This window comes from Pseudomonas cuatrocienegasensis (assembly GCF_900110925.1).
Classification (GTDB): domain Bacteria; phylum Pseudomonadota; class Gammaproteobacteria; order Pseudomonadales; family Pseudomonadaceae; genus Aquipseudomonas; species Aquipseudomonas cuatrocienegasensis.
Map to the genome: position 1 here is coordinate 1 of NZ_FOFP01000009.1, position 56302 is coordinate 56302.

52 protein-coding genes and 1 pseudogene (1 of these 53 cut by a window edge) are annotated in these 56302 nt (G+C 61.9%); 16 read left to right on the forward strand and 37 right to left on the reverse strand.

Going from position 1 to position 56302, the window contains the following annotated elements; all coding sequences use genetic code 11:
* Window positions 1-528: 528 nt before the first annotated feature.
* From BMW49_RS13445 to BMW49_RS13460, 4 genes are all read right to left on the reverse strand, one after another.
* Entirely contained in the window at window positions 529-1296 is a 768-nt protein-coding gene (locus BMW49_RS13445) for an SDR family oxidoreductase (RefSeq protein ID WP_069517435.1), read from the reverse strand.
* A gap of 29 nt (window positions 1297-1325) precedes the next feature.
* Entirely contained in the window at window positions 1326-2393 is a 1068-nt protein-coding gene (locus tag BMW49_RS13450; RefSeq protein ID WP_069517434.1) for a phosphotransferase family protein, read from the reverse strand.
* Between the two features lie 253 nt (window positions 2394-2646).
* A complete protein-coding gene (locus tag BMW49_RS13455; protein ID WP_069517432.1) occupies window positions 2647-2958 on the reverse strand; it encodes an SCP2 sterol-binding domain-containing protein in 312 nt (103 codons plus the stop codon).
* A 60-nt stretch (window positions 2959-3018) separates the two neighbouring features.
* Window positions 3019-3729: a histidine phosphatase family protein gene (locus BMW49_RS13460; RefSeq protein WP_069517430.1), complete on the reverse strand. Its 711-nt coding sequence runs from the start codon at window positions 3727-3729 to the stop codon at window positions 3019-3021.
* Between the two features lie 197 nt (window positions 3730-3926).
* On the opposite strand from BMW49_RS13460, the gene sohB reads away from it, so the two are divergent.
* On the forward strand, window positions 3927-4946 hold the full coding sequence (gene sohB / locus BMW49_RS13465) for a protease SohB (RefSeq protein ID WP_069517428.1): 1020 nt from the start codon (window positions 3927-3929) through the stop codon (window positions 4944-4946).
* A gap of 25 nt (window positions 4947-4971) precedes the next feature.
* Complete coding sequence (locus tag BMW49_RS13470; protein WP_069517426.1) at window positions 4972-5961, forward strand: YhdH/YhfP family quinone oxidoreductase; 990 nt, start codon at window positions 4972-4974, stop codon at window positions 5959-5961.
* 56 nt (window positions 5962-6017) lie between these two features.
* On the opposite strand, the gene BMW49_RS13475 is transcribed toward BMW49_RS13470, so the two are convergent.
* On the reverse strand, window positions 6018-6515 hold the full coding sequence (locus BMW49_RS13475; protein WP_069517424.1) for a DUF934 domain-containing protein: 498 nt from the start codon (window positions 6513-6515) through the stop codon (window positions 6018-6020).
* Window positions 6499-8157 (reverse strand): nitrite/sulfite reductase, encoded by a 1659-nt coding sequence (locus tag BMW49_RS13480; RefSeq protein ID WP_069517422.1) that lies wholly within the window; start codon window positions 8155-8157, stop codon window positions 6499-6501. Before BMW49_RS13480 ends, BMW49_RS13475 begins: the two co-directional genes overlap by 17 nt.
* Window positions 8158-8617: 460 nt before the next feature.
* On the opposite strand from BMW49_RS13480, the gene BMW49_RS13485 reads away from it, so the two are divergent.
* Entirely contained in the window at window positions 8618-9709 is a 1092-nt protein-coding gene (locus BMW49_RS13485) for an ABC transporter substrate-binding protein (protein ID WP_083251688.1), read from the forward strand.
* A gap of 2 nt (window positions 9710-9711) precedes the next feature.
* Here BMW49_RS13485 and BMW49_RS13490 read toward each other — a convergent pair whose 3' ends face one another.
* Window positions 9712-9933 carry a DUF2970 domain-containing protein gene (locus BMW49_RS13490; RefSeq protein ID WP_069517418.1) on the reverse strand — a complete coding sequence of 74 codons (222 nt, stop codon included), beginning with the start codon at window positions 9931-9933 and terminating at the stop codon, window positions 9712-9714.
* Between the two features lie 228 nt (window positions 9934-10161).
* Here BMW49_RS13490 and BMW49_RS13495 point away from each other — a divergent pair, with 228 nt between their 5' ends.
* The 3 genes from BMW49_RS13495 (at window position 10162) to BMW49_RS13505 (ending at window position 12290) form a co-directional block, all read left to right on the forward strand.
* Entirely contained in the window at window positions 10162-11088 is a 927-nt protein-coding gene (locus tag BMW49_RS13495; RefSeq protein ID WP_069517415.1) for a ZIP family metal transporter, read from the forward strand.
* An 88-nt stretch (window positions 11089-11176) separates the two neighbouring features.
* Complete coding sequence (locus BMW49_RS13500; protein ID WP_167362807.1) at window positions 11177-11920, forward strand: substrate-binding periplasmic protein; 744 nt, start codon at window positions 11177-11179, stop codon at window positions 11918-11920.
* Window positions 11921-11987: 67 nt separating this feature from the next.
* A complete protein-coding gene (locus tag BMW49_RS13505) occupies window positions 11988-12290 on the forward strand; it encodes a DUF1883 domain-containing protein (protein WP_069517411.1) in 303 nt (100 codons plus the stop codon).
* A 117-nt stretch (window positions 12291-12407) separates the two neighbouring features.
* Here the strand turns inward: BMW49_RS13505 and BMW49_RS13510 are convergent, their stop codons facing one another.
* From BMW49_RS13510 to metH, 3 genes are read right to left on the reverse strand one after another with little or no spacing between them, the layout of a single operon-like run.
* Window positions 12408-12950 (reverse strand): AAA family ATPase, encoded by a 543-nt coding sequence (locus BMW49_RS13510; protein ID WP_069517409.1) that lies wholly within the window; start codon window positions 12948-12950, stop codon window positions 12408-12410.
* Complete coding sequence (pnuC, locus tag BMW49_RS13515; protein ID WP_069517407.1) at window positions 12947-13513, reverse strand: nicotinamide riboside transporter PnuC; 567 nt, start codon at window positions 13511-13513, stop codon at window positions 12947-12949. The genes BMW49_RS13510 and pnuC overlap by 4 nt, the downstream gene beginning before the upstream one ends.
* 59 nt (window positions 13514-13572) lie before the next feature.
* A complete protein-coding gene (metH, locus tag BMW49_RS13520; RefSeq protein WP_167362808.1) occupies window positions 13573-17289 on the reverse strand; it encodes a methionine synthase in 3717 nt (1238 codons plus the stop codon).
* 168 nt (window positions 17290-17457) lie between these two features.
* Between metH and BMW49_RS13525 the strand changes: the two genes are divergently transcribed.
* The 3 genes from BMW49_RS13525 (at window position 17458) to nfuA (ending at window position 21537) form a co-directional block, all read left to right on the forward strand.
* Entirely contained in the window at window positions 17458-19746 is a 2289-nt protein-coding gene (locus BMW49_RS13525; RefSeq protein WP_083251687.1) for a fatty acid cis/trans isomerase, read from the forward strand.
* 116 nt (window positions 19747-19862) lie between these two features.
* Window positions 19863-20882 carry an acyltransferase family protein gene (locus tag BMW49_RS13530; RefSeq protein ID WP_069517405.1) on the forward strand — a complete coding sequence of 340 codons (1020 nt, stop codon included), beginning with the start codon at window positions 19863-19865 and terminating at the stop codon, window positions 20880-20882.
* 70 nt (window positions 20883-20952) lie between these two features.
* Window positions 20953-21537 (forward strand): Fe-S biogenesis protein NfuA, encoded by a 585-nt coding sequence (nfuA, locus tag BMW49_RS13535; protein ID WP_069517403.1) that lies wholly within the window; start codon window positions 20953-20955, stop codon window positions 21535-21537.
* Between the two features lie 141 nt (window positions 21538-21678).
* Here the strand turns inward: nfuA and BMW49_RS13540 are convergent, their stop codons facing one another.
* From BMW49_RS13540 to BMW49_RS13570, 7 genes and pseudogenes are all read right to left on the reverse strand, one after another.
* A complete protein-coding gene (locus BMW49_RS13540; RefSeq protein ID WP_244168347.1) occupies window positions 21679-22851 on the reverse strand; it encodes an MFS transporter in 1173 nt (390 codons plus the stop codon).
* A 23-nt stretch (window positions 22852-22874) separates the two neighbouring features.
* The gene (locus BMW49_RS13545; RefSeq protein WP_069517399.1) at window positions 22875-23123 is read right to left on the reverse strand and encodes a DUF1272 domain-containing protein; all 249 of its coding nucleotides are present in this window, start codon (window positions 23121-23123) and stop codon (window positions 22875-22877) included.
* Window positions 23116-24123 carry a GlxA family transcriptional regulator gene (locus BMW49_RS13550; protein WP_069517449.1) on the reverse strand — a complete coding sequence of 336 codons (1008 nt, stop codon included), beginning with the start codon at window positions 24121-24123 and terminating at the stop codon, window positions 23116-23118. Before BMW49_RS13550 ends, BMW49_RS13545 begins: the two co-directional genes overlap by 8 nt.
* A 103-nt stretch (window positions 24124-24226) precedes the next feature.
* A pseudogene (locus tag BMW49_RS13555) lies at window positions 24227-24690 on the reverse strand (DNA topoisomerase IB); the annotation flags it as partial.
* 106 nt (window positions 24691-24796) lie between these two features.
* Window positions 24797-25489 (reverse strand): YetF domain-containing protein, encoded by a 693-nt coding sequence (locus tag BMW49_RS13560; protein ID WP_069517395.1) that lies wholly within the window; start codon window positions 25487-25489, stop codon window positions 24797-24799.
* 199 nt (window positions 25490-25688) lie between these two features.
* Window positions 25689-25958, reverse strand: a complete 270-nt coding sequence (locus tag BMW49_RS13565) for a hypothetical protein (RefSeq protein WP_069517393.1) — start codon at window positions 25956-25958, stop codon at window positions 25689-25691.
* Window positions 25959-26266: 308 nt separating this feature from the next.
* Entirely contained in the window at window positions 26267-27346 is a 1080-nt protein-coding gene (locus tag BMW49_RS13570; RefSeq protein WP_069517392.1) for a patatin-like phospholipase family protein, read from the reverse strand.
* 165 nt (window positions 27347-27511) lie between these two features.
* Here BMW49_RS13570 and BMW49_RS13575 point away from each other — a divergent pair, with 165 nt between their 5' ends.
* The 4 genes from BMW49_RS13575 to BMW49_RS13590 are packed head-to-tail and all read left to right on the forward strand — an operon-like array spanning window position 27512 to window position 30127.
* Window positions 27512-27817, forward strand: a complete 306-nt coding sequence (locus BMW49_RS13575) for a PepSY domain-containing protein (RefSeq protein ID WP_069517390.1) — start codon at window positions 27512-27514, stop codon at window positions 27815-27817.
* Between the two features lie 11 nt (window positions 27818-27828).
* Window positions 27829-28143: a PepSY domain-containing protein gene (locus tag BMW49_RS13580; protein ID WP_069517387.1), complete on the forward strand. Its 315-nt coding sequence runs from the start codon at window positions 27829-27831 to the stop codon at window positions 28141-28143.
* Window positions 28143-28811 (forward strand): response regulator transcription factor, encoded by a 669-nt coding sequence (locus BMW49_RS13585; RefSeq protein WP_069517384.1) that lies wholly within the window; start codon window positions 28143-28145, stop codon window positions 28809-28811. The genes BMW49_RS13580 and BMW49_RS13585 overlap by 1 nt, the downstream gene beginning before the upstream one ends.
* Window positions 28808-30127, forward strand: coding sequence for an ATP-binding protein (locus BMW49_RS13590; RefSeq protein WP_069517382.1), 1320 nt, complete (start codon window positions 28808-28810; stop codon window positions 30125-30127). Before BMW49_RS13585 ends, BMW49_RS13590 begins: the two co-directional genes overlap by 4 nt.
* A gap of 54 nt (window positions 30128-30181) precedes the next feature.
* Here the strand turns inward: BMW49_RS13590 and BMW49_RS13595 are convergent, their stop codons facing one another.
* Complete coding sequence (locus BMW49_RS13595) at window positions 30182-30778, reverse strand: NADPH-dependent FMN reductase (RefSeq protein ID WP_069517380.1); 597 nt, start codon at window positions 30776-30778, stop codon at window positions 30182-30184.
* Between the two features lie 205 nt (window positions 30779-30983).
* Between BMW49_RS13595 and BMW49_RS13600 the strand changes: the two genes are divergently transcribed.
* The 3 genes from BMW49_RS13600 to BMW49_RS13610 all read left to right on the forward strand — a co-directional run bounded on the left by BMW49_RS13600 (window position 30984) and on the right by BMW49_RS13610 (window position 35264).
* On the forward strand, window positions 30984-32303 hold the full coding sequence (locus BMW49_RS13600; protein ID WP_069517378.1) for a Na+/H+ antiporter family protein: 1320 nt from the start codon (window positions 30984-30986) through the stop codon (window positions 32301-32303).
* Window positions 32304-32408: 105 nt separating this feature from the next.
* Window positions 32409-34091: a methyl-accepting chemotaxis protein gene (locus BMW49_RS13605; protein ID WP_069517377.1), complete on the forward strand. Its 1683-nt coding sequence runs from the start codon at window positions 32409-32411 to the stop codon at window positions 34089-34091.
* A gap of 108 nt (window positions 34092-34199) precedes the next feature.
* Window positions 34200-35264, forward strand: a complete 1065-nt coding sequence (locus BMW49_RS13610; protein WP_069517375.1) for an AI-2E family transporter — start codon at window positions 34200-34202, stop codon at window positions 35262-35264.
* Window positions 35265-35319: 55 nt separating this feature from the next.
* Here the strand turns inward: BMW49_RS13610 and nuoN are convergent, their stop codons facing one another.
* The 19 genes from nuoN to purB form a co-directional block, all read right to left on the reverse strand.
* Window positions 35320-36807, reverse strand: a complete 1488-nt coding sequence (gene nuoN, locus BMW49_RS13615; RefSeq protein ID WP_069517373.1) for an NADH-quinone oxidoreductase subunit NuoN — start codon at window positions 36805-36807, stop codon at window positions 35320-35322.
* A gap of 14 nt (window positions 36808-36821) precedes the next feature.
* Window positions 36822-38357 (reverse strand): NADH-quinone oxidoreductase subunit M, encoded by a 1536-nt coding sequence (gene nuoM / locus BMW49_RS13620; protein WP_069517371.1) that lies wholly within the window; start codon window positions 38355-38357, stop codon window positions 36822-36824.
* A 39-nt stretch (window positions 38358-38396) separates the two neighbouring features.
* Window positions 38397-40244: an NADH-quinone oxidoreductase subunit L gene (gene nuoL, locus BMW49_RS13625; RefSeq protein ID WP_069517369.1), complete on the reverse strand. Its 1848-nt coding sequence runs from the start codon at window positions 40242-40244 to the stop codon at window positions 38397-38399.
* Window positions 40241-40549 carry an NADH-quinone oxidoreductase subunit NuoK gene (gene nuoK / locus BMW49_RS13630; RefSeq protein WP_069517367.1) on the reverse strand — a complete coding sequence of 103 codons (309 nt, stop codon included), beginning with the start codon at window positions 40547-40549 and terminating at the stop codon, window positions 40241-40243. The genes nuoL and nuoK overlap by 4 nt, the downstream gene beginning before the upstream one ends.
* Window positions 40546-41055 (reverse strand): NADH-quinone oxidoreductase subunit J, encoded by a 510-nt coding sequence (nuoJ, locus tag BMW49_RS13635; RefSeq protein ID WP_069517365.1) that lies wholly within the window; start codon window positions 41053-41055, stop codon window positions 40546-40548. The genes nuoK and nuoJ overlap by 4 nt, the downstream gene beginning before the upstream one ends.
* A gap of 10 nt (window positions 41056-41065) precedes the next feature.
* Window positions 41066-41614, reverse strand: coding sequence for an NADH-quinone oxidoreductase subunit NuoI (gene nuoI / locus BMW49_RS13640; protein WP_069517362.1), 549 nt, complete (start codon window positions 41612-41614; stop codon window positions 41066-41068).
* A gap of 11 nt (window positions 41615-41625) precedes the next feature.
* On the reverse strand, window positions 41626-42615 hold the full coding sequence (gene nuoH, locus BMW49_RS13645) for an NADH-quinone oxidoreductase subunit NuoH (RefSeq protein WP_069517361.1): 990 nt from the start codon (window positions 42613-42615) through the stop codon (window positions 41626-41628).
* Window positions 42612-45326: an NADH-quinone oxidoreductase subunit NuoG gene (nuoG, locus tag BMW49_RS13650; RefSeq protein ID WP_069517359.1), complete on the reverse strand. Its 2715-nt coding sequence runs from the start codon at window positions 45324-45326 to the stop codon at window positions 42612-42614. Before nuoG ends, nuoH begins: the two co-directional genes overlap by 4 nt.
* Window positions 45327-45418: 92 nt before the next feature.
* Window positions 45419-46780 carry an NADH-quinone oxidoreductase subunit NuoF gene (gene nuoF / locus BMW49_RS13655; RefSeq protein ID WP_069517357.1) on the reverse strand — a complete coding sequence of 454 codons (1362 nt, stop codon included), beginning with the start codon at window positions 46778-46780 and terminating at the stop codon, window positions 45419-45421.
* Window positions 46777-47274 carry an NADH-quinone oxidoreductase subunit NuoE gene (nuoE, locus tag BMW49_RS13660; protein ID WP_069517355.1) on the reverse strand — a complete coding sequence of 166 codons (498 nt, stop codon included), beginning with the start codon at window positions 47272-47274 and terminating at the stop codon, window positions 46777-46779. The genes nuoF and nuoE overlap by 4 nt, the downstream gene beginning before the upstream one ends.
* Before the next feature lies 1 nt (window position 47275).
* Window positions 47276-49057: an NADH-quinone oxidoreductase subunit C/D gene (gene nuoC / locus BMW49_RS13665; protein ID WP_069517353.1), complete on the reverse strand. Its 1782-nt coding sequence runs from the start codon at window positions 49055-49057 to the stop codon at window positions 47276-47278.
* A gap of 61 nt (window positions 49058-49118) precedes the next feature.
* Entirely contained in the window at window positions 49119-49796 is a 678-nt protein-coding gene (locus tag BMW49_RS13670; protein ID WP_069517351.1) for a NuoB/complex I 20 kDa subunit family protein, read from the reverse strand.
* A gap of 10 nt (window positions 49797-49806) precedes the next feature.
* On the reverse strand, window positions 49807-50220 hold the full coding sequence (locus BMW49_RS13675) for an NADH-quinone oxidoreductase subunit A (protein WP_069517349.1): 414 nt from the start codon (window positions 50218-50220) through the stop codon (window positions 49807-49809).
* A 372-nt stretch (window positions 50221-50592) separates the two neighbouring features.
* Window positions 50593-52188: an isocitrate lyase gene (locus tag BMW49_RS13680; protein ID WP_069517347.1), complete on the reverse strand. Its 1596-nt coding sequence runs from the start codon at window positions 52186-52188 to the stop codon at window positions 50593-50595.
* Window positions 52189-52677: 489 nt separating this feature from the next.
* Window positions 52678-53487 (reverse strand): secretin N-terminal domain-containing protein, encoded by an 810-nt coding sequence (locus BMW49_RS13685; RefSeq protein ID WP_069517345.1) that lies wholly within the window; start codon window positions 53485-53487, stop codon window positions 52678-52680.
* On the reverse strand, window positions 53484-54113 hold the full coding sequence (locus BMW49_RS13690; protein WP_069517343.1) for a DUF7931 domain-containing protein: 630 nt from the start codon (window positions 54111-54113) through the stop codon (window positions 53484-53486). The genes BMW49_RS13685 and BMW49_RS13690 overlap by 4 nt, the downstream gene beginning before the upstream one ends.
* 11 nt (window positions 54114-54124) lie before the next feature.
* The gene (locus BMW49_RS13695; RefSeq protein WP_069517341.1) at window positions 54125-54550 is read right to left on the reverse strand and encodes a GNAT family N-acetyltransferase; all 426 of its coding nucleotides are present in this window, start codon (window positions 54548-54550) and stop codon (window positions 54125-54127) included.
* Complete coding sequence (locus BMW49_RS13700; protein WP_069517339.1) at window positions 54543-55709, reverse strand: ribosomal protein uL16 3-hydroxylase; 1167 nt, start codon at window positions 55707-55709, stop codon at window positions 54543-54545. The genes BMW49_RS13695 and BMW49_RS13700 overlap by 8 nt, the downstream gene beginning before the upstream one ends.
* A 77-nt stretch (window positions 55710-55786) precedes the next feature.
* On the reverse strand, window positions 55787-56302 hold the end of the coding sequence (gene purB / locus BMW49_RS13705; protein ID WP_069517337.1) for an adenylosuccinate lyase. Its footprint extends 855 nt past the window's final position; only the last 516 of its 1371 coding nucleotides appear in the window; its start codon lies off the right edge, out of view; the stop codon is at window positions 55787-55789.

The following is a 56302-nucleotide window of genomic DNA, read 5'->3' on the forward strand; positions in this document are numbered from 1 at the left end:
CAAGATCAAGCAGCAAGTGGTAACCGCCGTCGCACGGGAACTGGCAGGGTTCATCTGGGCCATCGCCTGCGAGGTTGCGGGCAAGGCACACGGCAGTAAGGCAGTGGCATGACCACGTCTCAGTGGCTTCGGTTCAGGGGGTGGAGGGCCGGTGAGGAGAACCCCTGGCGCTCCTATGTGGCGTCCTCTTCCGGGAGGACAGACCCACGACCGTAGAGAAGGGCAGCTCCGCGACGAAGTGAAGTCAGGTCGGTAACCAACCCACGCATATCAGAGTGATCCACCGTCGCCAAATCGCCCTCCACCCCCTGAACCGAAGCCATTGATGGAAAAGAGCAAAGTGAAAGAATAGACCCATAGTTGACAGGTCAATCCATATCAGGAGCCCCGCCTCGGGGCGAATCGATTGCAGCCATTCAGTTATTTCGGCGTTGCCCATGGCATTCGCCGCGGGGCGCGGCTCCTACAAAAGCATCGTCGCCGTGCAACAGGGTACTGGGATAGAGCCTTTTATTTAGCGCCGCAGGATCAGGAGAGGAAGCCGCCGTCAACGTTCAGTGCCACGCCGGTGGTGTAGCTCGATGCATCGCTGGCCAGGTAGAGCACCGTGCCGGCCATTTCGCTGGGGTCGGCCACGCGCTTGAGTGGGATGCGCTGCAGGGCAACCTTGAGGATCGCGTCGTTCTGGGTCAGGGCCGAAGCGAACTTGGTGTCGGTCAGGCCCGGTAGCAGGGCGTTGCAACGGATGCCAAATTGCGCGCACTCCTTGGCGAAGACCTTGGTCATGCTGATCACCGCGGCCTTGGTCACCGAGTAGATACCCTGGAATTCGCCTGGGCTGACGCCATTGATCGAGGCCACGTTGATGATGCTGCCGCCACCGTTCTGCTTCATCAGCTTGCCACCCTCGATGGACATGAAGTAGTAACCGCGGATATTCACGTCGACGGTCTTCTGGAACGCCGACAGGTCGGTGTCCAGGACGTTGCAGAACTGCGGGTTGGTCGCGGCGTTGTTGACCAGAATGTCCAGGCGCCCGAACTGTTCCTTGATCTGGGCGAAGACGTTGCTGATCTGCTCCATTTCACCAATGTGGCAAGCGATAGCGGTAGCTTTACCGCCTGCGGCCACAATGGCGTCCGCCACGGCCTGGCAGCCGTCGATCTTGCGGCTGGAGACGATAACGTGGGCGCCTTGCTGGGCCAGCAGTTTGGCGATGGCTTCACCGATGCCGCGGCTGGCGCCGGAGACGAAGGCAATCTTGCCGTCGAGGTCGAACAGTTGGGTCTTGGACATAAGAGGTTCCTTGTTGTTGTAGGCGCCCGTTACAGCGTCGATTTGTGGATGACCTGCAGGCTCATGTGCTCCAGCAGCTTGTTCATATGGATGAACTGGGCGAAGCGCTTGTCCTGGGTCTGGCCGTGGTAGAAGCGGTAATAGATCTGCTGCACGATGCCGGCCAGACGGAACAGGCCGTAGGTGTAGTAGAAGTCGATACTCTTGATCTCGATACCGGCGCGCTGCGCGTAATAGTCGGCGAACTGCTGGCGTGTGAGCATGCCGGGCGCGTTACTTGGCTGGCGGCGCATCAACTGCACGGGGGCCGGGTCCGCCGCCTCGATCCAATAGGCCAGGGTGTTACCCAGGTCCATCAGCGGATCGCCGAGGGTGGTCAGTTCCCAGTCGAGCACACCGATGATGTGCATGGGGTTTTGCGGGTCGAGGATCACATTGTCGAAGCGGTAGTCGTTATGCACGATGGCCGGTTTGGGGTGGTCGGCTGGCATCTTGTCGCGTAGCCAGGCTTTGACCGGCTCCCACAGTGGTGCGTCCGGGGTTAGGGCCTTCTCGTAGCGATCACTCCAGCCGGCGATCTGCCGCTGCACGTAGCCCTCGGGTTTGCCCAGATCGCCCAGGCCGCAGGCCTGGTAATCGACGCGGTGCAACTCGACCAGTTTGTCGATAAAACTTTCGCAGAGGCTGCGTGTCTTGGCTGCATCGAGCTGAAGCTCGGCGGGCATCTCGGAGCGCAGGATGATGCCTTTAACCCGCTCCATGACGTAGAACTCGCCGCCGATCACTGACTCGTCGGTGCAATGCACATAGGCTTTCGGGCAGTAGGGAAAGCCCGCATTGAGCTGATTGAGGATGCGGTACTCGCGGCCCATGTCGTGGGCCGATTTGGCCTTGTGACCGAATGGCGGACGGCGCAGGACGAATTCCTGGTCGGGGTACTCGAGCAGGTAGGTGAGGTTCGATGCGCCGCCGGGAAACTGGCTGATGCGCGGCTCGCCGGTCAGGCCAGGGATGTGGGCCTTGAGGTAGGGGTCGATGCGCGCGGCATCGAGTTCTTCACCCTCACGAATCTGGGTGGACTGGTCGGTAAGCGCCATACTTATCCCTTCTACTTATGATTGGGGCTCGAGACTATTCGCTAATCTAATGCGCGCCTTATGTGCTCACAAGGCTGCACTGTCGTTATAGGCCAGCGTGTTGCTGTTCAATCAGGCAGCCTGATTGGCTTTGGGGCTGATCTCGTGTCGTCGAAAGCGCAGCCGTGCACGAAACGGCAACAGCCTCTGAATTCAGGCGAAAAAAAACCGGAGCACAAGACTCCGGTTCTTTCTAGCCATTACGCCTGTCGGCTCAGACCGGGAACAGTTCACCCAGCTTCATGGCCAGCATCATGTCGCCTTCGGCGCGCAGCTTGCCGGCCATAAAGGCCTGCATGCCGTCGGTTTCACCGCTGGTGATGCCTTTGAGGGTTTCGGTGTCCATGATCAGGGTGACGTTGGCGTCTGGGCTGTCGCCTTGTTTCACGTCACAGGTGCCGTCTTTGACGATCAGGTAGTGGTTCTCGCCATCTTCGATGTTGAACTGGAATACCAGATCCAGGCCAGCAGCGGCGCTTGCGTTGAACTTGGAGTGCATGGTTTGGACGATGTCTGCAACGCTCATGGTGTCTTCCTTTCTTGGGAGTTGTCTCGCGCCCTGATGGACGCAATCAATGGGCCGGACTCAGCGGTAGGTGATGAGCTCCGGCGCCTTCAGCAGCTGCAAGTGCACATGGCTGTTGAAGGAAGCCAGGGTGACCTCGCTGCCGCGAAACTTAAGGCAGCTCAGTGATGTATTGACGATCTGCCAGTTCAGCTCGAAGGCCTGGGCCACGGGGATGCCGGTTACCAGGTGAAGCAGGGCGGTTATGGTACCGCCAGAGGTGAATACGGCGATGTTCTGCTTGGTGTCCGCGCGTTGTAGCAGGCGCTGCAGGCCGTCGTGCACCTGCGCGCTGAATGCTTGCCAGCTCTGCAGCTCAGCGGTGTCGTGGTGGCCGGAAATCCAGCGCCCAATCAGGATGGCGAACAGCCGCTGAAACTCCGCGCGGTGCTGTGCGGCGTTACGCAGGATATGCAGGGCTTCCGGCTCCTCGGGCAGCAAGGCGGGCAGCAGGGCACGAATGACCGCGTCGGCATCGAATTCATTGAAGGCCGGATCGACTTCCAGCTCGGCGGGCTGCAGGCTGGCCGCATGCAGCTGGGCCAGCGCAGTATTGGCAGTATGCTGCTGGCGTCGCAGGCTGCCGCTGATGCAGCGGTCGAGGCGAATACCGAGTTGCGCCAGGTGGGCGCCCACTACTTCAGCCTGGCGCACGCCTACCGGCGACAGTACATCGTAATCGTCGGCACCGAAGGAGGCCTGGCCATGTCGAATCAGGTAGATGCTGCCCACGTCCGTTGTCGTCCCGGTACGTTGAAAGTTCCGCGAGGGTAGGGGGGAAGCCGGGCGGCTGTCAACGAAAAAACATACGCTTGTTTGAATTCGCGCTGCTAGCCTGTCGGCTGGTCGCGATGCCGGGGCGCCGGTATGCTGGAGCGACTTTGAGCGGTCTGCGTTCAGGCAGGCGTCGTGACACTGAGGAGCAATGCGTGGAGTTCTTTTTGGAATATGCCGGTTTTCTGGCCAAGACAGTCACTGTCGTGGTGGCTATTGTCGTCGTGCTGGCGGCTATTGCTGCTGCCCGCAGCAGGGGGCGGCGCGGTTCTGGGCAGTTGCAGGTGAACAAACTCAATGATTTTTACAAGCACCTGCGTCAGCGCCTGGAGTCGGCGGTGCTGGACAAGGCTCAGCTCAAGGCCAGCCAAAAGGCTGAGGCCAAACAGGCCAAGGCGGCAAAAAAAGCCGGTGAGCAACGCCCTCGGGTATTTGTGTTGGACTTCGAGGGTGATATCCGCGCTTCGGCCACCGAAAGCCTACGCCATGAAATCAGCGCTCTGTTGAGTATGGCTACCCCTAAGGATGAGGTAGTGCTACGCCTGGAAAGCGGTGGTGGTATGGTCCATAGCTATGGGCTGGCGTCATCGCAACTGGTGCGTATCCGTCAGGCGGGCGTGCCGCTAACCGTGTGCATCGACAAGGTAGCGGCCAGCGGCGGTTACATGATGGCCTGCATTGGCGCGCGCATCGTCTCGGCGCCGTTCGCCATTCTCGGCTCGATTGGCGTGGTCGCCCAGCTGCCCAATGTTCATCGCCTGCTGCGCAAGCATGACATCGACGTGGAAGTGCTCACCGCCGGGGAATACAAGCGTACCCTCACGGTATTTGGCGAAAACACCGAAAAGGGTCGGGAGAAATTCCAGGAAGACCTGGAGACCACCCACGAGCTGTTCAAGAACTTCGTGGCCCGCTATCGTCCACAACTGGATATCGATGAAATTGCCACGGGCGAAGTCTGGCTCGGCACGGCAGCACTGGAAAAACAACTGGTCGATGAGCTCAAGACCAGCGACGAGTACCTGGCCGAACGAGCCGTCGAGGCGGATCTGTTCCACTTGCACTTCGCCGAGAAAAAGACCCTGCAGGAGCGTGTCGGCATCGCGGCCAGCGTCGCTGTCGAGCGTTTCCTGGTCAATGGCCTGAGCCGGCTCAATCTCCAGCGCTTCTGGTAACCACACGCATACCGAGGGGAATACGATGACCACTTTTACCGCGCTGCAGGCGCGCGAACAAACGACCCAGGGTTTCGAGCAGGTGATCGTCGAGCGCGATACGGCTGAGTTGCCCGCAGGCGAGTTGTTGATCCGCGTGCGTTATTCCTCGCTCAATTACAAGGATGCCCTGTCGGCCACGGGGAATCGCGGGGTAACCCGCGAGTTTCCGCACACCCCGGGCATCGACGCCGCCGGCGTAGTTGAAGCGTCGAGTGTGGCGGAGTTCGCGGTTGGTGATGAAGTGATCGTCACCGGTTACGACCTGGGCATGAATACGGCGGGTGGCTTTGCCCAGTACATTCGCATTCCGGCGAGCTGGGCGCTCAAACGCCCGCAAGGCCTGAACCTGCGCGAGGCCATGGTGCTGGGTACGGCGGGCCTGACCGCGGCGCTGTGCGTCGATAAGTTGGAGCAGGCCGGTGTTACGCCGGGGGATGGGCCGGTACTGGTCACTGGTGCCACCGGTGGTGTCGGTAGCGTGGCGGTGGCTCTGTTGGCCACTCTCGGTTACGAGGTGGTGGCGGCGACCGGTAAAGCCCAGCAGAGCGATCTGCTGACGCGTTTGGGGGCAACGCGGGTGATTGCGCGCAGCGAGTTGCAGGCCGGTAGCGAGCGGCCGCTGCTCAAGGAACAATGGGCCGCGGCGGTCGATACCGTGGGGGGGGAGATTCTCTTCAACGTGGTCAAGGCCCTGCGCTATGGCGGCAGTGTGGCCTGTTGTGGCTTGACCGCTGGGACCGCATTCAGCGGTAGCGTGCTGCCGTTCATCCTGCGTGGGGTCAACCTGCTGGGCGTCGACTCGGTGGAGTTACCGCTGGTGGTCAAGGCCTCGATGTGGGACCGCCTGTCGCTGCAATGGAAGCTTGACCTGGAGGCGCTGGTCACTGAAATCGGTCTGGCCGAGGTGCCGCAGGCTATCAGCCAGATTCTCGCCGGGCAGATCGCTGGACGAGTGCTGGTGCGTGTCGACTGACAGATCAAGCGCGCAGAAAAAAGCCCGCCAGATTCTGGCGGGCTTTTTCGTTAGGCTCAGGCGCGGCGGCGGAACAGTGGCAGCGGCTGATCACCGGAGGCCTGGTAGACCTCGCTGAACTCCGTGAAGGCGTTCAGCGCATCCACCGGGTCCTTGTCGGCCCGCAACGCAAAGGCGTCAAAGCCGACCCGCTGGTAGGAAAACAGCTGGTCGCGCAGCACATCGCCAATCGCGCGCACTTCCCCGGTATAGCCGTAGCGCGTGCGCAGCAGGTAGGCCGTGGAGCAGTGGCGACCATCGGTGAAGGCCGGGAAGTTCAGGGCGATAACCTGGAAATTGTCCAACTGGTCGGCGATTTCTTCGATCTCTTCGCCGGCATCCAGCCAGACGCCAAGGCCGCCGTCGCGGGCCTTCAGGGCGTGGCCGTGCTCGACCCACAGCGCCAGCGGCACGATCAGGTCGTCGCAGTTGGGGATGCCGTCGAGGGTGGCGTCCTTGGGCAGCAGGTGCCAGGTTTCGTCGAGGATCTGGCCGTTCTTAATGATTCGCTGCATACACACGCTCCTTGAACGGGTCGACGCCGATGCGGCGGAAGGTGTCGAGGAAGGATTCTTCTTCGGTACGGCGTTCGACGTAAACCTTGACGATCTTGTCGATCACGTCGGCCATGTCCGCTTCGGCGAAGGAGGGGCCGAGGATCTGCGCCAGGCTGGCGTCACGACCTGAGCTGCCACCCAGGGAGACCTGGTAGAACTCCTGGCCCTTCTTGTCCACACCGAGGATGCCGATATGGCCGACGTGGTGGTGGCCGCAGGCGTTCATGCAGCCGGAGATATTCAGGTCGATATTGCCGATGTCGAACAGGTAGTCCAGGTCGTCGAAGCGGCGCTGGATCGCCTCGGCAATCGGGATCGACTTGGCGTTGGCCAGGGAGCAGAAATCGCCGCCTGGGCAGCAGATGATATCGGTCAGCAGGCCGACGTTCGGCGTGGCGAAACCGTTTTCACGCAGCTCGCCCCACAGGGTGAACAGCTGGCGCTGCTCGACATCAGCCAGAATGATGTTCTGGTTATGGCTGTTGCGCACTTCACCAAAGCTGTAGCGATCAGCCAGGTCGGCGATTACGTCGAGCTGCTTGTCGGTTACATCGCCTGGCGCCACGCCGGTTGGCTTGAGCGACAGGGTCACGGCGACATAGCCCGGCTTCTTGTGGGCGAAAGTGTTGCGCTGACGCCAGCGGGCAAAGCCTGGGTGCTCGGCATCCAGGGCCACCAGGGAGGCGTCCTGGTCGTCGAGGGCCTTGTAGCTTGGGTCGATAAAGTGCGCGGCAACGCGGGCGACTTCGGCTTCGGTCAGGGTGGTCGGGCCATCCTTGAGGTGCGCCCACTCGGCATTTACGCGCTCGGCGAATACCGCCGGAGTCAGAGCCTTGACCAGAATCTTGATGCGCGCCTTGTACTTGTTGTCGCGACGGCCATAGCGGTTGTACACCCGCAGGATGGCGTCGAGGTAGCTGAGCAGGTGCTGCCAGGGCAGGAACTCGTTGATAAAGCTGCCGACGATCGGGGTACGCCCCAGGCCGCCGCCAACGGAGACGCGGAAGCCCAGCTCACCGGCGTCGTTGCGTTCCGCTTCCAGGCCGATGTCGTGCACCTCGATGGCGGCACGGTCGCTAACTGCGCCGTTGACGGCAATTTTGAACTTGCGCGGCAGGTGGGTGAACTCGGGATGGAAAGTCGACCACTGGCGAATGATTTCGCACCAGGGGCGCGGGTCGACGATTTCATCCTTGGCCACGCCCGCGAACTGGTCGGTGGTGGTGTTGCGGATGCAGTTACCGCTGGTCTGGATGGCGTGCATCTGCACGGTGGCCAGCTCGGCGAGAATTTCGGGGACGTCTTCCAGGTCCGGCCAGTTGAACTGTACGTTCTGCCGGGTGCTGATATGGGCGTAGCCCTTGTCGTAGTCGCGGGCGATCTTGGCCATCATGCGTACCTGCTGGGAAGACAGCAGGCCGTAGGGCACGGCAACACGCAACATCGGGGCGTAGCGCTGAATGTACAGACCATTCTGCAGGCGCAGGGGGCGGAACTCTTCGCCACTCAGCTCACCTGCCAGATAGCGGCGGGTCTGATCACGGAACTGCTTGACGCGGTCCTCAATGATTTGTTGATCGTACTGGTCATATACGTACATGAAGTGTCCTGTTATCAGGCTGCTTACAGCAAATCTGCGCGCACGGCCGCGCACTCCAGTCGGAGCCGGAGGAAGATACCAGCTCAGGGATATACGCAAAAGTGAAGTTTGAGTATATGGAAAGAACGTTGGGTTCTAAGTGAGGCCAAGAGCATAACTGCGGTGCTTGAGCAACCGCTCTGTGTGGTCTTAACTGAGGGTGCAGTGCACCTACAATCACAACAAAAAGGGGCGTTCATGACCAAGCATTCCGAGTCCGATCACAGCGACAGTGCCGCTGATGCCAAGGCCATCTTCATGCTGATTCTTATCGCAGTCGCCACTGCCGTGTTCTGGGTGAGCGGCCAATAAGATACCTGGCCTGCTGCCCGCTTTGCGGCGGGCAGCATCTTTGCTTCCCAGCGCATATCCGCTGCTGTCTACCAAACCCTTATACTGCGGCCAGGCTTTGGGGGTGTGCATGTTCAGGTGGGTGGTGAGGTACCTGTTGTTAGCAACTTTGCTGATGCTGGGTGTGGGGGTACAGGCGGCTGTGCCGAAACCTGCATCTGTGGTCTTTCTCAATCCTGGCCATGCCAATGAGCCGTTCTGGGTCAGCTACAGTGAGTTCATGCAGGAGGCGGCACGCGATCTGGGCATGCAATTGCACATTGTCTATGGTGCCCGTGATACCGCTAAGCTGCTCGCCGCTGCGCGCAAGGTACTTGAGTCGAGCGAGCCTCCCGATTACTTGATGTTTGTCAACGAGCAGTACGTCGGCCCTGAAATACTGCGGTTGTTTGCCCAAAGCCCAATCAAGGTCTTTGCCGTGCACAGTACCTTGACGGCTGAGCAGCAGGCTCTGGTCGGTGCCAGCCGTGAGCAATACCGCAACTGGATCGGCAGCCTTGTGCCCAACGACGAAGAGGCCGGCTACCTGATGGCCTCTGCACTTATCGAATCGTTGGGCCAGCGCTCGGGTGAACTGCTCGCGCTCTCCGGGGTGCGCCACACGCCCTCTGCAAGTCTGCGTCAGCAGGGCCTGGCGCGTGCGTTGGCCGAGCACCCGCACGTGCGGCTGCAGCAATTGGTCTATGGCGAATGGAGCCGTAAGCGTGCTTATGAGCAGGCCCGAGCGCTGTTGCAGCGCCGGCCTGGGACCGATTTGATCTGGTCGGCAAATGACGAAATGGCCTTCGGCGCGTTGCAGGCGGTCACCGAACGCGGACTGGTGCCTGGTAAGGATGTGCACATCTCCGGGTTGAATAGCTCCGAGCAGGTGCTGCAGGCACGTATCGATGGGCGCATCAGTGTGCTGGTGGCGGGCCACAACAGCCTGGGCGCCTGGGCACTGGTGATGCTCTACGACTACCACGCCGGCTATGACTTCAGTCAGCATGGCGGCAAGGATCAGGTCGCACCGGTGTTGCAACTGATTGACGCTGCTCAGGCCCGGCAGTTGCTAAAACGCTTGGCAATCCCGGGTTACGGAATCGATTTCCGCCGTTACAGCGTGGCCTATCAGCCGGATATGAAACACTATGACTTCAACCTGCATGCGCTGCTGGAGTGACCTCACAAGCCAGCGGCGTAGAGCACCAGTTTGACGATCACGAGAATCACCAAGACAAATACTGCGGTGAACAAAAGGCCCAGGATAATAAAGTGACTGGGCTTGCCGCGGCTGAAGTCACGACTACGGTTTTTGCCGCTTTGCACGCCGATTGCCGCCGCCAGCACGCTGTGCAGCATCTGCCGGAAGGTAAGGGGCGTGTTGGAATCATCCTGTTCGCTCATGGGCAGGCCTCCTGGGATCGTATTCTAAGCGTAGACCTTCATACGCTAGATGAGGGGCAGCAAGAGCCAGACATCGGTAAGAAGGAACCAAACGCACAGCTCTTCTTCAGAGAATTATCTGATACGAAAAAGCTATCGAGGCCATGGGGCTGCTATGGCACCTGGCTTGTTCAAGGGCAACAGTCGCTGCGGTAGTCTTGTTCCCTGCTTATCAATGAAGCGAGCCTTATGGACACCCTGCATAACCAATACATGACCTTCCGCTCCGCCTGGGTGGCTCAGGCGCGTAGCAACCCCTGGATTACCGCAGGCTTTGCCATTGCCCTGCTGGCTGTGATCGCGCTGCTGATCGGCAGTGCGGCAAATGCCATGGGCCAGCCAGCCGACAACCTGCGCTATGCGCTCTATGGCGGTTTCGCCGGTTTTGCCGCGACAGCATTTGGCGCGCTGCTGGCTATCGGGCTTGGCGGGATATCGGCGCGGCTGCAGGACAGCATGCTGGGTTTCGCCGCCGGGATGATGCTTGCGGCCAGTTCGTTTTCCCTGATTCTGCCAGGGCTGGAGGCAGCCACTTCCCTGACCGATAGCAATATGCTCGGCGCCGCGACTGTGGTGCTGGGTCTGGGGCTGGGCGTGCTACTGATGCTCGGCCTCGATTACTTCACCCCCCACGAACATGAAAGCACCGGACCCTGTGGGCCCGATTGCGAGCGGATCAACCGGGTCTGGCTGTTCGTCTTCGCCGTGACCCTGCATAACCTGCCCGAAGGTATGGCGATTGGCGTGGGCTTTGCGGCTGGCGATCTGAGCGTGGGCATTCCCCTGGCCAGCGCCATTTCCATCCAGGATATTCCAGAGGGCCTGGCAGTCGCGCTGGCGCTGCGTACCACAGGTCTGTCCGCCGTCACGGCCTCACTGGTGGCAATGGCCACAGGCATCATGGAACCGATCGGGGCGCTTGTCGGCATTGGCCTGTCCAGCGGCTATGCGCTGGCCTACCCCGTGAGTATGGGACTGGCAGCAGGGGCAATGATTTTTGTGGTGTCCCATGAAATTATCCCGGAGACGCACCGTAATGGTCATCAGACCTCAGCCACCTTGGGCTTGATGGGAGGCTTCGCGGTGATGATGTTTCTCGATACGGCCCTGGGGTGATTGTCTGCTTCGGCGTTTCCAGAGTGAGGGGGCGGCAGGGAGGCAGCGGTTGAACAAACAGGCAAACAGTGTGATGCGACGGGCCATCTTGCTACTTCTCTTGCTGGGCAGCGCGCCTCTGGCGCAGTCTCAGGTGCTCAACGTCTATATAGGGCAGGGGCAGATGCCGTTCGCCGATGGCACCCCTGCACGCCCGGGCATCTTTGCCGAGCTGATGCAGGTGCTGTGCGTACGTGCCGGTTTCGATTGTCGGATGCGCAAGGTGCCATGGCGGCGTGTACTGAGCGAGGCGCAGGACGATCCTCAGGCGGTGGTGCTCAATATGGGGCGTATTGCCGAGCGCGAGCATGCCTTTCTCTGGCTGCTCAATGTGCTACCCACTGCCTATGTCCTGGCCAGTACACAGCAGGCCTATGACACGCTGGAACAAGCACTGCATGCCGGGCCTGTCGCCGTCATGAGTGGTACGCCCAGGGCGCACGAATTGCGCAGCATGCGCCAGCCTGGTCGGGAGGTCGTGGAAGTCACTGATCCTGAGCAGGCCGCACATCTGATGCGAGTAGGTCGCCTGGCTGCCTGGTATGAGATCGATTTGCGTATCAGCTACCTGTGGCGACGCCTGGGTAATGCTGGACAGCCGTTGTTGACGGGGCAGGCCATCGCCACCACCCACAGCTACATAGCGGCCAATCTGGCGTTGGAGAACGCCGCGGATGTGCAGGAACGTCTAAATACCGAGTTTCGCGCAATGCATGCCGATGGCAGTTGGCGGGTGATTCTGGAGCACTACCTGCCTCCTGAAGGAGTCGAGCACCTGCTGCGTGCCAGGTAGCAGTTGCCGCATTGCCACGTCATACTAGCGCGCTGATTTGCATGATTTAAGCGGCGTGGAGCGGGCAATGAAATACATACACCAGCGTGAGCACCTCAACGAAGATGACGTCGTCGTCATCGAGTGCTCGCAGACCTGCAACATTCGCCTGATGAACGACGCGAACTTTCGCAGTTTCAAAAACGGAGGCCGGCACACCTACCACGGTGGTGCCTTCGATACATTCCCTGCGCGTATCACCGTACCCAGCAGCGGCTTCTGGAACATCACGATCGATACGGTAACGCGCAAAGCCATCAGCGTGACCCGCAAGCCGACCCTCAAGCATTCGATCAAGATCGTGCGCCGCTCGACTTCGCGACTAAGTTGAGTGCCAGGTCCTGCCGCGTTTGCCTGCACCGGTAAACAGGGTGGATGAAAAGGCGCGATTCATGCCGATTGAACAGCATCCCGGTGGGAGGCCGTGAGGCCTATTCCACCGCGGGCTTTACCTGTTGCTCTCGGTATTTCCTGCCAACCATTGCTGCACTACCTGCAAGGCTTGGGTCTGGCGTTGCTGCCAGTCGCCTTCAATGCTTCGTAGTGGTTGCCGATGCAAACGCAGCCAGTGTTCACAGCGCCGATAAAACGCTTGCCGTTGTGCCAGCTCCGGTTGGCAGCGTTGGCCATCATCTACCCATGCCACATGGTTGGGGCTGAGCAGCAGGTGTAAATGGTATTCGCGCTCGAGCAGCGCCGACTCCATCCAGCTGGGGCAGGCGGCAAACAGCTCCTGGCTCCAGAGCATATTGCTGAGCAGGTGAGTGTCGAGAATCAACAGCTCTGGTCGAGCGGCGCGGGCCTGATCTTCCCATTGCAGTTGGCCGCGAGCGATCTGCTCAACATCCGCATAGCAGGTGTCGCGCCCTGTCTGCTCGATAAAGTGGCGAACGTACTCGCCGACAACGATACCGCCAAATGCAGCCTGGAGTGTGCCAGCCAGCCAGCTTTTACCCGTGGACTCCGGGCCGGTCAGGACCAGTACCTTCATGCCAGGGTCAGGGCGCGGTCACGCCGCCATGTCAGCCAGCCATTGATCGCCAGCAGGGTGAATAGCGCATACAGCCCGGCGGTCAGGTACAGGCCGTGGTGCAGGAACAGCACCACGAAGAGCACGTCGAGGATAATCCACAGCGGCCAGCACTCGACGCGTTTTTGCGCCATCCAGACTTGCGCAACCAGGCTGAAGGCGCTGAGCGTTGCGTCTTGCCAAGGCGCCGTGGCATCGGTGAATACCGCCATCAAATAACCCAGCAGGAGTGCGCCTGTTGCCCCGACCATCAGGCTCAGCAGGACGCCGTATGGGGTGAGCCGATTGACCTGCACACCGGTTTGAGCATCGCCGCCACGCGTCCATTGCCACCAGCCATAGACCTGCAGAGCGGCATACACGCCCTGCAGCAGCATGTTTGAATACAGCGCGGCGTCGTAAAAAATCCAGCCATACATCACCACCATGATCAGGCCGATGGGCCAGCACCACGGGTTTTGTTTGACTGTCAGCCAGACGGCGACAACGCCAATAATCGATGCCAGTATTTCCAGGGTCGACATAAGATTCCAGCATAAAGCGTATTGAAATGCGCGAAGTGGCGACTGTCGAAAGCCCCTGTTTAGTTGTCGTAACCCAGGTTCGGCGCCAGCCAGCGTTCGCTGACATTCAGGTCCTGCTTCTTGCGCGCGGTGTAGCTTTCCACCTGGTCCTTATCGATCTTGCCGACGGCGAAGTACTGCGCCTGTGGGTGAGCGAAGTACCAGCCGCTGACGGCGGCGGCGGGGAACATGGCGTAGTGCTCGGTGAGGAACACACCGCTGGCGCCGGCCTTGTTGAATTCGGCTGCCGGGTCGAGCAGGGTGAAAAGGGTCTTCTTCTCGGTATGGTCCGGGCAGGCAGGGTAGCCGGGAGCAGGGCGGATGCCTTTGTAGGCTTCCTTGATCAGCTCGTCGTTGCTCAACGCTTCTTCCGGGTCGTAGCCCCAGTAGTGGGTACGCACCTCTTTGTGCAGCCATTCGGCGCAGGCCTCGGCCAAACGGTCGGCCAGGGCTTTGACCATGATCGAGTTGTAGTCGTCGCCGGCGTCCTGATAAGCCTTGGCCACTTCCTCGGCGCCGATGCCGGCGGTGGTGATAAAGCCGCCGACGTAGTCGGTAATGCCGCTGTCTTTCGGCGCGACGAAGTCGGCCAGGGAAAAGTTCGGCTTGCCGTCCGGCTTGATGGTCTGCTGGCGCAGGTGGTGCAGGGTGGCCAGTTTCTCGCCGTTGTCGGCGTAGACGTCCAGATCGTCGTCGTTCACCTGGTTGGCTGGCCAGAAACCGAACACGGCGCGGGCGCTGATCAGCTTCTCGTCGATCAGCTTGGCCAGCATTTCCTGGGCGTCGGCATACAGCGCAGTGGCGGCTTCACCGACCACTTCATCGGTGAGGATGCGCGGGAACTTGCCGGCCAGGTCCCAGGAGATAAAGAACGGCGTCCAGTCGATATATTCGGCCAGCACCTTGAGGTCGATATTCTCCAGCACCTTCACGCCGGTAAAGCTCGGCACGGTTGGCTGATACGTCGCCCAGTCGAACTTGGGTTTGTTCTCTACCGATTTGGCGTAGCTCAGACGCTCGGTGCGAGCGCTGCGGTTGGCAGTGCGTTCGCGTACTTCGATATAGTCCAGGCGGGTGCGTTCGACAAAGTCGGCCTTGAGTTCCTTGGACAGCAACTGGGTGGCCACACCCACCGCGCGCGAGGCGTCGGTGACGTAGACCACCGCATCGTTCTGGTACTTGGGCTCGATCTTCACCGCGGTGTGGGCTTTCGAGGTGGTCGCGCCGCCGATCATCAGTGGCAGGTGGAAGCCCTGGCGCTGCATTTCCCGGGCGACATGCACCATCTCGTCGAGCGACGGGGTGATCAGGCCGGACAGACCGATGATGTCGCACTTCTCGGCGATCGCCGTTTGCAGGATTTTCTCGGCTGGCACCATCACGCCGAGGTCGACGATGTCGTAGCCATTACAGCCCAAGACCACGCCGACAATATTCTTGCCGATATCGTGCACATCGCCTTTGACCGTGGCCATCAGGATCTTGCCCTTGGCTTCCGGCTTGTCGCCCTTTTCCAGTTCGATAAAGGGGATCAGGTGGCCGACCGCCTGCTTCATCACCCGGGCGGACTTGACCACCTGGGGCAGGAACATCTTGCCGGCACCGAACAGGTCGCCGACCACGTTCATCCCGGCCATCAGCGGGCCTTCGATCACTTCAATCGGCCGCGCGCACTGCTGGCGACATTCCTCGGTGTCTTCGATGATATGGCTGGTGATGCCCTTGACCAGCGCGTGCTTGAGGCGGTCGACCACGTTCCAGGTGCGCCACTCTTCGGTTTCGACTTCTTTGACGCTGCCGTCGCCCTTGTAGTTGTCGGCAATGGCCAGCAGCGCTTCGGTGGCACCTTCGTGGCGGTTGAGCACCACGTCCTCCACCGCGTCGCGCAGCTCTTTGGGAATCTCGTCGTAGATTTCCAGTTGGCCGGCGTTGACGATGCCCATGGTCAGGCCGTTCTGGATCGCGTAGTACAAGAACACCGAGTGAATCGCCTCACGCACCGGGTTGTTGCCACGGAAGGAGAACGACACGTTCGACACGCCGCCCGAGGACAGTGCGTGGGGTAGGTGGTCGCGGATATAGGCGCAGGCCTCGATAAAGTCGACCGCGTAGTTGTTGTGCTCCTCGATGCCGGTGGCCACGGCGAAAATGTTCGGGTCGAAGATGATGTCTTCCGGCGGGAAGCCCACTTCATTGACCAGAATGTCATAGCTGCGCTGGCAGATTTCGCGTTTGCGCGCGGCAGTGTCGGCCTGGCCGGCTTCGTCGAAGGCCATTACCACCACGGCGGCGCCGTAGCGCTTGCACAGCTTGGCGTGGTGCTTGAACTGCTCGACGCCTTCCTTCATGGAGATCGAGTTGACGATGCCCTTGCCCTGGATGCACTTCAGGCCAGCTTCGATCACCTCCCATTTGGAGGAGTCGATCATGATCGGCACCCGGGAAATGTCCGGTTCGCCGGCGATCAGGTTCAAGAAGGTGACCATGGCCTTCTGTGAATCGAGCATGCCCTCGTCCATGTTGATGTCGATCACCTGGGCACCGGCTTCCACCTGCTGCAGGGCGACTTCAAGGGCTTCGGTGTAGTTGTCCTCACGGATCAGTCGGGCGAATTTGGCCGAGCCGGTGATATTGGTGCGCTCGCCGACGTTGATAAACAGCGAGTTGCGGTCGATGGTGAAGGGCTCAAGACCGGACAGGCGACAGGCCTTGGGAATATCCGGAATGGCGCGCGGCGGGTATTTGCTTACGGCTTCGGCAATCGCCTGGATATGCGCAGGCGTGGTGCCGCAGCAGCCGCCGACAATGTTCAAAAAGCCGCTGGCGGCGAACTCTTCCACCACTGCGGCCATTTCCGCCGGGGTTTCGTCGTATTCACCAAAGGCGTTCGGCAGGCCGGCGTTGGGGTGGGCGGAAACGTTGGTTTCCGCCTTGGCTGCCAGCTCTTCCAGATAGGGGCGCAGGTCCTTGGCACCGAGGGCGCAGTTCAGGCCCACGGAGATCGGCTTGGCGTGGCGCACCGAGTTCCAGAAGGCTTCGGTGGTCTGGCCCGACAAGGTGCGACCGGAGGCGTCGGTGATAGTGCCGGAAATCATGATCGGCAACTCGAAGCCTTGCTGCTCGAAGACTTCCTGCACGGCAAAGATCGCCGCCTTGGCGTTGAGGGTGTCGAAGATGGTTTCGATCAGGATCATATCCGCGCCGCCTTCGATCAGGCCGCGGGTGGCTTCCACGTAGTTTTCCACCAGTTCGTCGAAGGTGACGTTGCGGTAGCCAGGGTTGTTCACATCCGGGGAGATCGAGCAGGTACGACTTGTAGGACCGAGCACGCCGGCAACGAAGCGCGGGCGATCCGGGGTTTCCAGGGTTTTCGCATCGGCCACGCTACGGGCCAGGCGCGCGCCCTCGACGTTCAGCTCGTACACCAGGCTTTCCATGCCGTAGTCGGCCTGGGACACCTGGGTGGCGTTGAAGGTATTGGTTTCCAGGATGTCTGCGCCGGCATCCAGGTAGGCCTTCTCAATGGCACCGATCACGTCCGGGCGGCTGAGGATCAGCAGGTCGTTGTTGCCTTTGACATCCTGCGGCCAGTCGGCGAAGCGTTCGCCACGGTAATCGGCTTCTTCCAGTTTGTAGCTCTGGATCATGGTGCCCATGCCGCCGTCGAGGATCAGGATGCGCTCGTTGAGGGCGCGCTGAAGGGCGTTAAGACGGGCACTACGGTCGGACAGGGGCATGGGCGCAACTACCTGGAAAGCGGGAACAGAACGGAGCGCGATGATAGCAAAGCTGTGCCGTTTTGCAGCTGCCCAGCCAATCACATGAATATCGCTCATGTTGGGGCGGGTGTTCGGCGGTTGGCCACCCCGCTAGAATTCCCACCTTAATCCTGCGGAAACCTGCACATGCCCCATCCTGTTTGGCTCAGCGCTGTCCTGGCGCTGTGCGCCTCGGTTTCTGCGTTTGCCGCCGACTCCGTTCCTTCCTACAGCCGCGATATCCAGCCGATCTTCACCCAGAACTGCGTGGCCTGCCATGCCTGCTATGACGCCCCGTGCCAGCTCAACCTGGGCAGTGGCGAGGGCGCCGAGCGCGGCGCCAACCCAGTCCCCGTGTACAACGGCACCCGCAGCGCGGCGCAGGCCACGACGCGCTTGTTCCTCGACGCCCATGGCAGCGAGGCCTGGCGGCGCAAGGGGTTTCACTCGGTATTGGAGGGGCAAGGCAGCCAGCCGGCACTGATGGCGCAAATGCTCGAACTGGGGCGCACCCAGCCGTTGCCGGCTAATGCCAAGCTGCCAGACGATCTGGCGATTGGCATCGACCGGGCTAACAGCTGCGCCTTGCCGGGTGAGTTCGAGCGTTTTGCTGCTAAGCAGCCGCTGGCCGGGATGCCATTCGCCGTGACCGGCCTGGCCGAGGCGGATTACCAGACGCTGCAACGCTGGATCGCAGCAGGTGCGCCTGTCGATGAGCAGGCGCTGCAGCCCAGCGCCGTGGAGCGCCGGCAGATCGACGCCTGGGAGGCGTTGCTCAACGCTCCGGGTGCCCGTGAGGAGCTGGTGGCCCGCTGGTTGTATGAGCACCTGTTTCTCGCACATTTGTATATGGAAGGTGGTGAGCCCGGGCATTTTTTCCAACTGGTGCGTTCACGCACGCCCAGCGGCCAGCCGCTCGACCCAATCGCCACGCGCCGACCGAATGATGACCCCGGTGTCGAGTTCTACTACCGCATGGTGCCGGTTGAGGGGGTGATCGTGCACAAGACGCACATCACCTATCCGCTGAGCGAACAGCGCCTGGCGCGGGTGCGTAGCCTGTTCTTTGCTGGCGACTGGCAGGTTGATGCCGTGCCGGGTTATGGCACACAACGCCGTGCCAACCCGTTCGAGACCTTTGCAGCGATCCCGGTGCAGGCGCGTTACCAGTTTATGCTCGACAACGCCGAATACTTCGTGCGCACCTTTATTCGTGGGCCGGTGTGCCGTGGGCAGATTGCCACGGACGTGATCCGGGACAACTTCTGGGTACTGTTCCAGGACCCGCAGCACGACCTCTACCTCACCGACGCCGACTACCGTGAGGCCGCCACACCGCTACTGGCCATGCCTGGTCAGTTGGATGATATCGGCGATCTGCTGGGCTTATGGCGCAGTTATCGAGACAAACGCAACGCTTATGAAAAGCTGCGCCTGGACACCTACGCCGAGGCCCCGGCGCCGAGCTGGTCGCATATCTGGGCAGGCAATGACAATGCGCTGTTATCGATCTTCCGCCAGCACGACAGCGCCTCGGTGCGCAAAGGCCTGATCGGCGCCGTACCGCAAACCCTGTGGTGGATGGATTACCCGCTGCTGGAGCGCACCTACTACCAGTTGGTGGTGAATTTCGATGTGTTCGGCAATGTCTCGCACCAGACCCAGACGCGTCTGTATTTCGACCTGATCCGCAACGGCGCCGAGCAGAATTTTCTCCGCTTGATGCCGGCAGAGTCGCGCCAGGGCCTGCTCGACGACTGGTACCAGAACAGCGGTAAGCTGAAACTCTGGCTGGATTATCAGGGCATCGACCGCAAGAGCCCGACGGCCTTGAGCCTGGCGCCGGCAGCGCCGACACGGGATTTCGTCCAGCAGTTGCTGGCGCGCTATGGCGGGCTCAATGCACGCCCTGATCCGATCAACCGTTGCACCGGCGCGCACTGTTACCGCGAGGGGCTGACGCCGGACGAGCAGGCAGTCGAACAAAGCCTCAGTCGCCTGGCGGCCAAGCCCGCCGCCGCGCTACGGGTTATCGATCAGTTGCCCGAGGCAACGTTGTTGCGGGTCGAATTTGCCAATGGCAAACGCAGTATTTACAGCCTGCTGCGTAACCGCGCACACAGCAACGTGGCCTTTATTCTCGGTGAGTCACTGCGTTATCAGCCGGGGCTGGATACCTTGACCGTCTACCCAGGCGTGCTCAGCAGTTACCCGAACTTTTTGTTCAACGTGCCGGCTGAGCAGGTGCCGGCGTTCGTCGATGCCCTGGAGCAGGCGCGGGCGGCGGGCAGCCTGGAGCCGCTGGTCGAGCGCTGGGGGATTCGCCGCACACACCCGGAGTTTTGGCGCTACTTCCATGACCTGTCGGCCTATATTCGCGAGACGGAGCCGGTGGAAGCCGGGGTGCTGGATATGAATCGCTACCAGAACCTGTAGCCGCTTGCGGCAGCGCGTCGCGGTCGATGGATCGACCTTTGCGCTGCACCTGCTGTCGGAACCCTTGACCGGCGTGCCCCGCATGCCGTTTGAGAGTGAGCTGACAAGAGGGCGGTATGCTGTATTCCGTACAGGCGCTGCGTGCATTCGCAGCCTGGCTGGTGGTGTTTCATCATGTCATGCAGGTGTTTTTCGATTTCCAGGCCGAGTCGGCCACCGGTTGGTTTCTCGCCGAGCGCGGGGCGATCGGCGTGGATATTTTCTTCGTCATCAGTGGCCTGGTCATCTACCTGTCGACCCGCGACAAGGTGATTGCACCGGGGCGTTTCCTGCTCAACCGCGCCCTGCGCATTGTGCCTGCCTATTGGCTGTATACCTTGCTGGCGGCGCTGCTCATCGCCTACGCCAACCCGGTGATGCCGACCCAGCAATTCGACCTGCAGCACCTGCTGCGCTCACTGCTGTTTATCCCGGCAGAAAACCCCGCCGGCTTCGGGCTCTACCCGACGCTTAACGTGGGCTGGACCCTCAACTACGAAATGTTTTTCTACCTGCTGTTCGCCTTCAGCGTGCTAGCCCCTGAGCGTTTGCGTCTGCCGCTGCTGGCGGCGCTGTTGCTGCTTTCGACGGGCCTGGCGGCGCAACCCTGGGTCAGTGGTTTCTACGCCAATGCCATCGTCTATGAGTTTCTTCTGGGTGTGGCGTTGGGGGTGGCTTACAGCCGGGGCTGGATTGTCCCCGCGCGACTGTGGCCCATGCTGGCTTTGCTGGGAGCTGCACTGGCGATTTACCTGTTCGACTCCAGTAATCGTTTGCTGCACTGGGGCCTGCCGTCCGCGTTGCTGGTCGCTGCCTGCCTGGCGCTGGAACCCTATTTCCGCACAGCCTCTTGGCTCAAGGGCTGGGGCGACTGCTCGTATTCGGTGTACCTGGTGCATGTGCTGGTGCTGTCGTTGGGTTGGTATGCGGCACAGCGCTTCGAGTTGCCGGTATACGCAGTGATTGCCGCCTGCATGCCGGTGATTGCCGTTTTGGGCTGGGCCAGTTACGCGCTGATCGAGCGGCGCTTGTTCAGCTATGCGCGAGCCCGGCTGGACGATCGACCGGGTTACATGCAGCGCTCTGTACTTTCCTGAGTGTTTTAGTAGGACTTTGTTCGGCGCACGCTATTGGCGTACACTGCGCCCATGTTTGCGAGGAGTTGCCATGAGCACCATCACCATTACCCAAGCTGCCCACGACTACCTGGCTGATCTGCTGAGCAAGCAGAACACGCCGGGTATCGGTATCCGCGTGTTCATCACCCAGCCCGGCACCCAATATGCCGAAACCTGCATTGCCTATTGCAAGCCGGGTGAGCAGAAGCCGGAAGACCAGGCCATCGGCCTGGCTAGCTTCACCGCCTGGATCGACGCCGTCAGTGAACCGTTCCTCGAAGATGCCGTGGTCGATTACGCGACCGACCGCATGGGCGGCCAGCTGACCATCAAGGCGCCGAATGCCAAGGTGCCGATGGTCAATGAAGACAGCCCAATCAACGAGCGCATCAGCTATTACCTGCAGACCGAGATCAACCCCGGTCTGGCCAGCCATGGCGGTGAAGTCAGCCTGATCGATGTGGTCGAGGATGGTATTGCCGTGCTCAAGTTCGGTGGCGGTTGCCAGGGCTGTGGCCAGGTCGACCTGACCCTCAAGGAAGGTATCGAAAAAACCTTGCTCGAACGCATCCCGGAGCTTAAAGGCGTGCGTGACGTGACCGACCACAGCATCAAGGAAAACGCCTACTACTAAGGCGTCGAGCGACAAGATAAAAAGGCGACCCCTGTGTGTCGCCTTTTTATTGGCTATCTCCCCGTTGGCTGTGGCCTTTGTAGGAGCGAATTTATTCGCGATAGTCACCGGCGCAATCGCGAATAAATTCGCTCCTACACATTAGCTTGCGCTGGGCTGCAGGCTACGTCTGGCTGGCAGCAGCATAAGCAAGGCCAGGCCAACCAAGGGCAAGACAACCAGATTCAGCGCGCTCCAGCCGAGGCCGCTGATCAGCACCCCTGCGCTAAAGGCGGCGCCGGCGGCCAGGATGCCGTTGAGCAACTCCATCAGCCCCTGGGCTTGGCCGCGCTGGCTTTCGTCGTGCCCTTCGGCAAGCAACGTGGTGCCTGCGACCAGCATCAGGTTCCAGCCCAGCCCCAGCAGCAACGAGCTGAATAGAAAGTTCAGCAGTAGTACGCCGCTCAGGGCAATGCTGGCGCTGCCCAGCAGGATCAACCCGCCCAGCAGGGCGACCCGGCGACTGCCAAGGCGGTCCACCAGCGGGCCAGCCAAAAAAGCAGGGAGGAACATGCCGAGCATGTGCCATTGGATCACCTCTGCACTGCTGTCCAGGGCAAAACCGCAAAAGCTCATGGCCAAGGGCGTGGCATTCATCACCAGGACCATCAGGCCATTGCCAATGGCGGTGGTGGCGATGGCGGCGCGGATTATGGGGTTGCCCAAGAGTTGCCGCAGTTCCTTGAAGCCAGCCTTGGCCTTGGGCGGTGCAGCGCCTTCGCGCAACCGACTCATCAGCAGCAGCGCGAGCAGGGCAAAGGTTGCGATCAGCAGGTAGGCGCTGACAAAAGGTGTGCTCAGCAAGTTGCCGGTCCATTGCAGCGCGCTGGGCACCAGTAGCGCTGCCAGTACGCCGCCGCCAATCACATAGCCGCTGGCGCGACCTTTTTCAGTGGCTGTAACGGCTTCCAGGGCGGCAAAGCGGTAGTACATCGCTGAGGCCTGGTAGGCGCCGATGGGCAGGGCACCCAGGCAGAACACCACAAAGTCGCCCAGCCACACGCCCAGCGCGCTAAGCAGACCACCGACTACGCCCGCGCCGGCTCCGAGCATCAAGCCGGGACGCCGGCCATGGCGCTGCATAAACCGCGACAAGGGCTGCACGCTGAACAGGTTGCCCAGCATCCACAGACACAGCGGCAGGGTTGCCAGGATATTCAGCGGGGCCAGTTGCAGCCCCACCAGGGCGGTCAGGGTGATGCCGATCATCGAGCACGACCAGTACAACGCCTGGCCGGCGAACAACAGGCGAATCGAGGGGTTGCGTAACAGCAGCATGGGGTGACTCCTGCTTGGCGTTAGTGCGCGGCGCGACAGCCGGCAGGGTTGCGCACCCGCTCGCTGGATGCCGGAGCGCCTTGCAGTTTGGCCGCCGGGCGGATAGGGCGGCGCACCAGTTCGCCGCCACAGTTCGGGCAGTGGCCCTGCAGGTGACTATCGGCGCAGGCGCTGCAGAAGGTGCACTCGAACGAGCAGATCCGTGCATCCAGTGTGTGTGGAGGCAAGTCGCGGTCACAGCATTCGCAGTTTGGGCGTAGCTCAAGCATGGTGAATCTCCCGGCCGAAGCGTTCGGCGTATTCCAGGGGGCTGACGGAAAGGTGCTTATGGAAAACCCGGCGCAGGTTTTCCGGATGACCAAAGCCGGTGAGCCTGGCCACCGTACTGATCGAAGCCTGAGCGTCCTGCAACAGGGCGCGGGCTGCCTCCAGGCGGATACGCTCGACATAGCGCGCAGGACCCGTCCCCAGCTCTTTGGCGAAGACCCGGGACAGCGTGCGTGGCGTCAGTCTGGCCTGTTCGGCCAATGCCTCCAGAGACAGGTCACCGCCCAGGTTGCCGGGGATCCAGGCCAGTAATTCGGCAAGGCGCGGGGTGCGACTGGGCTCAGGCGCGAGCAGGGCACTGAACTGCGCCTGGCCACCCGGGCGACGCAGAAACATCACCAGGCGCCGCGCCACGGCCAGCGCCATGCTGCGGCCAAGGTCGGCCTCTACCAAGGCCAGCGCCAGGTCGATCCCGGCAGTCACGCCGGCTGAAGTGAACAGGTGAGCAGCGCGGCTGTCCGCGGGATCAAAGGTGTGCAGACAGTCGGCATCCACCTGTAACTGCGCATGCTCGCGCAAGCTGTCGACATCGGCCCAGTGGGTGGTGACGCGCTGGCCGTCGAGCAGACCGGTGCGGGCCAGGATCAGCGCCCCTGAGCACACCGAGCCGAGACGACGGATCTGCGGTTCGGCGCGACGCAACCAGTCGAGCAGCGCCAGGTTCTCGCATTGCAGGGTTTCACCCGCACCGCCGGGGATCAGCAGGGTATCCAGCGTGCTCGGGTCGCAGTCCGCCCAACTGGCGTCGGCGAGCAGGCGCATGCCCGATGAGCTGTTCACCGGGCCGACCTGCTCGCCGAGCAGCAGCACGCGATAGGCATCGCCCAGCCCCTGACGATTACGTTCGGCGTTGGCCGAGGCGAAGACCTGAAGGGGGCCGACGACATCCAGGCTCATAAAGTCTGGATAGATCAGGGCGGCGATGCATTTGCGGGTATCCATGGCAATCTCGGCGAGCACGATGGGCAGAGTGTGCGCACGCAAAGACTTGGCGGCAATGACATTGATCCCACATATCTTGCCATCTAGTGTTGTTGGAGGTGGTTCAGCCGCAGGGCAGCCTTTCGAGGAAGCGCATCAGCAGACTTTCTTCACTATCAAGGCCCTTGCGTGCGGCTGCCCGGCGTAGTGCTGTGAGCTCACCGGTCTGAAACGCATCGATCAACGCAGGGTGGATATAGCACTTGCGGCATACCGCAGGTGTGCTCTCGGGTTGCCAGTCGAGCTCGCGCAGCATGCCCAGGTGCGATAGTCCTTGGCGGTAAAATCGGCACCCGTCAGCTCACGTAGATAGGCATTGACGTCAGTGAAACCAACGGCACGCCGCTCGTCCTGTTCGTCGAGGTCCTGAAACAAGTGCTGACCCGGCAGGTCGAGGCAGCGCCGGATTACCCGCGCAAGACGTCGATCATCGAGGCTGACTCCGTGCTCGATACCGCTCTTGCCGCGAAAGTGAAAACGGATGCCGCTGCCATGCACCTCGACATGCCGGTTACGCAGGGCATTGATGCGGGCGATTTCCAGAGGGGCACGCAGGCGCAGGCCCGGTTGGTTATCGTCGATATAGTGCAGGTCGGTAGGCAAGCCCTTGGGCAGGGCTGTTCATGCTCGCGCCTTAGGCCTGGCGCAGCGTCATGAGCGCTGTGCTCCACTGCTGAGCCTTGCAGGCGGGGCAGGCAATCTGCTGAACAGATGCCATGTGCTGAACGCGCCCGCAATGGTTGCAGGCATAGTCTCCCGGGCGTGGCACCTGCTGGTACACCGGACGGTGTGCTACTGGCAGCACGGAAAGTCCTTTGCGGGTCTGTTCCGCAGCGTAGTAGTACAGGCTGACGTCGCCATTTATCTCAACGATGGCCAGGCGTACCTGGCCCAGGTGCTCGACCCCGCGCAAGCGCAGCTCCATGAGAAATTCATCCTGAGAAATATTGCCCTGGTTGAGTGTGTCCAGCTCGAAAACACCGTCGCGTATCAAGGTGAAGGGGCTCCCCTCAATCCAGTCCTGCAAGCGCGGGCTGGTTGCCATCAGGGCGGTGGTGGCGCGATACAGAATGCCCATGGCCACGAAAACCGTGAGTACCGGTAACAGCGGCACATCTTCGTAAAAGGTCATATCGCCGGCCGCAGAGCCCAGGGTGAGAATCACCACGAGCTCGAACAGCGACAACTGGCGCACACCTCGCCGGCCCGCCAGTTTTAGAAACAGGAAGACCACGATGTAGGCAAGCAGCGTGCGCATCGCCACTTCACCGAGAAATCCGAGGGGTACTTCATCAAGTAACAGGCGCTGCCAGTCGAATGGGTGCATGACAATTTCCAGCGGTTGATATGTAACTTAGCCGCTGTGGCGTCCTGTTAAGTTCCGCTTATTTATTGCAAGGCAACCCGCTGCGTAGAGAGACGAGGGGGCAGCAGAAGGAAAGTCAGACAAACAAGGCGGCAAGTGCCGCCTTGTAATAGCTGTGCATTAAAAAGTGCATGACATTCTTGCGGGTGCCAGTAGGGCGTTATTCCGGCATGCTCCAGGGCTCAAGCGCGAAACCTTGACGGCTCAGTGCATCACGCGAGGCTTCGAGCACTTCGGCCAGGCGGGCCGGATCGCTGTAGGTGCTGCTGGAAAGCTGGGTGCGATCAAGCAGGCGTGTGCTGGTGCGGTCCAGCACGGTCAGGCTGAGCATTCCGCTGCCATCCTGCGGCGCCCAGGCGACACAGTGCAGGGGTTGAAAAGCGCGATCGGCAATCAGCAGTGCTTCATTAAAACGCAGCGGGGCGTTCATGGGGTCGGTTTCTCCGAGTGAGTTCCCTGGTAAACAATATGACGCGCATTTAAGAGGTTGCGCATTCGTCATAAGCGTTGATGGTTCGAGCCAACCTATAAGTCACATGACTTCACTTAAAAGGACGAGCGGTTGGCATTTATTGCTTATCGAACCCTCGTGCCGCGGTAGACCTTACACAGGTGAAAACATTCCCGACATCGTTGCAATGCAGGTGTTAGGCGGGTTAATTGCCAAGTACGGACGGCGTTAGCCATTAATAACTGCGACAGTCAGTCGCAGTTATTAATGGTGATGTCATAGACCTTTTAAAGCGGTTGCAGCTGTGCTGCCAGGGTGCCTCGTTCGCTCAACTCGAGGAACTCGTCACCCAGCCGCTGGCTTTCGGCCATGGCGATGCGCCAATAACGCTCGCGCCCGGCGTCATCGCCCAGGTAGCGGGTGAAGTCCTTGCGATCCGGTAGTTTGCCGTGGGGCAGGCGGGCCAGGTAATCCCGCGAGGGGGCGAGCAGCAGCACGTTCTGCAGGCGCAGTGCATCGCCCCGACGCCAAGGCATGACTTTGTCGAACCAGCCGGGAATCACTTTGTCGGTAAAGTGCGGATACAGCACGATGTCGTCACCGCTGTAGGGCAGGTCGAGGTGATAGTCCAGCAAGCCGCCGTCGCGGTAGGTGCCCGGGCCGGCGCCCGGAATATCCCGTACGCCCTCCATCACCATGGGAATCGACCCAGACGCGAGCAATGCATGGCGCAGATTCTGCACATCGAGTGGCAGGCAGCGGGAGGGGAAGTCGGTGAGCGCACCCAGCGGTGGGCTCAGGCGCGGGTCATGCAGAATGACCCGCTCGAAATGCCGCGCCAGGCGCGCGCGGCCCATCAGGTTGCTGCCAATAACCGACGACAGGCCCAGGCCCAGGTGGCCGCGCCGGTCTCCGGCAAGCAGGCCGTGGCTTTTCACGACCACGATATTCAGTCGGTAGTGCGGGTTGTCGAGGATGCTGGCGTCCTGATCCGCCAGGAGCTGGTCGAGCATCTGCCGGCAACTGCGCGACACCTCGGCCATGCTGACGCCCTTGGCAAAGCGCTGTGTTGTATAGAGTTCACCCAGACGGCGAATGCCGGCGGCGGCATCCGGCAGGCAGGCGCTGGCAAAGCGCCAGGAGCCGATGGAGGCGCCAATGAGCGAACGTTCGCGCGGTGTACGGGGTAGCCAGTCGCCGAATAGCGCCAGGTCCAGGCCCTGAATGCCGAGCGCCTTCGGTCCGCCGGCCGCGCCTGGCAGGATGCCCACGTCCGCCGGCTGCAAGCCGCGCTCGCGGATCTGTGCCAGGGCGCGGCTGCCGGCGCGTAGCGTCAGGGATGGCGTTTTAATGTGTATTGCGCTCATGCAGGTCTCCAGGCGTAATCCGCGATTATATAGGTAGGCGGCATTAGGCCTAGCTGGCTTCAGGCCGTGAATGTCAGGGGCATGGGCTATAGATGATGAGCAATTCAGCTTGGTTTAAGTCGTGCTGGGTAAGGTAGGGCGGTAACTGCACTGGAGGTCTAGCCCATGAAACCCCTTATCGCCCTGATCAGCGCTGCCAGTCTGCTGGCGGCCACCGCCGTTCTGGCTCGTGACCTGTCTGTCGACGAGGCCCGGCAACTGCATGAGGCCGGTGCTGTTTTATCGATCGAGGCCCTCAGCGCTGCCGCGCTCGCCCAGCACCCTGGCGGGGCGTTGGAGGATCAGGAGTTGGAAGAAGAATACGGCCGCTACGTTTACCAAGCGGAAATCCGCGATCAGAATGGCGGGCAATGGGACCTCGAGCTCGATGCGCGCACTGGGCAGGTCCTTAAAAATCATCGGGATGACTGACAGGACACCCCATGAATCGATTGATACCCAGCGCTGCACTCTGTGCAGCGCTGTTGCTGGCGCTGGCCGGTACCAGCAGCGCGCGTGACCTTGATCAGGACGAGGCGCTGAGACTGCGTCGCGACGGCCTCATACTGCCCCTCGACCAACTGATGCGCCCGGCGCTGCAACGTTACCCCGGTGCGACGCTGCTGGAGGCCGAACTGGAAGAGGAAGACGACGTGCTGGTGTATGAAGTAGAGCTGCTGACGCCGCAAGGTATCGTCCGCGAGTTGGAGCTCGATGCCCGTGATGGGCGGATTCTCAAGGACGAGGTGGATGACTGATGCGTCTGTTGCTGGTTGAAGACCATGTGCCCCTGGCCGATGAACTGATGGACGCGCTCAAGCGCCAGGGCTATGCGGTGGACTGGCTCGCCGATGGCCGCGATGCCGCGCACCAGGGCGCCAGTGAGCCTTATGACCTGATCATTCTCGATCTCGGTCTGCCGGGTAAACCAGGCCTTGAGGTGCTGCGTGACTGGCGTGCCGATGGCCTGGTCACGCCGGTACTGATTCTCACGGCGCGCGGCTCCTGGGCCGAGCGCATCGAAGGCCTGAAGGTCGGGGCCGATGATTACCTGACCAAGCCCTTTCATCCGGAAGAGTTGCAGCTGCGTATTCAGGCACTGTTGCGCCGTGCGCGCGGCCTGGCCAATCAGCCGCAGCTGGAGGCCGCGGGCTTACAGCTGGATGAGAGTCGCCAATGTGTGAGCCGTAACGGTGAGGTCATCGAGCTGACCAGCGCCGAATTTCGTCTGTTGCGCTACTTCATGCTGCATGCCGGGCAGTTGCTGTCCAAAAGCCACCTGGCCGAGCACCTGTATGACGGCGAAAGCGAGCGCGACTCCAATGTGATCGAAGTGCACGTCAACCACCTGCGGCGCAAGCTGGGCCGCAGTGTGATCGAAACTCGCCGCGGCCAGGGTTACCGCTTTACCGGTGATGCCGGGTGAGGTCGATTCAGCAGCGGCTCAGTCTGGGCCTGGTCAGTGTGCTGCTGATCGTGGGTCTGGTGCTGATGCAGACCAGTGTCTGGCTGTTCGATCACAGCCTGCGCAGCTACCTGCGTGCAGGTCTCAAGGATGAGGCCGAGTCGCTGCTGATCGCGCTGGTACGAGGCCCTCAGGGCTTGCAGTTGGATGAACAGCGCCTCAGCGCCGCGTTCCAGCGGCCGTATTCGGGGCTGTATTTCCGTATCGACCTGCCCGATGTCACCTGGCGCTCTCGCTCGCTGTGGGATCGGCAGTTGGAAATGGCCGCGCAACCCGGTTTGCAGGCCGAGCTAGGCGACGGCCCCCAGGGGCAGTTGTTGCTGACTTACCGTGCCGATTACCAGCGTTTTGGCCAACAGCTGAGTATTCATGTGGCCCGCGACTACACCCCGGTGCTGCAAAGCTTTCGCCGGGTCGAGCGGGTCGGACTGGGACTGGGTGTCGGTGCGCTGGTGCTGATCCTGCTGCTGCAGCGGGTCACGGTAAACCGCGCGTTGCGACCCCTGGAAAAGGTCCGCCTGCAGATTGCCCAGTTGCAGCAGGGGCAACGCAGCGAGCTGGATCGCGACGTTCCGCAGGAACTTGAACCTCTGGTGGCCCAGGTCAATCACCTGCTCACGCACACCGAGGACACCCTCAAGCGCTCACGCAATGCTTTGGGCAACCTTGGCCATGCCCTGAAAACGCCCCTGGCCGTGTTGGTCAGCCTGGCTGATCGCGCGGACATTCGCCGTGACCCGGCGCTGCATCGCACCCTGGTCGAGCAACTGGAGCAAATCGAGCAACGTCTGACCCGCGAACTGGGCCGTGCTCGGCTGGCCGGGGAAGCCTTACCGGGTGCGCACTTCGACTGCGCCGAAGAACTGCCTGGGCTGGTCGCAACCCTGGCGATGATCCATGACGATGGTGTGCAACTGACCTGGCAGGCTGAGCCTGGGTTGCGCTTGCCATGGGACCGCGAAGACCTGCTGGAGCTGCTGGGCAACCTGCTGGATAACGCCTGCAAATGGGCTGATAGCGAGGTTGCTCTGAGTATTACGCGCACGCCACAAGGCTTCGTGCTCAAAGTCGAAGACGATGGCCCGGGTATCGAAGCCGAACGCCGTGATGCCGTGCTCAGTCGAGGAACGCGCCTCGATGAGCAGGTGGCCGGGCACGGCCTGGGGCTGGGTATCGTGCGCGATATTGTGGAGGCCTGGTCAGGCCGCCTGAGTCTGGATGACAGCCCGCTGGGCGGGCTGTGTGTGGAGGTTGTGCTGCCGCCAAGGCCGCACTAGCAGGCACTCGGTTGTCAGTGGTGCGCATGGCGCACCCTACACAGCCTCTAGCCATCACATGCCGTTGGTAAAGGCCGGGTTACCCATGTCAATGGCAGCACGCACGGGCTTCAGCGCGCTTGCGTACCTGACCAGAATATCCAGGGTGTAGTCGATACGCGCCAGCAGGCGCTGCTCGTCTTCGGCCGGCGTCGTGGTGCCATTGAGCATCTTCTCGACATTGCGCACGATCAGGTGCTCGGGCAGGTAGCACAGACGGCAGTTCTTGTAGCTCGAGGCGCGCAGTTCGGTGATCGGCGAGCCACCGCCAATTCCCGAAGAAACCCCGACCAGTAGACCGGGCTTGTGCGCCAGCTCCGCCTTGCTGGCATAAATGAAGAAGTTCTTGATCGCCGGGCAGGCCATGCCGTTCCACTCGGGGGCAATCACGATGACGCCGTCGGCGGCTTGCAACTGCTGGCGGTAAAGGTCCCAAGGGCCGGCATCTTCACCCGGCCACAGGGGCAGGGGAGCCATCCCTAAGTCGATGACCTGACTGTTGGCGGCGTTGGTGTGACCCAACTGCTCCAGGCGCTGGCGCAGGTAGCGGGCGACTTTGCCCGACTGGCTGTTGTTGCGGCTGGAGCCGGCGATGATGGCGATATTGAGCATAGGAGTGCCTCTTGAGGAAAGTGCCAGAGTAGGACGCAGACGCGCCTGCGGGCAAGCTTCGACCCGCGTGCGCGTTGGTCTGGTGATTGCGCTTCTGCCAGGGCGAATGGCACGGCGTTTTGACAGGGCAGGACGCATCCGGCAGAGTACGCCGCTTTTTCGCCCAGCCACGGCGTGCAGGGCACTGAGCGGGAGCGCAAGCTAGATGAACGCAGTAATCGCAGCGGTCGGCATCATGCTGGTCCTCAGTCTGTGCCGTGTGCACGTGGTAGTGGCGCTGATTATCGGTGCACTGGCCGGTGGTCTGATCGGCGGCTTGGGCGTGCAGGGTACCCTGAGTGCTTTCAATGGCGGGCTCGGTGGTGGCGCCACCGTTGCGCTGTCCTATGCGCTGCTGGGGGCCTTTGCCGTGGCCATTGCCAAGTCCGGCCTGGCCCACGCCCTGGCGGACAAGGTGCTGGCCCTGGTTGGCCAGCAAGACCGTGAAGGCGCAGGGGCCCTGAAATGGCTGTTGATCGCCCTGCTGCTGAGCGTCGCCATTGCTTCGCAGAATATTCTGCCCATCCATATCGCCTTTATCCCGCTGCTGGTGCCGCCGCTGCTGTATGTGCTGAGCAAGCTGCAGTTGGATCGGCGGCTAATCGCCTGCGTGCTGACGTTCGGCCTGATTACCCCCTATATGTTTCTGCCCGTGGGCTTTGGCGGCATCTTCCTCAATGAGATTCTGCTGGCCAATGTGGCCAAGGCTGGAGTGGATATCAGCGGCGTGAACATCCTCGATGCCATGCTGATTCCTGCTTTGGGCATGGTCTTTGGCCTGCTGGTGGCAGTGTTGTTCAGCTACCGCGGCAAGCGCAGTTATGACCTGGCGCGGATCGAGCAGCGTGAACGCCTGGCCACCGATTACAATGGCCTCAGCCTGCTGGTGGCGGGCGTGGCGATTGCCGCGGCCTTTGCCATTCAGTTGTGGCTGGACTCCATGATCATCGGTGCACTGGTCGGTTTCGTGATCTTTTCCGTATCGGGTGTGGTGCGCTGGAAAGAAGCGGACGGTCTGTTCACCGAAGGCATGAAGATGATGGCCATGATCGGCTTCATCATGATTGCCGCGGCGGGTTTTGCCGAGGTGATGAAGGCCACGGGTGAGGTACAGACCCTGGTCGACGGGGCGGCCGGGCTGATCGGCCACAACAAGGCAATCGGTGCCTTGCTGATGTTGCTGGTCGGCCTGCTGGTGACCATGGGGATCGGCTCGTCGTTTTCCACCGTGCCGATCATTGCCGCGATCTTCGTGCCGCTGGGCCTGCAGTTGGGCTTCAGCCCGCTGGCTATCGTCAGTATCGTCGGGACGGCAGGTGCCTTGGGCGATGCCGGCTCACCGGCATCGGATTCGACCCTGGGCCCGACCGCTGGCCTCAACGCCGACGGCCAGCACAACCATATTTGGGACAGCGTTGTGCCGACATTCCTGCATTACAACCTGCCGCTGTTGGCGTTCGGTTGGCTCGCCGCGATGGTGCTGTAATCTCGCTGACCTGGCGGCCGGGCAAAATATGTGCTTAACCCTAGAGCGGGGCTGCCGATAACTCGGTAGTCCCGTTTGATTTATAGCCGTACAGGAATAATAAAAATGCGCCTAACCCTGAAAAGCAAAGTCATGTTGCTGGCCTTGCTGCCAGTAATACTGTTCGCCCTGATCCTCAGTGGCGCTGCCGCGAATGTACTGCGCGGCCTGGCGGCCGAGGAGGTACACGACACCCGAGAGCGACTGATTGAAGGCAAACGGGTTGAGCTAGAAAACTACATCAAGATCGCCCTGGACTCTGTGCAGGCGCTTTACAGCGCTTCGGCCGAGGGCGACATGGACAGTCGTGCGCAAGCGATTGCCGTGCTGTCGAAGATCAAGTTTGGCCAGGACGGCTACTTCTTCGGCCACGACTCCAATGTGGTGCGGCTGTTCCGTAGCGACAGCCCGGTGGATGTCGGCAAAAGCCTCATCGATCGTCGCGATCCCAACGGGGTCTACACCAACCGCGAGTTGGTCAATGTCGCGAAGAACGGCACCTACTACGTCAACTATTCCTCGCCGCTGCCGACCGACGACACGGTCATGGTGCCCAAGCTCGCGTACAGCTACTACCTGCCTAAATGGGACATGGCCGTCGGCACGGCGCTGAACCTCGACGGCGTTGAGGCGCAGGTAGCCGAGGTTCAGGTGGCCATCGATGAGCGCATCAACACCATCCTGACCAGCATCCTGATAATTGCCGTGGTGCTGCTGCTGGTGTTTGCCGTAGCCGGTTATGTATTGAGCAATGCCTTCCTGCGGCCTCTGCAGCACATCAAGAACAACCTCGATGACATCGCTGCCGGCGAAGGTGACCTGACTCGTCGTCTACCGGTTGACGGTAATGATGAACTCAGCGAACTGGCGGGTTCGTTCAACCGTTTTGTCGAGAAGATTCATGGTCTGGTCCGGCAGATTGCCGAAATGACCGGTCAATTGACCGATCTGGTCGGCCAGGTGACCGCGCAAACCGAACGCTCCAACGTCGCCATGGGGCGCCAGCGTCACGAAACCGATCAGGTGGCTACGGCAATCAACGAGATGTCGGCGGCTGCCCAGGAAGTGGCACAAAGCGCTCAGGGCGCCGCCGAAGCTGCCCGCAAAACTGATGAGGAAGGGCAGGCAGCCAAGCGTGTGGTCGACGGTAGTATCGAGCGTATTCATGCTCTGGTCGAAGATATCCGCAGCAGCGGGGTGTCGCTCGACAGCCTGCAGCAAGACGTGAGCAGTATTGTCAGTGTGCTGGATGTGATTCGCTCGATTGCCGAGCAAACCAACCTGTTGGCGCTCAACGCTGCTATCGAGGCGGCACGGGCTGGTGAGGCTGGGCGCGGTTTTGCCGTGGTTGCCGATGAGGTGCGGGCCCTGGCCAGCCGCACTCAGCAAAGCACCCAGGAAATCCAGGGCATGATCGACCGTCTGCAAAAGGGCACGCAGCAATCAGTCAGCGCCATGCGCCAATCCAGCGATGCAGGTGAGTTGACCAGCGAGCAGGCCAACCGCGCGGGTGCCTCGCTCGATACCATCGCCCAACTGATCACCACCATCAATGCGATGAACGCACAGATCGCCAGCGCTGCCGAAGAGCAGACGGCGGTGGCCGAGGAAATCAATCGCAGCGTCCACCAGATCGCTGTCGCCGTCGACAGTGTGGCCGATGAAACCGAACAGGGTGCGCAGACTGCGCGGAGTCTCGCCAACCTCGGCGAGCGCTTGGGCACCCTGGTGCGCCAGTTCCGTATCTGAGCCTTGTCGTGGCGGCGCACGCGCGCCGCCACATCAGGCAAAAACAACTGGCACTTTGCTCATGCCGTGGCGGACTAAGCTGCACACGTCCCTGCCTGCGGTTCAGTTATGCCCTCTACGACTCTCGAACATAAAACTTTTCTATTGCTGCTGATCGGCGTGACCATCGCCTTTGGCTGGCTACTCCTGCCGTTCTATGGCGCAGTGTTCTGGGCGGTGGTCCTGGCGGTCGTGTTCAACCCGCTGCAGCGCCGGTTGGCGCGGCGTACCGGTGGGCGCGGCAACCTTTCGGCGCTGATTACCCTGGTCATCTGCCTGCTGTTCGCGGTACTGCCGACCATTGCCATCATCACCATGCTGGTCGAGGAGGGCACCAGCTTGTATCAGCGTATCGAGTCTGGCGAGTTGGATATCGGCGCGGGCGTGGAGCAGGTCAAGGCTGCGCTACCCGCGAGTATCCAGGCTCAGCTGAGTCGGGTTGGCCTGGATGATTCGGAGGGGCTGCGCGAGCGGATTTCCAACGGCGCCATGCAAGGCAGCCAGTTTCTGGCGACCAAGCTGTTCGCCATTGGCCAGGGCACCTTTCAGTTCGTTATCGGCTTTTTCGTCATGCTCTACCTGCTGTTCTTCTTTCTGCGTGACGGCCAGGCCCTGGCCCGTCAATTGCGCATGGTGGCGCCATTGGGCGAGAACCAGAAGCGTCGATTGCAGATCAAGTTCACCCGTGTCGTACGCGCCACGGTCAAGGGCAATATTGTTGTTGCTGCGGTACAGGGCGCCCTCGGCGGGATCATCTTCTGGGTGCTGGATATCCCCAGTGCGCTGCTGTGCGGGGTGTTGATGGCCTTTCTCTCCTTGCTGCCGGCGGTAGGCGCCGGGCTGGTCTGGGGGCCGTTTGCGCTGTACATGCTGCTCAATGGTCAGGTGTGGCAGGGCGTGGTCCTGACTGCGTTTGGCGTGCTGGTGATCGGCCTGGTCGATAACATCCTGCGGCCGATTCTGGTGGGCAAGGACACGCGCATGCCGGACTACCTGGTACTGATCTCCACGCTTGGCGGGCTGTCGCTGTTCGGCCTCAACGGCTTTGTCATCGGGCCGCTGATCGCCGCCCTGTTCCTGTCGAGCTGGAACCTGTTCAGCAGTGAGAAGAAGACCGTGCGCCTGCCGGATTGATGAACAGTGGATGAAAAAAAGCCGGCATAGCGCCGGCTTTTGTCTGCCTGTTGACTTAGAACGCTGCAAGCCCAGCCTGCTGCACCAACTCCAGCAGCGGCTGCGGGTAGACGCCGAGGGCGAAGGCCAGCAGGGCGATCAGCAGCAGCACAATACCGCCAGCGCGCTGGCCCCAGTTGAACGGCGCGTCGTGGCGGCGCAGGTTGGGTTCGGAGAGAAACAGGGTGACTACCACACGCAGGTAGTAGAACACTGCAATCGCGCTGCCCAGCACCAATGCCCCCAGCAGCCACCACAGCTGCGCCTGGACCCCGGCGGCGATCACATAGAACTTGCCGATAAAGCCTGCAGTGAGCGGAATACCGGCCAGGGACAGCATCATCACTGTCAGCACGGCGGTCAGGTACGGGCGACGCCAGAACAGGCCACGGTACTCGTAGAGCGCATCGCAGTCGCGGCCCTTGTAAGGCGTGGACATCAGGGTGATCACACCGAACGCGCCAAGGCTGGTCAGCACGTAAGTTGCCAGGTATACGCCAATGGCTTCGACTGCCAGGCCCTTGCTGGCCACCAGGGCGATCAGCAGATAACCGAAGTGGGCGATGGAGGAGTAACCGAGCAGGCGCTTGAGGTTGCTTTGCAGCAGCGCCAGCAGGTTGCCGAACAGAATCGAGGCGATGGCGATCACGGTCAGCAGCTCGTTCAGCCAGCCACCGGCCATCGCTGGTGATATCTGGTACAGACGCAGCAGTACGGCGAACACCGCGACCTTGCTGGCGGTGGCGAGAAAGGCCGCGACCGGCGCGGGGGCGCCTTCGTAGACGTCCGGGGTCCACAGGTGGAAGGGTACCAGCGACAGTTTGAAGGCCAGGCCGACGAGCATCATGCCGATGCCGATCTGCACCAGCAGGCCGCTGCCATTGGCCGCCAGGCTGGCACCGATCTGGGCAAAGCCCAGGCTGCCGGACTCGGCATACAACAGCGCCATGCCGAACAGCAGGAAGGCACTGCCGGCCGCCGACAGCACCATGTATTTGATGCCGGCTTCCAGCGAGCGCTTGTTGAAGAAGGCGTAGGCCACCAGGCCATACACCGGTACCGAAAGTAGCTCCAGGCCGATAAACAGACCCGCCAGGTGCTGAGCACTGACCAACACCAGACCGCCCGCGGCTGACAGCAGCATCAGCAGGTACAGCTCTTCGCGGTTGCCGGGGTAGCCTTTCTTCTCGCTGGTGCTGCTGTCGACAGTGGCTTCGCCGAGGTAGGCATGGCTCAGGGTCACACAGGCCAGGGTCGCCACCAGCACCAGGGCCATGTAAAACGCCGCGAAATGATCCACTGCCAGCAACGGCGTGACCTGCAACGGCAGAACTTCAAGAGTCGGGATCAGCGACAGCAGCGCCAGGTTGAGGCCGATCACCGAGAGCACGAAGGTCAGGGTGTGGTTGCGCTTCCAGGCGATGGCCAGCATCACCACAATGGCGGTGGCGCTGGTCACCAGCAGGGGCAGCAGGGCGATAAGGTGGTCCAGGGTAAAGGGCATATCACTGCTTTCCATTACAGGCTACCGCGCTGGGCAAGTTGATCGAGGGCTGTGCCCAGCCATTGCTGCACGCCTTGCATGCTGGCGGCAGAGGTGTCGAGAACCGGTTGTGGGTAGACGCCGAGCAGAATCAGCAGCACTGCCAACAGCAGCACCATACCGAGTTCACGCGGCGCCAGGCCAGGCAGGGCAGCATCGCTGCGGGCCGGGCCGAAGAACGCCCGGTGAATCATGATCAGCGCGTACACCGAGCCCAGCACCAGGCCGCTGGTGGCCAGCACGGTGATCCAGGGCGCAGCAGGGAAGCTGCCCAGCAGAATCAGGAACTCACCGACGAAGTTACCGGTACCCGGCAGGCCCAGCGCCGCAGCGGCGAAGAACAGGCACAGTGCCGGCAGCCAGGGCATGCGTCCCCAGATACCACCCATTTCCCGCAGGTCACGGGTGTGCAGGCGTTCGTACAGCTGGCCGCAGAGGATAAACAGCGCCGCAGCCGAGAGGCCGTGGGCGAGCATCTGCACCACGGCACCCTGCAGGGCGATCTGGCTGCCGGAGTAGATGGCGATCAGCACAAAGCCCATGTGCGAGACGCTGGAGTAGGCGATCAGGCGTTTGATATCGGTCTGGGCGAACGACAGCAGCGCGCCGTAGACGATGGCAAACACACCCAGGCCCATGGCGATAGGTGCGAAGGCCGCCGAGGCGTCCGGGAACAGCGGCAGTGCGAAGCGCATCAGGCCATAAGCAGCGGTTTTCAGCAGAATACCGGCAAGGTCGACGGAGCCGGCAGTCGGCGCCTGGGCGTGGGCGTCCGGCAGCCAGGAGTGCAGAGGCACCACCGGGAACTTGACCGCGAAGGCGATAAAAAAGCCGAGCATCAGCAGGTATTCGGTGCCGGCGGAGAGTTCGGTCTTGAGCAGGTCGGCGTAGTTGAAGGTCAGCACGCCAGTCTGGTCGAAGTGCACGAACACCAGGGCGAGAATCGCCACCAGCATGATCAGGCCGCTGGCCTGGGTGTAGATAAAGAACTTGGTCGCCGCGGTGATGCGGGTTTTACCGGCGCTGCCGCTATGGCCCCAGAGTGCGATGAGGAAATACATCGGCACCAGCATCATTTCCCAGAAGAAAAAGAACAGGAACAGGTCGATGGCCAGGAACACGCCGACTACTCCACCGAGAATCCACATCAGGTTGAGGTGGAAGAAGCCGACCCGCTGTTTGATCTCATTCCACGAGCAAAGCACCGAGAGCACGCCGAGTAGGCCGGTGAGTGTCACCATCAGCACCGACAGACCGTCGAGCGCCAGGTGCACGCTGATGCCGAAGCGCTCGATCCAGCTGACCTGAAATTCGTAGGCCCACAACGGATCTGCGCCAGGCGCCGGGGCGCGGCTGAAGTCGGCCGTCAGCCACAGCAGCAGGCTCAGGCCGAACAGCGCGAGCATGGTCAGCAGGGCGATCCAGCGCGGCAGCAAGGGGCCGAAGCGCTCGCCGAGCCAGCACAGCAGGCCGCCGATAAAGGGAATCAGGATTAGCCAAGGCAGAATCATGATGTACGGGGTTCCTTTGGCAAATTGGGCATAGTCGGTTCAGACCAGCAGGACAATGGCGAGCAGCAGCACCGCGCCGCCGACCAGCGACAGGGCATAGCCGCGCACCTGGCCGGTTTCGCTGCGGCTGAGCAGGGCATGGCCCGCGCGGGTCAGGCGCGGAATCACGCCAATCGCGCCGTCGATGGGGTCATGGGCCAGCAGGCGGGTCGCCAGCAGGTAGGGCCTGATGAAAATCCGTTCGTACAGCCAGTCGAAGCCCCAGGCGGCGAACCACCAGGCACTGAGCAGGCGCCCCGGCGCGCTGGCGGCAATGGTATTAACCAACTGACGGCGGCCGAGAAACAGCAGGGCGGCGAGGATAATGCCAGCCAGGGCGATGGCGCCGGAGGCAATTTCCAGGCTGTGTTTGGCCTCACCACCGGCATGCCCGACGCTCTGCGGCAGCACGCCGGCCAGAGGCGGGGTGATCAGTGCGCCGATAAAGGTCGAGAGCACGATCAGCGTGCCCAGCGGCAGCCAATGCGCCACGCCATGACCGGCATGGGCTTCGGTCTGCTGCTCGCCATGGAAGGCGATAAAGATCAGGCGGAAGGTGTACAGCGAAGTGAGGAAGGCGCCCGCCAGGCCCGCGTACAGCAAGCCACTGTGGCCGCTGGCGAAGGCTTCCCAGAGGATCTCATCCTTGGAGTAGAAGCCTGCGGTAATCAGCGGCAGTGCCGCCAGAGCCGCGCCGCCGACGATAAAGCTGGCGTAGGCCAGAGGCAGTTTCTTCCACAGACCGCCCATTTTGAAGATGTTCTGCTCATGGTGGCAGGCGTTGATCACCGCGCCCGAGGCGAGGAACAGCAGCGCTTTGAAGAACGCGTGGGTCATCAGGTGGAAGATCGCCGCATCCCAGGCGCCGACGCCCAGGGCGAGGAACATGTAGCCGATCTGGCTCATGGTCGAGTAGGCGAGGATGCGCTTGATATCGGTTTGCACCAGGGCGGCAAAGCCAGCCAGCACCAGGGTCACGGCACCGACGACGCCGACCAGCTGGAGAATCTCCGGGGTCAGGATAAACAGGCCGTGGGTCCGCGCGATCAGGTAGACGCCGGCGGTGACCATGGTCGCCGCGTGGATCAGCGCCGAAACGGGCGTCGGGCCGGCCATGGCGTCGGCCAGCCAGGTCTGCAGCGGCAACTGGGCCGACTTGCCCACCGCGCCACCGAGCAGCATCAGGGTGGCGATCCACAACCAGCTATCGCCTTCCACGTATTTCTGCGGCGCCAGCAGCATCAGCTCCTGAATATTCAGGGTGCCCAGGTGCAGGAACAGGATAAACAGGCCGATGGCCATAAACACGTCGCCGATCCGGGTGACGATAAACGCCTTGAGCGCTGCGTTACCGTTGGCGCGGTGGCTGTAGTAGAAGCCGATCAGCAGGTAGGAGCACAGGCCCACACCTTCCCAGCCGAAGTACAGCATCAGCAGGTTATCGCCCAGTACCAGCAGCAACATGCTGAAGATAAACAGGTTGGTGTAGGCGAAGAAACGCGAGTAGCCCGCCTCACCGCGCATGTACCAACTGGCGAACAGGTGGATAAGAAAGCCCACGCCGGTGACCACGCCGAGCATGGTCACCGACAAGCCATCGAGGTACAGGGTGAAGCTGGGGGTGAAGCCGCCCACGCTCATCCACTGCCAGAGAAACTGGGTGTACACGCCGCCGGGTGGTGGTGCCAGGTTGAATTGCAGGATCACCCAGGCCGCCGTGAGAGCGGACAGGCCGACCGAGCCGACACCGATCAGCGCCGCGCTGTTTTCCGCCAGGCGCCCACGGGAGAACGCCAGAATAAACCAGCCGAGCAGGGGGAACAGGCAGGTAAGGATCAGAAGGTTCATCCGCGCATCTCGCTGGCAGCGTCGATATCCAGGGTGTTGAAGCGGCGATACAGCTGCAGCAGGATCGCCAGGCCGATACTCGCTTCAGCAGCCGCCAGGGTGATCACCAGGATAAACATCACCTGGCCATCGGCGGTGCCCCAGCGCGCGCCAGCAACAACAAAGGCCAGGGCCGCGGCGTTCATCATCACTTCCAGGCTCATCAGCACGAACAGAATGTTGCGCCGCACCATCAGTCCGACCAGGCCCAGGCTGAACAGCACGGCAGCCAGGGCCAGGCCATGCTCCATGGGAATTGTGCTCATGGCGTGATCTCCTTGGCTTCGTGGCGGCCCAGGTGGTAAGCCGCGACCAGCGCGGCGAGCAGCAGCATGGAGGCCAGCTCCACGGCCAGCAGGTAGGGGCCGAACAGGCTGATGCCCACGGCTTTGGCGTCCACCGTCTCGGCGCCGATCATGGCGCCACTGGGGGCGACGAACAGCACATAGAGCAACTGGCCCAGCAGCAGGGCGCTAAGCAGCGCCGGGCCGATCCAGATGCGCGGCGTCAGCCATTTCTGCTCCTGTTCGCTGGCCGATGGCCCGAGGTTCAGCATCATCACCACGAAGACGAACAGCACCATGATGGCGCCGGCGTAGACGATGATTTCCAGGGCGCCGGCAAAGGGCGCGCCGAGGCTGAAGAACACCATCGCCACCGCGAGCAGGGAAATGATCAGGTACAGCAGCGCGTGTACCGGGTTGGTGTGGGTGATGACTCGCAAGGTGGCCATCACGGCCACCCCGGCGGCAAAGTAGAAAGCGAATTCCACAAGCGTCTCCTTAGGGCAGCAGGCTCTTCACGTTGATCGGCTCGGCCTCGTTCTGCGCGGCGCCCTTGGGCTTGCCGGCAATGGCCATCCCGGCCACGCGGTAGAAGTTGTAGTCCGGGTTCTTGCCTGGACCGGAGATCAGCAAGTCGTGCTTCTCGTAGACCAGGTCCTGGCGTTTGTACTCGCCCATCTCGAAATCCGGGGTGAGCTGGATCGCTGTGGTCGGGCAGGCTTCCTCGCACAGGCCGCAGAAGATGCAGCGCGAGAAGTTGATGCGGAAAAACTCCGGGTACCAGCGGCCGTCGTCGGTCTCGGCCTTTTGCAGGGCGATGCAGCCCACCGGGCATGCCACCGCACAGAGGTTGCAGGCGACGCAGCGCTCTTCACCATCGGGGTCACGGGTCAGGACGATGCGCCCGCGGTAACGCGGTGGCAGGTACACGGCTTCTTCGGGGTACTGCAGGGTGTCGCGCTTGCGAAAGGTATGACTGAACACCATCACCAGGCTGCGCAGCTGGGTGAAGGTGCCGGTCACGACGTTCTTGATGTAGTTGAACATGGCGTTTCTCCTTACTGCGTGGCCAGCACGACAGCGCCGGTCACCAGCAGGTTGATCAGGGTCAGCGGCAGGCAGAACTTCCAGCTGAAGGCCATCACCTGGTCATAGCGCGGGCGCGGAATGGAGGCGCGCAGCAGGATGAACAGCATGATGAAAAAGCAGGTCTTGAGCGCGAACCAGAAGAATGGAATCTGCGGCAGCAGGCCGAACGGGCCGTGCCAACCGCCGAAGAACAGCGTGACCAGCAGCGCCGACACGGTGACGATGGCGATGTATTCGCCGACGAAGAACATGCCCCATTTCATCCCCGCGTATTCGATGTGGTAACCATCGGCCAGCTCCTGCTCGGCCTCGGGCTGGTCGAACGGGTGACGGTGGGTCACGGCGACTGCAGCGATAAAGAAGGTACAGAAGCCAAAGAACTGCGGAATGATGAACCACAGGTTCTGCGCCTGGTAATCGACGATGTCGCGCATGTTGAACGAGCCAACCTGGGCCACCACGCCCATCAGCGCCAGGGCCAGGAACACCTCGTAGGACACCGTTTGCGCCGATGCGCGCAGGGCGCCGAGCAGGGCGAACTTGTTGTTGCTGGCCCAGCCGGCGAACAGCACGGCGTACACCGACAAACCGGCCATGGCGAAGAAGAACAGGATGCCGATGTTCAGATCCGCCACGCCCCAGTTCGGGGTGATCGGGATGATCACAAAGGCGATCAGCATTGCGCTCATGGCGATCACCGGCGCCAGGGTGAAGATCACCCGGTCGGCGAACGGCGGGTTCCAGTCTTCCTTGAAGAACATCTTGATCATGTCGGCGGCGATCTGAAACATGCCGAACGGGCCCACCCGGTTCGGCCCGTAACGGTCTTGCCAGAGGCCCAGCAAGCGCCGTTCGACAAAGCTCAGCAGGGCGCCGGTGATCACCACCACCAGGAGGATCACCACGGCCTTGAATACGGCCGTGATAATGGCCAGCAGTTCCGGGGTCAGCCAGCTCATGGCGCCACCTCCTGCAATGTGCTGACCGTGCTGGCGGCGTTGAGCGGTGGGATGCCGGGCAAACCAACCGGCAAGCCGACCAGGCCAACAGGCAGGTCATCACGAACCTGCAGGGGTAGGGTTACGGGCTGGCCGTTCAGGCTCAGGTGCAGCAGTGCGCCGTCCACCAGGCCCAGACGCTCGGCTTCGACACGGGCCAGGGCCACGTAAGATGCCGGGATGCGCGCCTGAATCGGGGTGGCCAGGGCGCTGGTTTCTTCACTGCCGAACAGGTGATGCAGCGGCACGGCCTGCCAGGTGCCACGCGCCGGATTGAATGCGGCGGTTACCGGGAACCAGGGCAGCGCCTGGCCGGCGGCTTCGATCAGACGGATGCCCGGATCGCCGGCGCGCAGGTGGCCGCCGACTTCGTCCTGGAACTTGTTCCAGGCCTGGGGCGAGTTCCAGCCCGGCGACCAGGCGAAGGGGATCTGCTGGCGCGGTTCGACACTGCCGGAATAGCCTTCCATGGAGAAGGCGAACGCCGTATCCGCATCCTGTGGCTGACGCGGCTCGTGCACGCTGATATTGGCGCGCATCGAGGTGCGGCCGCTGTAGCGGTGCGGTTCGCGGGCCAGCTTCAGGCCCTTGATGCGGAACGCGGCGCTCGGTGCGGCTTCACCAATGCGCGCCAGCAGTGGGTTGCTGGCGGCGACGGCGGCGGTGACGGCATCCAGCTGGGTCCAGTCGACCGGCTTGCCGAGCAGGGTGCTGTGCAGGGCGTGCAGCCAGCGCCAGCCCTCGCGGATCAGGTTATCGGCGGCGTAGTAGCTTGGCTCGAATACCTGGAAGAAGCGCTGGGCACGGCCTTCGGCGCTGACCAGGGTGCCGTCGCCTTCGGCGAAGCTGGCCACGGGCAGCAGCAGGTGGGCTTTTTCGCTGGTGGCGGTGTGCTGGTGGTCGGCGACGATCACGACTTTGGCGGCGGCCAGGGCGGCATCCACACGGGCAGCATCGGCGCGGCGATAGAGGTCATTCTCCAGCACCACCAGGGCATCGGCGCTGCCATTACTCAGGGCGTCCAGAGCGGCGTCGAGGCTGTCACCACCGAGCAGGGTCAGGCCCATGCTGTTGGCTTCCGGCACCACCAGGCTGAGGCTGCCGCGCTTGTTGCGGTTGTGCAGGGCGCTGGCGATATTCGCCGCCGCCTCGACCAGCGCTGTGCTACCCAGGGAGGCGCCAGCCACCAGCAGCGGGCGTTCGGCCTGCAGCAGTGCTTCGGCCACGCGGGCTGCCCAGGCTTGGCTCTCTTCATCCAGCCCATCAACAGCAGGCGCTTGCGGGTCGATGGCGTGGGCCACGGCAAAGCCAAGGCGCGCCAGGTCCGCAGGCGCGGCCTGGACGCATTCCTGGGCGATATCGTCCAGGCGCGTTTCAGCCACGCTGGCAATAAACAGCGGGTGCAGGGCGTGCTGGGCAACATTCTGCACGGCTGCTACATGCCATTCGGGGATCTTCATGCCCGCGGCGACTTCGCTAGCTTTGCCACGCACTGCCTGGCGCAGGGCCAGGGCCAGGCGCGCGGCGGTCTGGGTCAGGTCTTCGCCGAGCACCAGAATCGCGTCGTGGCTCTCCACCTCGCGCAGGGTTGGCACCGGCAGCGGGCCGTCGAGCAACACCTTGCGAATCAGCTGCAGCACCTGCAGCTCGCCCGCAGCAATACCGCTGTAGAAGTGCTCGGCGCCGACCAGCTCGCGCAGGGCGAAGTTGCTTTCCAGGCTGGCACGGGGTGAGCCGATGCCGATCACCCGGCGGTTTTTCAGTAGCGCGGCGGCCTGGTCCAGGGCCGAGTCCAGGCTCATCTTCATCTTGCTCAGCTGCATGATCGGCTGGCGCGGACGGTCCTTGCGGTTGACGTGGCCATAGCCAAAGCGGCCCCGGTCGCAGAGGAAATACTGGTTCACGTCACCGTTGAAGCGGTTCTCGATGCGGCGGATTTCGCCGTAGCGCTCGCCGGGGCTGATGTTGCAGCCCGAGGCGCAGCCATGGCAGATGCTCGGGGCGAACTGCATGTCCCACTTGCGGTTGTAGCGCTCGGAGTGGGTCTTGTCGGTGAACACGCCGGTCGGGCAGACCTCGACCAGGTTGCCGGCGAACTCGCTCTCCAGGGTGCCGTCTTCGACCCGGCCGAAATACACGTTGTCGTGGGCGCCGAACACGCCGAGGTCGGTGCCGCCGGCGTAGTCCTTGTAGTAGCGCACGCAGCGGTAGCAGGCGATGCAACGGTTCATCTCGTGGGCGATGAAGGGGCCGAGTTCCTGGTTCTGGTGGGTGCGTTTGCTGAAGCGGTAGCGCCGGGTGTTGTGCCCGGTCATCACCGTCATGTCCTGCAGGTGGCAGTGACCGCCTTCCTCGCACACCGGGCAGTCGTGGGGGTGGTTGGTCATCAGCCATTCGACGACGCTGGCGCGAAACTGCTTGGCCTCTTCGTCGTCGATGGAAATCCAGGTGTTGTCGGTGGCCGGGGTCATGCAGGACATGACCAGGCGCCCGCGGGTGTCGTTTTCGTCGCTGTACTGCTTGACCGCGCACTGGCGGCAGGCGCCGACGCTACCGAGCGCCGGGTGCCAGCAGAAATAGGGTATGTCGAGGCCGAGGGACAGACAGGCCTGCAAGAGGTTGTCTGCGCCGTCGACTTCGAGGTCTTTGCCGTCTACGTGGATAGTGGCCATGGTCGAGTGTCTTCTTACCCGCCTAAGCGGGCCTGGCTAATGGGAAACACGGTGCTGCGGGGCCACGCGGGCGGCCGCCGTAGCGAAACTTGTTACGCGGGGACGAATTGCCCCGTCGTCGCGGCCTGGCTCGGGTCGGCTACGCCGGCCTCGAACTCGCTGCGGAAATACTTGATTGCGCTGCCCAGGGGTTCCACCGCACCCGGTGCGTGAGCACAGAAGGTCTTGCCGGGGCCGAGGTGGTTGACCAGGCCGAGCAGGGTCTTGATGTCCTCGCGGCTGCCTTGGCCACGCTCCAGCGCGCGCAGAATCTTCACGCTCCATGGCAGGCCGTCGCGGCACGGCGTACACCAGCCGCAGGACTCGCGGGCGAAGAACTCCTCCATATTGCGCAGCAGCGAAACCATGCTCACGCTGTCATCGATAGCCAGCGCCAGGCCAGTGCCCATGCGTGTGCCGACCTTGGCGATGCCGCCGGCATACATCTGCGCATCCAGGTGCTCGGGCAGCAGAAAGCCGGTGCCAGCGCCGCCCGGTTGCCAGCACTTGAGGGTATAGCCGTCGCGCATGCCGCCGGCGCAGTCCTCGAACAGCTCACGGGCGCTGACACCAAACGGCAGCTCCCACAGGCCGGGGTTCTTCACCTTGCCGGAAAAGCCCATCAGCTTGGTGCCGTGGTCTTCGCTGCCGGGGCGGGCCAGGGATTTGTACCAGTCCACACCCTGGCCGACGATGGCCGGCACGTTGCACAGGGTCTCGACGTTATTGACGCAGGTCGGTTTGCCCCAGACGCCGACCACTGCCGGAAACGGCGGCTTGGCCCGCGGGTTGGCGCGGCGGCCTTCGAGGGAGTTGATCAACGCGGTTTCTTCGCCGCAGATATAGCGCCCGGCGCCGGTGTGGACGAACAGCTCGAAATCGAAGCCCGAGCCGAGGATGTTGGTACCAAGCAGGCCGGCGGCCTTGGCTTCGGCCACAGCGCGGTTGAGGTGACGCGCCGCGTCGACGTATTCGCCGCGCAGGAAGATGTAGCCACGGTAGGCCTTGAGCGCCCGCGCGCTGATCAGCATGCCTTCGATCAGCAGGTGCGGCAGCTGCTCCATCAGCAGGCGGTCTTTCCAGGTGTTGGGTTCCATCTCATCCGCGTTGCACAGCAGGTAGCGGATGTTCATCGACTCGTCAGTGGGCATCAGGCCCCACTTCACCCCGGTGGGGAAGCCAGCACCACCACGGCCCTTGAGCCCGGCGTCCTTGACGGTCTGCACGATGTCGGCCTGGGCCATGTCGGTCAGCGCCTTACGCGCGGCGGCGTAGCCATTCTTGCGCTGGTATTCCTCCAGCCACACCGGCTGGCCGTCGTCACGCAGGCGCCAGGTCAGCGGGTGGGTTTCTTCGGTACGGGTCACACGATTGGCCGGGCCGACGGATGCCAGGGGCTTGTTCAGCGCGCTCATGGGTAGGCCTCCAGCAGGCTGGCGACGCCGGCAGGGGCAATGTCGCCGAAGGTGTCGTCGTCGATCATCAGTGCCGGGGCCTTGTCGCAGTTGCCCAGGCAGCACACCGGCAGCAGGGTGAAGCGGCCATCGCTGCTGGTCTGGCCGAGGCCGATACCCAGTTGCTGCTGCATTTCGCTGACCACCGCTTCGTGACCGCCGATGTAGCAGGTCATGCTGTCGCACACGCGGATGATGTGGCGGCCGACCGGCTGGCGGAAGATCTGGCTATAAAAGGTCGCCACACCCTCAACGTCGCTGGCGGGAATGCCAAGGATCGCGCCGATGGCATCGGCAGCACCGTCCGGCACCCAGCCGCGGCCCTTTTGCACGATCTTCAGCGCTTCGATGCTGGCGGCGCGTGGGTCTTCGTAGTGGTGCATTTCATGTTCGATGGCCGAGCGCTCGGTTTCACTGAGGACAAAGCGGTCGGTTTTGATCAGCGCGTCGGTCATATCAGCGGTCCACGTCAGCCATAACGAAGTCGATACTGCCCAGGTAGGCAATCAGGTCGGCGACCATGCTGCCGCGGATCACCGAAGGGATCTGCTGCAGGTGCGGGAAGCTCGGCGTGCGAATGCGCGTGCGGTAGCTCATGGTGCTGCCGTCACTGGTCAGGTAGTAGCTGTTGATGCCCTTGGTTGCCTCGATCATCTGGAAGCTCTCGTTGGCCGGCATCACCGGGCCCCAGGATACTTGCAGGAAGTGGGTGATCAGGGTCTCGATGTGTTGCAACGTGCGCTCTTTGGGCGGCGGCGTGGTCAGCGGGTGATCCGCCTTGTACGGGCCTTCCGGCATGTTGCGCAGGCACTGGTCGATGATCTTGATGCTCTGGCGCATTTCCTCGACCCGCACGATGCAGCGGTCGTAGGCGTCGCCATTCACCGCCAGCGGCACTTCGAACTCAAAGTTCTCGTAGCCGGAGTAGGGGCGCGCCTTGCGCAGGTCGAAGTCCAGACCCGTGGAGCGCAGGCCGGCGCCGGTGACGCCCCATTCCAGCGCTTCCTTGGTGTTGTACGCCGCAACACCGATGGTGCGGCCGCGCAGGATGCTGTTCTTCAGGGCGGCCTTCTCGTACTCGTCAAGGCGCTTGGGCAGCCAGTCGACAAATTCCTTGACCAGTCCCTGCCAGCCACGCGGTAAGTCGTGAGCGACGCCGCCGATGCGGTACCAGGCCGGGTGCAGGCGGAAACCGGTGATGGCCTCGATCACCTTGTAGGCGCGCTGGCGGTCGGTGAAGGTAAAGAACACCGGGGTCATGGCCCCGACGTCCTGAATGTAGGTGCCGAGGAACAGCAGGTGGCTGGTGATGCGGAAGAACTCGGCCATCATGATGCGGATGACGTCGACCTTCTGCGGCACCTTGATGCCGGCGAGTTTCTCCACCGCCAGCACGTAGGGCAGGTTGTTCATTACCCCGCCGAGGTAGTCGATACGGTCGGTATAGGGGATGAAACTGTGCCAGCTCTGGCGCTCGGCCATCTTCTCGGCGCCGCGATGGTGGTAGCCGATCTCGGGTACGCAGTCGACGATCTCCTCACCATCGAGCTGCAGGATGATGCGGAACGCACCGTGGGCCGAGGGGTGGTTGGGGCCGAGGTTGAGGAACATATAGTCCTCGTGCTCGCCGCCGCGCTTCATGCCCCAGTCTTCCGGCTTGAAACGTGCGGCTTCTTCTTCAAGCTGCTGCTTGGCCAGGTTGAGGCTGAAGGGGTCGAACTCGGTCGCCCGCGCCGGGTAGTCCTTGCGCAGCGGGTGACCTTCCCAGGTCGGCGGCATCATGATGCGTGTCAGGTGCGGGTGGCCCTGGAAGGTGATGCCGTACAGGTCCCAGACTTCGCGCTCATACCAGTTGGCATTGGGCCAGATGCTGATGACGCTGGGGACATTGAGGTCGCCTTCGCGCAGCGCCACCTTGATCATCACGTCGCTGTTACGTTCGATCGACAGCAGGTGGTAGAACACCGTGAAGTCGGCATCCGGCAAGCCGCGGCGTTGAGTGCGCAGGCGCTCGTCCACACCATGCAGGTCGTAGAGCATGACGTAAGGGCGCGGAAGTTGGCGCAAAAAGCGCAACACCTCGACCAGCCGCTCACGGGCCACCCAGATCACCGGCATGCCGGTGCGGGTGGTCTGCAGCGTCAGGTGCTCGGCAGAGAAGCGGGCAGTCAGTTCACCTACGACCTCTTGGTCATCGGCCTTGTACGGGGCAATCGACACAGCGGTGTCTGCAGTCATGGTCTCGGTCGCTTTCGATCAACGTTTGGTGTGAGTCGGCCGGCCCCGAAGGGCGGCGGAGTCAAACTTCGTCCGGGCTGCGCAGGTTGGTCACAGCAATACGCTGTTCCCGACGCTGCTCCTTTTGCGAAGGCATCTCGGCGCGGTATACGCCTTGATCACCGACGACCCAGGACAGCGGGCGGCGCTCCTTGCCGATGGACTCCTGCAACAGCATCAAGCCTTGCAGGAATGCCTCGGGGCGGGGCGGGCAGCCGGGGATGTAAACGTCGACGGGGAGGAACTTGTCCACGCCCTGAACGACCGAGTAGATGTCGTACATGCCGCCAGAATTGGCGCAGGCACCCATGGAGATCACCCACTTGGGTTCCAGCATCTGCTCATAGAGACGCTGAATGACCGGCGCCATCTTGATGAAGCAGGTGCCGGCAATGACCATGAAATCGGCCTGGCGTGGGGAGGCGCGAATCACTTCGGCGCCAAAGCGGGCGATATCGTGGGGCGCGGTGAACGCGGTGGTCATCTCCACATAGCAGCACGAGAGGCCAAAGTTGTACGGCCACAGGGAGTTTTTGCGCCCCCAGTTGACCGCACCACTGAGCACCTCTTCGAGTTTGCCCATGTAGATGTTCTTGTGGACTTGTTCGTCTAGCAGCGGGTCGGAAACGATCTCCCGCTGGCCGACTGGATACGCCTCGTTGGGCGCATCGGGGTCGACCCGAGTAAGGGTGTATTGCATCGCCAAAGCCTCATTGTTTTAGCTTCGCCTGCCGCTCGCGACGGCCTTGAGGTGCCCAATCGAGCGCCCCAATCCGCCAAAGGTAGACAAGACCTGCCAACAGAATTGCTATAAAAACGGTGGCTTCGATGAGGCCGGCCCAGCCGCTTTCGCGTACTGATACCGCCCAGGCGAAGAGGTAGAGGGCTTCAACGTCGAAGATCACGAAGAGCATCGCGACCAGATAGAATTTGGCGGACAAACGCAGGCGTGCGCTGCCGGTGGGAAGCATGCCCGATTCGAAGGGCTCGTTCTTGCTGCGGCCCCAGGCTTTGCTGCCGAGCAGTGCAGACACGCCGAGCATGAAGCCACAGAGGCCAATGACGCCGAGCAAAAATACGGCCAGAGCCCAATGTTGGGACAATGCGGTCGTCGCTTCGGTCATGCCTGAACTCCTTATGCAAGGAACGGCGTTCGCTCGTTTAGGGTGGTGTGGATCGATAAAGGAAAAACCTGATCGATCACTCCGAATAGCGAGCATTATGCCTAGATTGAGGTGTAAGTAAATTTTTCAAAACAAAAAAAGTTACAGATAGGCGGCATCAATTTATGCAAACAAGTGCGCCCCTCTGACAGTAGCTCAGCCTGGCGCTTGCGGTGGTTTTTTTGTATTGCCCAAGCGCATGGGGTAAGCCTGTTCTTTGGTCGTAGAGCGCGCGCGGCAGCTTGCTGCAGGTCAATCCTCGGGTAGCAAAAAGCCCCGCCAGGCGGGGCTTTCAAGTGGCCGCCCAAGAGTGCGGCCGACCTCATCATGCTGTCAGTGGAACTGATTCATGGTGTTGTCTTTACCGCTGGCTTTCAGTGCTGCTTCGCCGGCGAAGTACTCTTTGTGGTTGTCGCCGATGTCCGAGCCCGCCATGTTCTGGTGCTTGACGCAGGCGATGCCCTGACGCAGTTCTTCACGCTGCACGCCTTTGACGTAGGCCAGCATGCCCTGATCGGCGAAGTAACCCTTGGCCAGGTTGTCGGTCGACAGCGCGGCGGTGTGGTAGGTCGGCAGGGTGATCAGGTGGTGGAAGATACCGGCGTGGGCTGAACCATCGCGCTGGAAGGTACGGATCTTCTCGTCAGCGATCTGAGCCAGTTCGGTGGCGTCGTAGTCGATGCTCATCAGCTTGGCGCGGTCGTAGGCGGAGACATCTTTGCCTTCGGCAACGAAGATGTCGTAAACCTGCTGGCGGAAGTTCAGGGTCCAGTTGAACGATGGGCTGTTGTTGTAAACCAGCTTGGCGTTGGGGATGGTCTTGCGGATTTCGTCAACCATGGCCGCGATCTGGCCTACGTGCGGCTTCTCGGTTTCGATCCACAGCAGGTCGGCACCGTTCTGCAGGCTGGTGATGCTGTCGAGTACGCAGCGCGCTTCACCGGTGCCAGCACGGAACTGGAACAGGTTGGACGGCAGACGCTTGGGACGCAGCAGCTTGCCTTCGCGGTTGAGTACCACGTCGCCATTTTTCAGGTCAGCGGCGGATACTTCTTCGCAATCGAGGAACGAGTTGTACTGGTCGCCCAGGTCGCCCGGCTCATTGGTTACGGCGATCTGCTTGGTCAGGCCGGCACCCAGGGAGTCGGTGCGCGCAACGATCACGCCGTTGTCGATGCCCAGCTCGAGGAAGGCGTAACGCACGGCAGCGATCTTGGCGAGGAAGTCGGCGTGGGGAACGGTGACTTTACCGTCCTGGTGGCCGCACTGCTTCTCGTCAGACACCTGGTTTTCGATCTGGATGCAGCAGGCGCCGGCCTCGATCATGCGCTTGGCCAGCAGGTAGGTGGCTTCCGGGTTACCGAAGCCAGCGTCGATGTCGGCGATGATCGGCACGATGTGGGTTTCGTAGTTGTCGATCTGCTTCTGCAGGTCGGCGGCCTTGGCACTGTCGCCAGCTTCGCGAGCAGCGTCCAGAGCGGTGAACAGCAGGTCCAGCTCGCGGCTGTCGGCCTGGCGCAGGAAGGTGTACAGCTCTTCGATCAGGTCGGAGACGGCTGTTTTTTCGTGCATCGACTGGTCCGGCAGCGGGCCGAACTCGGAGCGCAGGGCGGCAACCATCCAGCCGGACAGGTAGAGGTAGCGCTTGTTGGTGGTTTTCAGGTGCTTCTTGATCGAGATCAGCTTCTGCTGCCCGATAAAGCCATGCCAGCAACCCAGGGACTGGGTGTAGACGGAGGAGTCGGCGTCGTACTCGGCCATGTCCTTGCGCATGATATCGGCGGTGTACTGGGCGATTTCCAGACCGGTCTTGAAACGGTTCTGAGCGCGCATGCGGGCCACGGATTCCGGGTTGATAGCGCTCCAGCTGTTGCCGTTGGCCTCTTTCAGCGCGGCGACTGCCTTGATGTCGTTTTCGTAAGCTGACATGGTCAATCCTTCAAGGTGTGTAATGAGTTGAGCACCGACTTTCCCACGCCAGGCCCGGTGCAACGGGTAGAGGCGTTGGGGGCTCACCGCAGAACAAAGAGAAAGAGACCAGAGACGGTTGTTGAAACCGGGAGGAGGGGGTGACGAGACGCTCTGCGTGTTGAAGTCGCTACGCGCTCGTCTGTTGGCTCGTGGATGCCTTGGACGACCGTAGAGGCTACAGCTGGCTGATACGTTTAAACGCTTCCCCGTCCCTCAGGACAACTTCGTTCCAGTCGCAATCTCGTTGAACTGCCTTGTGGGCTTTACAACACGGCGCGCCTCTGACGGTAAGAAAGAAGGCGCCCCGAAGACCCTTTCCAGGGCCCCTGATTAGCGGGAGCGAGGTCATCATGCCTCTGCGAAAAGTGTTCGTCAAACGTTTTTGTAGTGGTTTTTTTGGACTACTACATAAGTCTTAGAGCGACTGTTTGGTCATGTTTTGGCGGCCTATTCCACGACTTCAACCTTGACCCGCAGGCTCATGTCATCGCGGCCCTGAGTGGAGCGGCGCACGGCGATGCCGTTCTGGTTGGCCTGGCTCTGCTCGCTGATGCCACCAATGCTGATCCATTCGCCAATGCGCCCGCTGACCCGCGTATCGGTGCTCTGCACGTCGATCGCACCTGGCTGGGTGCTGCTGAGCCGGTCGCGGTTACTGCTGATGGTGATGTGGGCGATGTCACCGGTGAGGCTCGCCGTCACGTAAAAGCCGCGGGTGACATCGCGGTACTGGGTTTCGCTGTAGACCTGGCCATAGGGGCCGGTGCTGTGCTGGGTTAGCGGTACGCTCTGGCCGACCTGGATCAGGGCGGGGTAGCCTTCGCTGGTCTGTACCTGCTGTGTGCCGCCTGAGCGGCTGTTGGTGCTGCGGCTGATGATGCGCACCTGATCGCGGCCGGCCTGCTCACCCTGGCCGATCTGGATCTGGCCATTGCCCGCGCTGATGCTGCCGTCGGCCCGGTAGCCGCGATCCTGCTGACTGCTGTTGTCACTGCTATCGACACTGATCAGCAAGCGCCGCGGGCGGGTGTCGAGCTGGCCTAACAGGTTGCGCACCTCTTCGAGTTTGGCCGAGGAGGCGTTGACGATCAGTTGGTTGCCGTAGGGCGTGACCTTGCCTTCGTTGCCCAGCACTGACTGCACCACCGGCAACAACTCCTCGGCTGTGCGGTAGTTGAGGGGCATGACTTCGGTCGCTGCCTGACTCCAGGTGCTCAGGGCCAGCAGGGTTGAGGCGAGCAGCAGGCGAGCATTCATAGCAAAAAACTCCGCAGGTCAGGGTCGGTAAGGCTGGTTTGCCAGGCCTGGTCGAATTGGTTCTGGCGCAAGCGCACGCGCTGCACGTCATGGTACAGGGCGAGTCCGGCGTACTGTGCGGGATCGGGGCGCAGCAGCAGGCCGTAGTCGTCGGCCAGCAGGAAGGCGACATCCTCGGCCGGGTAGTCGGGGTGGAGTTTACGGATCGTCAGGTTGCTCGACAGCTTGCGCGAGAGCGTCAGCAAACGGTGGCCTTCCTTCACTGCGCGGGTGGCGTCGCGCACCAGAATGCGTACCTGGTTGCGTGGGTTGGCCAGCAGCAAGACGCTGCACGCCTGCTGGATGGCGCTGCGGTGATAGAGCCAGGGATCAAGGTCGACGCTGTACAGGCACAGGCTGCGACGCGCCTGCTGACAGAGTGCCAGGGCGTGAGCGCGGGCCTGGTCCGGGTGCTCGAAGCGTTCTACCGCGCTATGAGCACCCAGGATGAATGGCGCCGGTTCGTCGCTATCGCCTGGGCTGGTAGTCGTACTGGGGTTGTGCACACTAAAACGCCCCGGCGATTGGAACTCGATGGCGGGCAGGGTGCTCTCGGGTTCGTCTTGCGGGGCGTTTACGTCGTGCATGTCAACCTCGTTCAGGGCTGGTTGCGCACCATGTCGACATGGGGGATGCCGGCTTCCAGGTACTCTCCGCTGACTATGCGGAAGCCCAGCTTTTCATAAAAAGCCGTGGCCTGCACCTGTGCGCTGAGCTGCTGCACGTTGAGCCCGTGCTGTTCCGCGTGGGCAATCACCGCAGCCAGCAAGGCGTGGCCAACATTCAGCCCGCGCCAGTCCTTGAGCACCGCGACGCGGCCAATCTGGCCATCGTCGAGCAAGCGTGCCGTGCCCACAGCATAGTCACCCTCGTAGGCGAGAAAGTGCGTCGCTGCGGCATCCTCGGCATCCCATTCGAGTTCAGGCGCCACCGATTGTTCAGCGATAAACACTGCTTCGCGGATGCGCCGCAGCTCGGCATTGTCCTTCTGCCAGTGTGCCAGGCGCACCTGAATCTCACTCATCGGCAAAACCCAGGCTGCCCTGTTTGGTCAGTTCGAGCAGCAGGTTACGCCCTTCGTCATCGACCAGCCATGGACCGAGGTTGTCGATATGCAGGGCGTCGGCCGCACAGACCAGCTTCAGCAATTCGCGCAGGCTGGCCGAGAGCAGACGGCTCTGGCCGCTGGCGAACAGCACCAGGTCGTCGCCAACTTCAGACCAGGCCAGGCGTGCGCTGGGGTTGCGGATCAGCACCGCGCCTTCTTCGAGGGCGCCGAGCAGGCCGTCTTCGTCGATGTCGATACCGGCGACCAGCTCCGGGTAGCGTGGCTCGGTCATAAACTGGCCGAACCAGGTCATCAGCAGGCGCTCATCGCTCATGTGCTCGTGCAGCAACGCCTTGAGGCGGTCCAGGGCATCGCGCTGGATCTGCGTCGGGTCGCTGGTCGGCTGCGCATCGGCATCCCGGTAGCGCTCTTCGTCAGGCAGGAACTGGCCGAGAAAGTCGGTGAAATGGGTCAGGACTTCGGCGGCGCTTGGCGCCCGGAAGCCTACAGAATACGTCATACAGTCATCCTCAGCGGTACCACAGTGGGCCAGAAGCGGCGGCAGATAGAGCATGTCGCCGGGTTCCAGCACCCATTCTTCAGTTTTAGCGAATTCAGCGAGGATCTTCAGATCCGCGTGTTCCAGCATAGGACTCTCGGAGTCGCACATCTGGCCAATCTGCCAGCGGCGCTTGCCGAACCCCTGGAGCAGGAATACGTCATAGTTGTCGAAATGCGGGCCTACACCGCCGCCCGGTGCGGCGAAGCTGATCATCACGTCATCGATGCGCCACTTGGGCAGAAACTTGAACTGCTCCAGCAGTTCGGCCACTTCCGGGACAAACTGATCGACTGCCTGCACCAGCAGGGTCCAGTCACGTTCGGGCAGTTGGCCGAAGGCGTCCTCGGCAAAGGGACCACGGCGCAGCTCCCAGGAGCGCTCGCCGTGCTCGATGACCAGGCGCGATTCGATTTCTTCTTCCAGGGCCAGGCCAGCCAGCTCGTCCGGCGAAATCGGGCTCTCGAAGTCAGGGATGGCCTGGCGTACCAGCAGGGGTTTCTTCTGCCAGTAGTCACGCATGAACTCGCGCGCAGTCAGGCCGCCCAGCAGTTGTAGTGGAGTATCAGGATTCATTGCTAAGCCCTTGAAATAAATAAAAGCCTGAAAAAGAAAACGCCCGGCATAGCCGGGCGTCAGAGGGCTATTGCCGGTTAGATGCGCTTGGCCTGGGCCGCGGCGTTACCGATGTAGCTGGCTGGGGTCAGCAGCTTGAGTTCAGCCTTGGCGGCGGCTGGCATGTCCAGACCGTCGATGAAAGTTTGCAGCGCTTCAGGGCTGATGCCCTTGCCACGGGTCAGCTCTTTGAGCTTCTCGTAGGGGTTCTCGATGGCGTAGCGGCGCATCACGGTCTGGATCGGTTCGGCAAGGACTTCCCAGCAGGCGTCCAGGTCTTCAGCAATACGTTGAACATTGAGTTCTAACTTGCTGATTCCTTTGAGGCTGGCTTCGTAAGCAATCACGCTGTGCGCAAAACCGACGCCGAGGTTGCGCAGCACCGTGGAGTCGGTCAGGTCGCGCTGCCAGCGCGAGATCGGCAGCTTGCTGGCCAGGTGCTGGAACAGCGCGTTGGCGATCCCCAGGTTGCCTTCGGAGTTTTCGAAGTCGATCGGGTTGACCTTGTGCGGCATGGTCGAGGAGCCAATTTCCCCAGCAATGGTGCGCTGCTT

Bases quoted from the DNA above. Each gene is read 5' to 3' on its own strand.
- BMW49_RS13445 (WP_069517435.1), bottom strand. From the start codon at position 1,296: ATGTCCAAGACCCAACTGTTCGACCTCGACGGCAAGATTGCCTTCGTC.
- BMW49_RS13450 (WP_069517434.1), bottom strand. From the start codon at position 2,393: ATGGCGCTTACCGACCAGTCCACCCAGATTCGTGAGGGTGAAGAACTC.
- BMW49_RS13455 (WP_069517432.1), bottom strand. From the start codon at position 2,958: ATGAGCGTTGCAGACATCGTCCAAACCATGCACTCCAAGTTCAACGCA.
- BMW49_RS13470 (WP_069517426.1), top strand. From the start codon at position 4,972: ATGACCACTTTTACCGCGCTGCAGGCGCGCGAACAAACGACCCAGGGT.
- BMW49_RS13475 (WP_069517424.1), bottom strand. From the start codon at position 6,515: ATGCAGCGAATCATTAAGAACGGCCAGATCCTCGACGAAACCTGGCAC.
- BMW49_RS13480 (WP_069517422.1), bottom strand. From the start codon at position 8,157: ATGTACGTATATGACCAGTACGATCAACAAATCATTGAGGACCGCGTC.
- BMW49_RS13485 (WP_083251688.1), top strand. From the start codon at position 8,618: ATGTTCAGGTGGGTGGTGAGGTACCTGTTGTTAGCAACTTTGCTGATG.
- BMW49_RS13490 (WP_069517418.1), bottom strand. From the start codon at position 9,933: ATGAGCGAACAGGATGATTCCAACACGCCCCTTACCTTCCGGCAGATG.
- BMW49_RS13495 (WP_069517415.1), top strand. From the start codon at position 10,162: ATGGACACCCTGCATAACCAATACATGACCTTCCGCTCCGCCTGGGTG.
- BMW49_RS13505 (WP_069517411.1), top strand. From the start codon at position 11,988: ATGAAATACATACACCAGCGTGAGCACCTCAACGAAGATGACGTCGTC.
- BMW49_RS13510 (WP_069517409.1), bottom strand. From the start codon at position 12,950: ATGAAGGTACTGGTCCTGACCGGCCCGGAGTCCACGGGTAAAAGCTGG.
- pnuC (WP_069517407.1), bottom strand. From the start codon at position 13,513: ATGTCGACCCTGGAAATACTGGCATCGATTATTGGCGTTGTCGCCGTC.
- metH (WP_167362808.1), bottom strand. From the start codon at position 17,289: ATGCCCCTGTCCGACCGTAGTGCCCGTCTTAACGCCCTTCAGCGCGCC.
- BMW49_RS13525 (WP_083251687.1), top strand. From the start codon at position 17,458: ATGCCCCATCCTGTTTGGCTCAGCGCTGTCCTGGCGCTGTGCGCCTCG.
- BMW49_RS13530 (WP_069517405.1), top strand. From the start codon at position 19,863: ATGCTGTATTCCGTACAGGCGCTGCGTGCATTCGCAGCCTGGCTGGTG.
- nfuA (WP_069517403.1), top strand. From the start codon at position 20,953: ATGAGCACCATCACCATTACCCAAGCTGCCCACGACTACCTGGCTGAT.
- BMW49_RS13545 (WP_069517399.1), bottom strand. From the start codon at position 23,123: ATGCTTGAGCTACGCCCAAACTGCGAATGCTGTGACCGCGACTTGCCT.
- BMW49_RS13550 (WP_069517449.1), bottom strand. From the start codon at position 24,123: ATGGATACCCGCAAATGCATCGCCGCCCTGATCTATCCAGACTTTATG.
- BMW49_RS13560 (WP_069517395.1), bottom strand. From the start codon at position 25,489: ATGCACCCATTCGACTGGCAGCGCCTGTTACTTGATGAAGTACCCCTC.
- BMW49_RS13565 (WP_069517393.1), bottom strand. From the start codon at position 25,958: ATGAACGCCCCGCTGCGTTTTAATGAAGCACTGCTGATTGCCGATCGC.
- BMW49_RS13570 (WP_069517392.1), bottom strand. From the start codon at position 27,346: ATGAGCGCAATACACATTAAAACGCCATCCCTGACGCTACGCGCCGGC.
- BMW49_RS13575 (WP_069517390.1), top strand. From the start codon at position 27,512: ATGAAACCCCTTATCGCCCTGATCAGCGCTGCCAGTCTGCTGGCGGCC.
- BMW49_RS13580 (WP_069517387.1), top strand. From the start codon at position 27,829: ATGAATCGATTGATACCCAGCGCTGCACTCTGTGCAGCGCTGTTGCTG.
- BMW49_RS13585 (WP_069517384.1), top strand. From the start codon at position 28,143: ATGCGTCTGTTGCTGGTTGAAGACCATGTGCCCCTGGCCGATGAACTG.
- BMW49_RS13595 (WP_069517380.1), bottom strand. From the start codon at position 30,778: ATGCTCAATATCGCCATCATCGCCGGCTCCAGCCGCAACAACAGCCAG.
- BMW49_RS13600 (WP_069517378.1), top strand. From the start codon at position 30,984: ATGAACGCAGTAATCGCAGCGGTCGGCATCATGCTGGTCCTCAGTCTG.
- BMW49_RS13605 (WP_069517377.1), top strand. From the start codon at position 32,409: ATGCGCCTAACCCTGAAAAGCAAAGTCATGTTGCTGGCCTTGCTGCCA.
- BMW49_RS13610 (WP_069517375.1), top strand. From the start codon at position 34,200: ATGCCCTCTACGACTCTCGAACATAAAACTTTTCTATTGCTGCTGATC.
- nuoN (WP_069517373.1), bottom strand. From the start codon at position 36,807: ATGCCCTTTACCCTGGACCACCTTATCGCCCTGCTGCCCCTGCTGGTG.
- nuoM (WP_069517371.1), bottom strand. From the start codon at position 38,357: ATGATTCTGCCTTGGCTAATCCTGATTCCCTTTATCGGCGGCCTGCTG.
- nuoL (WP_069517369.1), bottom strand. From the start codon at position 40,244: ATGAACCTTCTGATCCTTACCTGCCTGTTCCCCCTGCTCGGCTGGTTT.
- nuoK (WP_069517367.1), bottom strand. From the start codon at position 40,549: ATGAGCACAATTCCCATGGAGCATGGCCTGGCCCTGGCTGCCGTGCTG.
- nuoI (WP_069517362.1), bottom strand. From the start codon at position 41,614: ATGTTCAACTACATCAAGAACGTCGTGACCGGCACCTTCACCCAGCTG.
- nuoH (WP_069517361.1), bottom strand. From the start codon at position 42,615: ATGAGCTGGCTGACCCCGGAACTGCTGGCCATTATCACGGCCGTATTC.
- nuoG (WP_069517359.1), bottom strand. From the start codon at position 45,326: ATGGCCACTATCCACGTAGACGGCAAAGACCTCGAAGTCGACGGCGCA.
- nuoF (WP_069517357.1), bottom strand. From the start codon at position 46,780: ATGAGCGCGCTGAACAAGCCCCTGGCATCCGTCGGCCCGGCCAATCGT.
- nuoE (WP_069517355.1), bottom strand. From the start codon at position 47,274: ATGACCGACGCGCTGATCAAAACCGACCGCTTTGTCCTCAGTGAAACC.
- nuoC (WP_069517353.1), bottom strand. From the start codon at position 49,057: ATGACTGCAGACACCGCTGTGTCGATTGCCCCGTACAAGGCCGATGAC.
- BMW49_RS13670 (WP_069517351.1), bottom strand. From the start codon at position 49,796: ATGCAATACACCCTTACTCGGGTCGACCCCGATGCGCCCAACGAGGCG.
- BMW49_RS13675 (WP_069517349.1), bottom strand. From the start codon at position 50,220: ATGACCGAAGCGACGACCGCATTGTCCCAACATTGGGCTCTGGCCGTA.
- BMW49_RS13680 (WP_069517347.1), bottom strand. From the start codon at position 52,188: ATGTCAGCTTACGAAAACGACATCAAGGCAGTCGCCGCGCTGAAAGAG.
- BMW49_RS13685 (WP_069517345.1), bottom strand. From the start codon at position 53,487: ATGAATGCTCGCCTGCTGCTCGCCTCAACCCTGCTGGCCCTGAGCACC.
- BMW49_RS13690 (WP_069517343.1), bottom strand. From the start codon at position 54,113: ATGCACGACGTAAACGCCCCGCAAGACGAACCCGAGAGCACCCTGCCC.
- BMW49_RS13695 (WP_069517341.1), bottom strand. From the start codon at position 54,550: ATGAGTGAGATTCAGGTGCGCCTGGCACACTGGCAGAAGGACAATGCC.
- BMW49_RS13700 (WP_069517339.1), bottom strand. From the start codon at position 55,709: ATGAATCCTGATACTCCACTACAACTGCTGGGCGGCCTGACTGCGCGC.